We start from the raw sequence: 54,519 nt of genomic DNA, 5'->3' as shown, positions 1-54,519 counted from the left end.
CGGCGCGGTCGATCTGAAGGGCATCGACAAGACCCGCGACGGTCTGATCAAGCCGGTCGAGGAGCTCAAGGCCGTGGCGCGCGAGCCCGACGCCGTGCGCTGGCTCGACAACGACCGTTTCGTCACCGCCAATGAAGGCGACTGGAAGGGCGGCTCGCGCGGCTTCACGATCTTCCGCAAGGACGGCACGGTGGAATTCGATTCCGGCGCGACCGTCGATCGCCTGGCGATCCAGCTCGGCCATTATCCCGAGCGCCGCTCGGCCGCCAAGGGCAGCGAGCCCGAAGGCATCGAGGTCGGCACCTATGGCAACGACAAGCTGATCTTCCTCGGGCTGGAGCGGGCCTCGCTGGTGCTGGTCTACAAGGACGAGGGTCCGGGCAAGGCGCCACGCTATCTGCAGGCGCTGCCCGGTGGCATTGCGCCGGAAGGGCTGCTCGCCATTCCACAGCGCAACCTCTTCGTCTCCGCCTCCGAAGCCGATGTCGGCGAGAAGGGCGGGGCTCGCTCGGTCGTGACGATCTATCAGCGCAGCGAGGCTCCGGCCGCCTATCCGACAATCGCCTCCATCGACGTCGATGGCGCGCCGATCGGCTGGGGCGCCCTATCGGGCCTTGCCGCGCATGCGACGCTCGCCGGCCGGCTGCATGCCGTCACCGACAGCGCCTATACGCCCTCGCGCATCCTGGAGATCGACGCCACACAGAAGCCGGCCCGGATCGTCGGCGAAACCACGCTGACCAAGGACGGCAAGCCCGCCGCCTACGACATCGAAGCGCTTGCCAACCGTCCGGGCGGCGGCTTCTGGCTGGCCTCCGAGGGCAATCCCGAAATCAAGGACAAGCCGACGCAGAACATCCTGCTGCGGGTCTCGGCCAAGGGCGAGGTCGAGGAGGAGATTCTTCTTCCCGAAGAGCTGGCCAGGCAGGCCAGCCGTTTCGGCTTCGAGGGCGTCGCGGTCACCGGATCGGGCGCTGAGGAGACGGTCTGGCTGGCGGTCCAGCGCGAGTGGAAGGACGACCCGAAGGGGAAAGCCAAGATCCTTGCCTACAAGCCTGCGACGAAGAGCTGGGGCGCCCTGCACTACCCGCTGACCGCGCCTGCGGCCGGTGCCTGGATGGGCCTGTCGGAGCTGACCTCTCTCGGCAATGACAGCTTCGCCGTGATCGAGCGCGACAACCTCTTCGGGGCCAAGGCGGTGAAGACGCTCGCGACCTTCTCGGTCAAGGGCCTGACGCCGGCGCCGCTCGGCTCCGCGACGATCCCGACCGTCGAGAAGACGCTGCTGCGGGACCTGACCCCCGATCTGATGAAGCTCGGCGGCTATGGCCTCGACAAGGTCGAGGGCATGACTGTCGACAAAGCCGGCGATCTCTTCGTCGTCACCGACAATGACGGCGTCGACGATTCATCCGGAGAGACGCAGTTCCTGGCGCTGGGAAAGATCGCCCCTTGATAACCGGTACCAGCATCTTTCGCCGTCATTCCGGACAAGCGGAGCGGCGCCGATCCGCTGCGCCCGGAATGACGGCGTTGTTCGATGCCGGCAAAAAGCCCCGGAGGCTTGCGCATCCGGGGCAGTCGCCCGGCCGCCTCGCGGTCAGGTGGGGAGGAAGGTCAGGGAGAAAGAGGTTTACCAGCTCGCGAGCACCGAGCCCTTGAAGCGCTCGGCCACGAAAGCCTTGATCTCGGGCGAGTGATAGGCCTCGACCAGCGTCTTCACCCAGGGCTTGTCCTTGTCGGCGGCGCGCACCGCGATCAGGTTGACATAGGGCCCCTTGGGGTCCTCGCGCAGGATCGCCGAGGTCGGCTCGATCTTGGCGTCGACGGCGTAGTTTGTGTTGATCGCGGCCGCCGCCACGTCCTGCAGCGAACGCGGGGTCTGGGCCGCCTCGATCTCGATGATCTTCAGCTTCTTGGGGTTCGAGACGATGTCGGCTGGGGTGGGCTTGAAGCCGACGCCGTCCTTGAGCTTGATGATGCCCTTGTCCTGCAGCAGCAGGAGCGAACGCCCGCCATTGGTCGGGTCGTTCTGGATCGCGACCGATGCGCCGTCGGGCACCTCGGCCCAACTCTTGTACTTGGCCGAATAGATGCCAAGCGGGAAGTTCACGGTGTAGCCGACGCCGACCAGCTTGTAGCCGCGATCCTTGATCTGGTTGTCGAGATAGGGCTGGTTCTGGAAGGAATTGGCCTCCAGCTCGCCGGCGTCGAGCGCCTGATTGGGCACGACATAGTCCGAGAACTCGACGATCTTGAGGTCGATGCCCTGCTTGGCGACGATCGGCTTCAGCTTCTCCAGGATCTCGGCATGGGGGCCGGGCGAGGCGCCGATGCGAACGACCTGCGTGGTTTGGGCGAGAGCGGGGACGGCCAGGCTCAGGGCGAATACGGCGGTGGCGGCAAGCGCCGCGCGGCGGGTGAGGGTGGTCATCGGGTCGTATCCTTCGGTTGAGATATCGGGAGGTGGAATGAGGGGGTCTCTCAGGCGTGGCGCAGCCGCTTGTTGAGGCGGCGCGCCAAGCGGTCGCCGACGCTCTGGACGGTCTGGACGAGGACGATCAGCACGGCGACGACGGCGGCCATCACATCGGGCATGAAGCGCTGGTAGCCGTAGCGGATGCCGAGATCGCCCAGCCCCCCGCCGCCGACCGCGCCGACCATGGCCGAGAAACCGAGCAGGCTGACGATGGCCAGTGTCAGGCCCAGCACGATCGCCGGCAGCGCCTCGGGCACCAGCACCTTGCGCACGATCTGGAGCGGGCTTGCCCCCATCGCGCGCGCCGCCTCCACCAGCCCCTGGTCGACCTCGCGGATCGCCCCTTCGATCAGGCGGGCGATGAACGGGGTGGAGGCGACCGTCAGCGGCACGATTGCCGCATTGGTGCCGATCGAGGTGCCGGCGATCAGCCGGGTGAAGGGGATGATTGCGACGACGAGGATGATGAAGGGCGTCGAGCGCGTCGCGTTGACCAGCGTGCCGAGCACGGCGTTGAGAGCCGGCGACGCAAACAGCTCGCCGCGCTTGCTGGTGGCGAGGAAGACGCCGAGCGGCAGGCCGAGCACGCTGCCCAGCCCCGCGGCCACCGCCACCATCAGCAGCGTGTCGCCGGTGGCCTGCGCGATCAGGCGGATGATTTCAGGAGACATGGCCGACGACCTCCGCCTTGAGTGCGAGGCTCTTCAGGGCACCGAGCACGGCGGCGAGTTTTGGTTGTTCCGACGGCACCGAGACGAGCAGGCTGCCGAAGGGGCGACCGGCGATGGCGTCGATGCGCCCCGCCAGAATGTTGACGTCGATCCCGATGGTCGAGCTCAGCCGGCTGATCACCGGGGCGGTCGAATTCTCGCCCGTGAAGGTGATGCGCAGCACGGCCTGGTCGCCCGCGCGGGCCTCCTGCCGGATCTGCCCTGCGAGATAGGCCGGCACCTCGACGCCGGTCACGGCCTCGACGAAGCGGGCGGTGGTCGGATGCTTCGGGCGCGTGAACACCTCGAAGGTCTCGCCCTCCTCGACGATCCGCCCGCCCTCGATCACGGCGACGCGGTCGCAGATCTCCTTGATCACCGGAATCTCGTGGGTGATCAGCAGGATGGTGATGCCGAGATCCCGGTTCACCTGCCGCAGCAGCGCCAGGATCGACTGCGTCGTCTCGGGATCGAGCGCCGAGGTCGCCTCGTCGCAGAGCAGCACGGTCGGCTCGGTGGCGAGCGCCCGGGCGATGCCGACGCGCTGCTTCTGCCCGCCCGACAGTTCGGCGGGATAGCGCTCGCGCTTGTCGGCGAGCCCGACGAGGTCGAGCAGCTTGGCGACCCGCGCCTCGATCTGCGCCTTGTCCACGCCCGCGATCTCCAGCGGCAGCGCGACATTGTCGAAGACCGTGCGCGAGGAGAGCAGGTTGAAATGCTGGAAGATCATCCCCGTCTGGCGCCGGCGGGCGCGCCAGCCGGCCTCGGTCAGCCCGGTGACGTCCTCGCCTTCGATCAGGATGCGGCCGGCGGTGGCGCGCTCCAGCCCGTTGACGAGCCGGATCAGCGTCGATTTGCCGGCGCCGGAGCGGCCGATCACGCCGACGATCGCGCCTTGGGGCACGTCGAGGTCGATGCCGGCGAGCGCGGAGACGCCGTCCTGCCCGCTGCGGCCGGCATAGGTCTTGCCGACCTGCTCGAAGCGGATGATCGGCGGCGCGTCCGACGACAACTTGGCCAAAGGGAGTTCGATGCCGGTGTCGAAGACGCCGGGCTTTACGGGTGCGTTCATCATGCCCTCAGAATAGCGTGTGGGACGACCAGTGGTCGATGCCCAGCTGTTCCAGCGTCACGTCGCGGGTCGATTGCCGGCGTGCCTCGTCGGGTTCGCCGGAAGCCGGCACGGGCCCGGCCACGGCCGGGACGGCCTCGGCGAACCACGCCGTGAACTGCCGCCAGAGATCGACCACGATACTCATCACCGGCGCCCGTCAGGCTGCCAGCCGCGCGCCGCGACGCGGGCCGGCCAGTTGGCGCACGGCGAGTTCGGCTGCGCTTGGCGTGGCGAAGCGGTGGCCCTCCAGCGCGTGGAACGCGGCGGAAGCGGCGATGAAGGTGAAATAGCGCTCGTCGGCGCGGCGGTTGACGAGCCCGGCCTGGGTCTCGCCGATCTCGATGACATAGGCCTGCTGGCTCGGGACGGTCTGCTGGGGAGTCGATTGGACAAGGGTCATGGCTCTGCCTCTGCCGCCGGGGCGGCCTCTGATGGACATCTGATGGAGCGGGGGCGGCCGGCGTTGCGCCGACCGGCACGGGATCAGCGTCGACAGCAATCCATGGCAAGGTGTTCGTTTCGGCGAACGGGGCGGATGGTCATGTGCATTCTCCTTAAAACCGGAGCCCACGACCGCGTCGTGGCGCTTTAGCGTTTGGTGACGCGGTGCAAGCTGCTCGCTCAAATCCCCGCGGCCATCCGGCAAGCCCGATGACGACCTCAAGATGGGACGATCCATCCGCTTTGTCAATCCAATCGTTCTTTTAAAGAAACGGCTCGCGACGCGTGAACTCTCCTGTGGCCGGCGATGTGGGAGCAAAATCTTCCCCTGATACCAGCGGCCCTTGACTTCGACCTGCCGTCATTGCGAGCGCAGCGAAGCAATCCAGGAGGCGTAGAGCACGCGGCTCTGGATTGCTTCGCTGCGCTCGCAATGACGGCGCGCTGCGACAGCATGCGGCTTGACGCCGGGCCGGCCCGGAGGCATGTCGCGCTCATGCCGGCTTTCGCCCCTTGCCTCGCAGATCTGCGCCGCTCCATCCTCGGAGCCTGGCTGGGGGCGGTCTATGCACTGGCGGTGCTCGCCGCCGGCCTGCTGCCCGCGCCGGCTTTGGCGATGCCGCCCGGTTTGGACGGTATGGTTCTCTGCTCGGGCGCCACGGCGCCGGGCGACGACAGGCCGGCGCCCGCTGGCGACACGCAGCACTGCAAGGGCTGCCCGGTCAATCCGGTGGTCGCCATCCCGCCTGTCCCGGTGGCGCCGGCCTTGCACAGGTTCGCCTCGGCCCTGTCGCTTGCGCCGATCGCGCCTGCGCCGCCGTCGATCGGCGTCACCTTCGGCCTGCCGCGACCGCGCGGGCCGCCGCTCGCCTGAGCCCCGACGTTTTCTGCCTTCCTCGGGGCCTCTGGCGCACCTCTGTGCGGCGCTTGGGGTCCATCCACGGCCCGCCGAGGCGCGGCCGCTTCATCCCCGTTTCAGGATACCCTCCATGAACAAGCCCCTCCATTATATCGTCGCCGTCGCGCTGACGCTGACCAGCGCCGCCTCCTTCGCCCATGACTACAAGGCCGGCTCCCTGAAGATCGGCCACCCCTGGTCGCGGGCCACGCCGGCGGGCGCCAAGGTCGGCGGCGGCTATCTCTCGATCGAGAACACCGGAACGGAGCCCGACCGCCTCGTCTCGATCTCGGCCGCCTTCTCGGGCCGGATCGAGGTCCATGAGATGGCGACGACCGACGGCATCATGACGATGCGCCCGCTCGATGCCGGCCTCGTCATTCCCGCCGGCGGCAAGGTCGAGCTCAAACCCGGCGGCTTCCACATCATGTTCATGGATCTGCAGCAGCCGCTGAAGCAGGACGAGCGCCTGAAGGGCGTGCTGACCTTCGAGAAGGCCGGCCCGGTCGAGGTCGAGTTCAAGGTCGAGGGCATCGGCGCCAAGGGCGGCGACGGGGTGCATGCCACTCATTGAGGCCGCCGGTTTCTCCCTTCTCCCCTTGCGGGAGAAGGTGCCCGGAGGGGCGGATGAGGGGTCGCACTGCCGTCAATCGCTGAGGATACATCAACGCAGCCAGCGTCGCGCGACCCCTCATCCGTCAGCGCTTCGCGCTGCCACCTTCCCCCGCAAGGGGGGAAGGGAAGCGCGCGTCGGCCTCACACCTTGGCGCGCGGATCGCCCTTGGCAACGCGGGCCAGCAGGTAATCCACCTCCGTCTTCGCGGCGGCGCTGAGGCCCGGTCCCGGCTTGCGCTGGGCGTCGCTGCCGAGGATGCCGCGCTTCATCATCGTGTATTTGCGCACGGCCAACCCGACGCCCTGCTGCTGCTCATAGCGCAGCAGCGGCAGATGGGTGTCGAAGATGTCATGCGCCGCGTCGCGCTTGCCGGCCTTCTGCAGCGTGACGACGTCAATCAGCAGTTCGGGGAAGGCATAGCCGGTCATCGCGCCATCGGCGCCGCGCTCCATCTCGAAATCGAGGAACAGGCCGCCATTTCCGGTCAGGATCGAGATCGGACGCAAGGAACCATCGGCCTGGAATTTCCGCAGCGTCGAAATCTTCTCGAGCCCCGGCCAGTCCTCGTGCTTCAGCATCACGCAGGAGGGATTGTCGGTGACGATTTTGCGGATCACCGCCGGCGTCATCACCACCGAGAGCGTCAGCGGGTAATCCTGGATGACGAAGGGGATGTCGGTCCCGATCGCCTCGACGGCCTGGGCATAATAGCCGGTGATCTGGTCGTCGGTGCGCAAGCTCGGCGGCGGCGCGATCATCACGGCCGCAGCGCCCAGATCCATCGACTGGCGCGCCAGCGAGCGCATGGCGGCAAAGCCCGGGGCCGAGACGCCGACGATGACCGGCTTGCCCGGCATGTTCTTCACGGCCGCCTTGACGATGCCGATCGATTCCTCCGGCTCGAGCTTGGGCGCCTCGCCCATGATGCCGAGCACGGTCGTGCCGTTCGAGCCGATGCCGTCATAGAAGGCGAAGAGCTTGTCGGTCGAGGTCCAGTCGACCGTGCCGTCGGGGTTGAACGGCGTCGGTGCGATCGGGAAGACGCCGGCGGCGTCGGGGGTCAGGGTCATGGTCGTGCTTTCGGCTAATGCTTTGATCGGATTTTAGCGTGGTCACCCCCGCGCCGTCATCCCGGACGCAGCGAAGCGGAGATCCGGGATCCATTCCGGAACGGGTCAGGCATGGATCCCGGATCGGCGCCGCTTACGCGGCTTGTCCGGGATGACGCGGAGGTTCGCGAGGCTAGACGATTCTGGTGCGCACCGTGCCGACGCCGGCGATCTCGCCTTCCAGCACGTCGCCGCTGACCACGGCCGCGACGCCCTCGGGCGTACCGGTGAAAATCAGGTCGCCGGGCGCGAGTTCGACCAGGCCGGAGAGATAGGAGATCGTCTCGGGCACGTTCCAGATCTGCTTGGACAGGTCCGAGCTTTGGCGCGGCACGCTGTTGACCACGAGTTCGATCTTGCCGGCGCTGGGATGGCCGATATGGCTGGCGGGAGAGATCTCGCCGATCGGTCCCGAGAGGTCGAAGCCCTTGGCCATGTCCCAGGGCTTGCCGCTCTTCTTGGCGGCGCCCTGCAGGTCGCGGCGGGTCATGTCGAGGCCGGCGGCATAGCCGTAGACATGCGACAGCGCCTCGGCCTCGGAGATGTCCTTGCCGCCGGTGCCGATCGCCACGACCAGCTCCATCTCGTGGTGGAGGTCCTTGGTCTTGGTGGGATAGGGCATGTCGGCGCCGTTGATCAGCAGGGCGTCGGCCGGTTTCATGAAGAAGAACGGCTCCTCGCGGTCGGGATCGCCGCCCATCTCGCGGGTGTGCTCGGCATAGTTCCGGCCGACGCAGAAGACGCGCCTGACCGGGAAGAGCCCGCCCCCGGCGACCGGGACCGCCGACACGGCCGGCGGATCGATTACATATTGCGTCATGGCTTGGGCTCCCTGGCAAGTGTTCTGCGCCGTTCATGCGGGAGCCGCGCGGCCGGGGCAAGGCCCTTGCGTCAGGGTCGGGGCTGCATTGCCGGCATCGCCCGCTTGCGCCCGAAGACTTCGTTTTGCGCCGCATCATTGCAACGGTGGCGGATTGCCCCCTACAGTGTCTCCGGGCCGGCATGAGCTTGCCTGTACAGAGACCAAAAGGAACAGCACGTGAGCACGGGTACCGTGAAATGGTTCAATGAAACCAAGGGCTACGGATTCATCACGCCTGACCAGGGCGGCAGCGATGTCTTCGTGCATATCAGCGCAGTCGAGCGCTCTGGCATGCGCGGCCTGAACGAAGGTCAGAAGATCAGCTACGATCTCGAGGCCGACCGCAAGACCGGCAAGTCCTCGGCAGTCAACCTCAAGACCGCGTGAGACAATCCCCCAACGGGAGGCCGATCGGCGGCGACGCTTCCCGAGCCAATGCGAATCTCTATCGATCTATTCGGACTGAAGACGATTCCCGGCATCCCCGTCGCCAAGAGGCGGCGGTCGAAACGACTAATACCTTCGTCTCAAGATGCTTGCATCAGCTCCGGCCCGGCGCGGGCCGGAACAGCCGGCCCTTCTCGGCCACCAGCACGATCGCCAGCGCAACCAGCCCGCATAGCGAGAAGCCGAGCGTCAGCGGCACGACCGTGCCGTCGAAATGCTGGCCGATATAGAACCCCAGCAGCGCCCCGCCCACCGTGGTGACGAAGCCCTGCACCGAGGAGGCCGTGCCCGCGACATGGCCGAGCGGGTCCATCGCCAGCGCGCCGAAATTCGGCGCCATCAATCCGAAACAGAACATCGCGCCGCCCTGGAAGGCGGCAAAGCTCCACAGCGTCTCGTGGCCGGCCAGCGCGACCAGCGCGTGGGTTCCCGTCAGCGCGATGTAGCCCAGCAGCGCCGCGTGCGAGACGCGCCGCATGCCGAGCCGGCCGACGATCCGCGAATTCAGCAATGACGCCATGGCCATGAAGCCGGCGATCAGCGCGAAGATGATGGTGAAGAGCTCCGGCGCCGCGAAGACATCGACGAAAACCTGCTGGGCCGAGTTGATGAAGCCGAACAGCCCGCCGAGAACGAAGGCCATGGCCAGCATGTAGCCGACCGCGATGCGCGTCGTCAGCGTGGTGCGGAAGGCGGCAAACACGCTGTCGAACGCGATCGGCTTGCGATCCTCCTCGCGCAGCGTCTCGGGCAGTTTCAGCGCAGCCCAGAGCATCACCGAGGCGCCGAAGATGGTCAGCACGCCGAAGATCCAGCGCCAGGGCGCGACCCAGAGGATCGCCTGGCCGATCGAGGGCGCGAGGATCGGCACGGCGAGGAACACGATCATGGCCAGCGACATGACGCGCGCCATGTCACGGCCGGAATAGCAGTCGCGCACGATCGAGACGGCGAGCACGCGCGTCGCCGCCGCGCCGACGCCCTGCAGCACGCGCGCCAGCATCATCGCCTCGAAGGAACTCGACAACGACGCCGCGATGCTGGCCGCCACATAGACGGCAAGCCCGAACAGCAGCACCGGCCGCCGGCCGAAACGATCCGACAGCGTGCCGTAGACGATCTGCGAGACGCCGAAGCCGAGCAGATAGGCGGTGATGATCCATTGCCGGTCGTTGGGCTCGGCGATGCCGAGCGTCTGGCCAATCTCGGGCAGCGCCGGCAGCATCGCGTCGATGGCGAGTGCATTCGTTGCCATCAATGCCGCCATCATCGTGACGAAGGCATGGAAGCTCATGCCGTGTCGCGGCAAGGCGGGATTTCTGGTGTCGGTCATGTCGGCCTGTGCGGGCGCCGGTCGCGCAATGGCGGCTTTCGAAAGGACGGTTCCCATGATGCCCGATGTTTAGGCCCGGCAAAAACGCCGGGCAACCCAGTCTCGCTGCGGTACGTCATGCGTCAAGCGGGATGCGCGGGCAGTTCGCCGAAGTCAGCGCTGCACCCTCACGCCCGTCATTCCGGACCAGCGGCGAAGCCGCGCCGATCCGGAATCCTCGTCATGCACGACGGCGCTCCATGATGGATTCCGGGTCTCCGCTTCGCTCCGCCCGGAATGACGGTGGTGGGGAGCGAGCGGCAGCGCGCGATGCTACCCCGCCTGCTTCATCTCGGCGATCAGCGCATCGTCGATCGCGTCGGCCTTCTGCGCCGCCGGTCGAGCGCCGAGACGCCTGGCATAGGCCTCGAAGGCCGGGCGCTTCTCCATCGAGCCGAACTTCAGCCCCCACATCACCTGTGAGCCGAGATAGACATCGGCCGCGCTGAAGCTGTCGCCGAGCAGATACTCGCCCTGCGTCACCGCAAGTTCGAGCGTATCCATCACGGCGGCGAAATTGCCGTAGCCGACCATGCGGCTCTTCTCGTCGGAGACCTCGACGCCAAGCGCTCGGTTCGTCACGGCGGCCTCGACCGGACCGGCGGCGAAGAACATCCAGCGGTAGTAGGGCCCGCGCAGCCGGCTGGTCGGCGGCGGCGCAAGCCCCGCCTCGGGAAAGGCATCGGCAAGGTAGGCGCAGATCGCCGCGCATTCAGTGACGACGACGTCGCCATGCTGCAGCGTCGGCACCTTGCCCATCGGGTTCAGCCGTTGGTAGTCGCCCTTCATTGCCGGGCCGAAACCGAGGACCTCGGCGCGATAGGGCTGACCGACTTCCTCCAGCATCCAGCGGGCGATCCGGCCGCGCGACATCGGGTTGGTGTAGAGCACGAGTTCGTCGGACATCGTTCGTCTCTCCTTCTGCGACGTTTCCCAATGGCGGCGACCATAGCTGCGGGAGATGGCGCGACCATGTCAGGATCGGCAAAACTGGCGCGACGGGACCGACCTGCTATCGTTCGGCGCGAAAATCGGCTTGATGGGCTCCATGACACCTGCCTCGACAACACCTGCCTCGACGACACCTGCCTCAGCGACACCGTCCTTCCTCCAGCGCGCTGCCGCCAAGGACATGGCGAAGGACGCCGGTCCCGGCGAAGCCGGCGGCCTCGTCCAGGCGCCGGGCCGCCGCTTCGTGCTGGAGGCGACCGGGCTCGAAGCGCGCGCAGGCTTTTCCCTGCGCGACGGCGCGCTCAGCAACGACAGCCGCATCGCAGCCCATGCCCGCCTGCCGCTGGACACGCTCGGCCGCGACGGGCTGCTCGATACGGCCGGCGAACTGCCGCTTGCCATCCGCCCGCTGCCCGAGGGCGGCGCGGCGGGGCGCATTCTGCTGGTGCTGGCCCATGGCGGACAGGAACCGGATTTTCACGCCACGCTCTGGCTGCCGCCGGAGGTCTTCGCCGTCCTGACGCGGGACCTCCATGCCGGGCGGGCCGGGCGGCTCACCGTGTCGGCCACCACGAGCCTCTGGCTCGACGCGGCCGAGCGCGACGCGCCTGCCAGCCGCGCCGTCGCCTGGAAACTCGGCCGCGACGACGAGCGCGGCACCGCCCCGGCCCGCGGACTCGTCGAGCGCATCGAGTGGAGCGCCGCCCCGCCGGCCCCCGCCCCCATCGCACCGCCCGCGCCCGAAGATCCGGAGGAAACCGTCGCGGAGGCAGTCGGCCGGCTGAACTGGAGCCTGAAGCAGATCGTGCTGGTGCTGATCTTCCTGATGATCATCGCGGCGCTGAAATAGCGGTTTTGTCTCTCGCCTTGCCGAACGACGGCTGGCACCCCAGCCGCCACTTGGTCAGGCGGAGCTGGAAAAAGCGGGACGGCGAGTGGCTCCGGGGATAAGCTCGCGCGCGCCGGCAAGGAGCGTCCGGACGCGGACGCGTCAGATGTCCGGATCGTCCAGCAAGGCGAGCCGGCCGGCTGCGAGTTTTGCAAAGGCGATCGTCAGCGCCTTGCGTCTCGCGGGGCTGAGCGGATGCCGGGGCGGCTCGCGCAGCATCTCGCCGCCATAGGCATCGGCGACGATCAGGCCGACATCGCCGGGCAGAACCTCGCGCGGAAACTCCGGTGCGACCGCGAACAGGAAGCCGTCGCAATAGTCGCGGTAATCGGGCCATTTGCCATCGACACGGTAGTCCTCGATGCCGGACTTGACCTCGACGACCAGCAATTCGCCCGCCGGGGACAGCGCCACGATGTCGCCGCGACGGCCATTGGCGAAGGTCATCTCCTTGACCACGGCATAGCCGCGCTGGCGCAGATGCCGGCCGGCGCCGCGGCAGACGGCGCGGGTGATGTCGGGCCGCGTCGGCGGCGGATTGAGCAGGGAATCGGCGCTGGGCATCGCGACATGTTCACTCTTTGTGCCCGGCATGGCAAGCCCGGCAGAATTGCGCCTCGATGTGCCCACTAGGCATTTGCGCCGGCTCGATTATGGTGCCGCCGCCTTGGACGCCTTTCTTGCCCCCCTTCTGATCGCGCTCATTGCCGCCGGCAGCGCCGCGCTGCTGTGCGTCTTGCTGCGCCCGCTGCTCGTGCGCTACGCCCTGGCGCGGCCCAATGCGCGCTCCAGCCATCGCGAGCCGACGCCTCAGGGGGGTGGGATCGCCGTGCTTGCCGGTGCCTTCCTGGCATTGGGGCTGGCCGTCCTGTTCGCTCCCGTGCCGGCGCGCGAAGGGCTGTTCGTGGTGATGGCGGCGTCCGTTCTGCTGGCGGCGGTCGGCGCCTTCGACGATATCAGGCCGCTTCCAGCTTCCCTCAGGCTCATGCTGCAAGGGGCCTGCGTCTGGCTGGTACTGGCCTATGCGGCGCCCGGGCTGCGGCTGTTTCCCGAGACGATGCCGCTCTGGCTGGAACGGATGCTGGCGCTGCTCGCCGGGGTCTGGTTCGTCAACCTCGTCAATTTCATGGATGGGATCGACTGGATCACCGTCGCAGGGCTTGTGCCGCTGAGCGGGGCGCTGGCGCTGGCGGGCGCGCTCGGCCTCCTTGACCCGGCGAGCGGCTGGCTTGCGGCAGCGCTATGCGGCGGGCTGATCGGCTTTGCTCCGTTCAACCGGCCGGTGGCGCGGCTCTTTCTCGGCGATGTCGGCTCGCTGCCGCTCGGGCTGCTCGCCGCCTTTCTGCTCTATCGGCTGGCGGGAACGGATGCACTCGCGGCGGCGCTTATCCTGCCGCTCTATCATGTCACGGACGCCACGCTGACGCTGCTGCGCCGGCTGGCGCGGCGGGAACGCGTCTGGGAAGCGCATCGCAGCCATTTCTACCAGCAGGCGACCACGAACGGATTCAGCGTCGGCGAAATCGTCGGGCCGGTCGCCGGCCTGAACATCCTGCTGGTCGGGCTCGCGGCGGCGAGCATCGTCTGGAATCTGGTCTGGGTACAGGCAGCGTGCCTGCTGGCGGCCCTGCTCCTGACCGCGCTTCTGCTGCGCCGCTTCTCGCGAAAGCGTCCGCATCGTGGATGAGGCCCGTATCCTCGTGACCGGGGCGAGCGGCTTCATCGGCCCCCATGTCGTGTCCCGTCTCCTTGCCGAGGGCTATCGTTTGCGCGTGGCACAACGGCGGGCGGCGCCGGTGCAGGACGGCGTCGAGACGGTGGCGACGGGCGATCTCGCGCGGCCTATCGACTGGTCGGCGGCCCTCGACGGTGTTGATCACGTCGTCCACATGGCGGGGCTCGCCCATGCCGGGCCGGGGCTCAATGAGGATTTGTACCGACGCATCAATACGGACGCCACGCTGGAACTCGCCGATGCCGCCCGGACCGCCGGCGTTCACCGCTTCGTCAACCTGTCCTCGATCAAGGCCCTGACGGGGGCCTTCGACGGCGCTCCGCTCGACGAGACGGCGACGCCCGCGCCCGACGATGCCTATGGCCGCTCCAAGCTCGCGGCGGAGCAAGGACTGGCGGCGCACGATCTCGACTGGGTGAGCCTGCGGCCGGTGCTGGTTTATGGGCCGGGCGTAAAGGCCAATATGGCGGCGCTGCTGCGGCTGGCACGGCTGCCCCTGCCCCTGCCGCTGGGCGGGCTCGCCGCGCCGCGCTCGCTGCTGGCGGTCGAGAATCTGGCCGAGGCCGTCGTCTTCGCGCTGACTCCGGCCTGTCCGGCGCGAGCTGCCTATATCGTCGCGGATGCGGAGACGATCAGCGTCGCCGAGATGATCGCGGCGATGCGGGCGGGCGCGGGGCGCGGACCGGGGCTGATCCCGGTGCCGGCAAACTGGCTGCGAATGCTGGCACGCTTGGCCAGGAAGGACGAAGCCTTCTCAAAGCTCAGCGGCGGGCTGGTGGCGCGGCCCGATGCTCTGCTCAGGGCCGGCTGGCGACCGCCGGTCGCGACGAAAGCGGCTCTGGCGCGGATGGCCGCGCCGGCTGGCGCCGGCTGAAATCGGGAATCGCCTCGTCGAGCACGGCTTCCGCCGCCTCGCGCCGGTCCGCCTTCACGGCGCCGTCGAGCTGCGCGAGCCAGGCCTGCATCCTGGCGCGGCCGGCGAAGACGGGTTTTGCCGCCATGACGCCGTCGAGCCCGGTCTCGGCCATGGGTTCGTCATGGGCGAACAGGATCTCGTTCAGCCGCTCGCCAGGGCGGACGCCGGTGATCGCGATCTCGATGTCGAGGCCGGGCTCGAAACCGGCGAGCCGGATCATGCGCTCCGCCAGATCCATGATCCTGACCGGCTGGCCCATCTTGAGGACGTAGACGGCCGCCCGCTCGGCCTCGGGACCGTCGTCGCGGGCGTGGGAGGCAGCGGTCAGCACGAGGTCGCAGGCCTCGCGGATGGTCATGAAATAGCGGATCATCTCCGGGTCGGTGACGGTGATCGGCCCACCGCGCTCGATCTGCGCCTTGAATTTCGGCACGACCGAGCCGACCGAGCCGAGCACGTTGCCGAAGCGCACCGCCACGAGCCGCATGCCGGCGGTCGCGGCGACGAATTCGGCGTCGCGCGACTGCGCGTACATCTCGGCGAAGCGCTTGGTCGCGCCCAGCATCGAGACGGGCTCGATCGCCTTGTCGGTCGAGATCAGCACGAAGATCTTGGCGCCGGCGGCGATCGCCGCATCGGTGACGTTGACCGAGCCGAAGACGTTGGTCTTGATGCCCTCGCTCCAGTCAGCTTCCAGATAGGGAACGTGCTTCAGCGCAGCGGCATGGATGACGATGTCGGGCGCGAAGGCGGTGAAGAGGGGCGTGATGCGGGCGCGATCCCGCACATCGGCCAGCGCGCCCGAGACCGCCATGCCGTGATCGTGGATCGAGAGCAGTTCGGTGATCTGAAAGAGGGCGGGTTCTGAGCTCTCGACCACCAGCAGTTCGGCCGCTCCGAAGGCGGCGCAGCGCAGGCAGATTTCGGAGCCGATCGAGCCGCCGCCGCCGGTGACGATGACGCGCTTGCCCTTCAGAAACGCACCCAGCCGCTCACGGTCGATCCTGACGGATGGCCGGACCAGCAAGTCCTCGATCTCCAGCGGCGCAAGTTCGGTGTCGCGCGCGCCTTCGCCGAGCGTGTCGATGCGCGAGATCGGCAGAGCGAGCTTGCGGGTGCGCGCCAGCCATTTGTCGGGCTCGGCCTCGGGCTGCAGCGCACTCGCGGTCGCGACGATGCGGCGGAACGGCTCGCCCCGCTCGGCGGCGTCGAGCACGATCGTCTCGATCTCGTGCAGCAGGCCGAGCACCGGCACGCCACGGATCGACTGGCCGAGATCGTCGATGCGGGGGGTCAGGATGCCGGCCGGACGCAGCTTGCGCGTCGTGCCGGTCTCCATGGCGCGGATCGCCATCTCGACCTCGACGCCTCGGCCGAGAATCAGGGCCGGCAGCGCCGCATCGCGAACCGCGTGATGCTTGGAACGAGAGTATTTGAAGTAGCGATAGGCCAGGCGCGGCCCGCCCAGCAGCGCGGTCTGCACGAGCCAGTAGAGCGCCACCGTGATCTTGCCGAAGAAGTAGTTGCCGTAGAGCGTCGGCGCGACGATGACGTAGTCGATCACCAGCAGCGTCAGCGTCAGGATGCTGACGGAACGGACGATGTTCGACAGATCCGGCAGCGAGGCGAAGCGCCATTTCGAGCGGTAGAGCGAGAAGAGCCAGTAGACGCAGCCGGCGTAGACGACGAACAGCGGCAGAAAGCTCGGCAGAATACGCAGCCGCTCCTGGAGCTGGAAGCCCTCGAACCGGATGACGAAGACGAGCCAGATCGCCAGCGCCGTGACCAAGAGGTCATGCACGATGACGGCGAACTTCTTGCCGTTCTGCTTGGTGAATCTGGCCATTGCAGGCGGGGTATCCCGCTCCCGTGGCGGCTTGTCAACGCGCCGCGGTCAAGCCTGATGCGGCCTGCCCCCGCAGGCCGGCCAGAATGAAATCGACCATCTCCTCGGCCGTGGGGCCGGGAATCTGCTCGCACTGCGCCATCAGCAGGGGGTGGTGAAAGCGGATCATCGCCATGCGCACGCACCGGGTCGCCGTGACCGGGTCGATGCCGGGGAACTCCCCACTCACGACACCGTCCGCGACCACACCACGCAGAAGTGCGTCGAAGCGCTCGATATGGCCGAGGATCGCGTCCCAGCTCTCCTCCATCGCGGCACAGACCATCTCGTGCATACGCTGCTGGGCGCCGTAGCGCGCCTCGTTGATGCGATAGGAGGCGATCAGCATGTCGCGCAGCCGGCTCGCGGCGGAGCGTGGTTCGGCGGCGATCGCCGCCAGGGCCTGCTCGACTTCGCCCTTGTAGCGCGCCAGCACCGCCTCGTTGATCGACTTCTTGGAGTCGAAGAAACGGTAGACGTTGGCGGGGCTCATGCGCAGGGATTTGGCGATGTCTGCGACCGTCGTCTTCTGGTAGCCGATGTCCTTGAAGAACCGTTCGGCCGTGTCGACGATGCTTTGCCTCGTGTCGCGCTCTGGATGGCTCAACGCGGGTGCCCGTTCGGTTTGGCGACGACTGAAGCTTGGAAGCGATCCGTATGACGAATTTCGTCACTCGTCAACATCATGCAGGATATAGGTTTTAGGGTCGAAACTTGTCGTTCCGTTAGCCTAACGCATGGGCTGCCGGCGCTGTTCCCGCGCGAGAGCGAGCAGCGCCTCGATGTCGAGATGCCGTGCCAGATGCGCGGCCAACGCGTCCAGCGTCGCCTCGATATCGCTTTCGTAGTTCGGCATCGAGCCCGAGGTGCCGGCGAATTGGGCCAGATAAGCGGACCGGATGGCGTTCGACGTGAAAATACCATGCAGATAGCTGCCAAGAACATGGCCATCGCGGCTCGCGGCGCCTTCCGCCCGCTGGTCGACCCGAAACGGCGCCCGGACCGTGTCGGGGCCGTCGGTATGGCCGAGATGGATCTCGTAGGCGCGGCCGGTCGTCGCGCTGGCGGCATGGGCGACATCGACCTCACGGACCGTCTTGTCGCGATCGAGCGTGGTCTCGACATCGAGCAGGCCCAGTCCGGCGACCTCGCCCGCCGGCCCCTCAAGCCCGAGCGGATCGCGCACGACGCGGCCAAGCATCTGGTAGCCGCCGCAGAGACCAAGGACATGCCCGCCCCGGCGGCGGTGGGCGGCCAGGTCGATATCCCAGCCCTCGTCGCGCAGCACCGCGAGATCGCGCATCGTCGTCTTCGAACCCGGCAGGATGACGAGGCCGGCGTCGCCGGGCAGAGACTGTCCGCGCCGGACCATGACGAGATCGACCGAGGCCTCGAGCTTAAGCGGGTCGAGATCGTCGAAATTGGCGATGCCGGGCATGACCGGGACGGCGATCTTCAGCGGGGCACCGGGTTTCCGCGCAGCCGTGAGATCGAGGCCGTCCTCGGCGGGAAGACGGTTCGCCGCTGCGAACCAGGGCACGACGCCGAGACAGGGCCAGCCGGTCGCCCGGGCAATGGCCTCGACGCCGGGCGCAAACAGCGTGACGTCGCCCCGGAAGCGGTTGATCGCGAAAGCCCGGATCATGGCGCGGTCGTCCGCATCGAGCACGGCATGGGTGCCGACCAGGCTCGCGATGACGCCGCCGCGGTCGATGTCGCCGATCAGCACGGCGGGCACGCCGGCGGCGCGGGCAAAGCCGAGATTGGCGATGTCGCGGGCGCGCAGATTGGTCTCGGCCGGCGAGCCCGCCCCCTCGACGATGACGAGGTCGGCGCCCTCGCCGAGCCTTGCGAAACTTTCAAGAACCTTCGGCAGGAAATCGCCGCGCCGGGCGAAATCGCCCGAGGCGAGATGGCCGGCGACGCGGCCCTGCAGCACGATCTGGCTGCCGGTCTCGCTTTCGGGCTTCAGCAGCACCGGGTTCATGTCGACATGGGGCGTGATACGGGCCGCGCGGGCCTGCAGCGCCTGGGCGCGGCCGATCTCGCCGCCCGGCGTCGCGGCCGCGTTGTTGGACATGTTCTGAGGCTTGAAGGGCCTGACCTTCAGCCCGCGATCGGCGAAGAGCCGGCACAGCCCCGCGACGATGAGCGATTTCCCGACATTCGAGCCGGTTCCGAGGATCATCAAAGCGGGGGTGGGGGCGCGGGCCATGCAGCGCCTGCTTTAGGGCGCGTCCGCAAAGCGGGCAACAGCGGCGCCCAAAGGGTCACCGGTTCACGACGACGTCCCGCAGCGTCAAAGGGGCGAAGCCGCCGCAGGAGCCGTCGCGAACCGGCAAAAGCACTAGATCCTGACCTATGACGAATGTCAACAATCATCATTTCATATTCGATCTGGAGTGTTCCTGAAGTCCGGGATGCGTTTGAAGGCCTCGCGTGATAGAGCGGCGGCCGATCGCAACCCGAGCCATGTCCCTGCCGATGAACCCGATCTTCTCTTCCCTTCAGACGAGCGTCTTCGAGGTGATGTCGCGTCTCGCGCGTGAAACCGAAGCGATCAATCTCGGACAGGGCTTTCCCGACGATCCGGGCCCGGAAGATGTCCGGCGCAAGGCGGCCGATGCGGTGATCAACGGCTGGAACCAGTATCCGCCGATGATGGGCCTGCCCGAGCTGCGCCAGGCGACGGCCGTGCATTACCAGCACTGGCAGGGGCTCGATCTCGATCCCGACAGCGAGATCATGGTGACCTCGGGCGCGACCGAGGCGATCGCCGGCGCGCTGATGGCGCTGATTGCGCCGGGCGACGAGGTCGTGCTGTTCGAGCCGATGTACGACGCCTATGTGCCGCTGGTGCGCCGGGCCGGCGGTATACCGAAATTCGTGACGCTGACGCCGCCGCATTTCGGGCTGAGCGAGGCGGCACTGGCAAAAGCATTCTCGCCGAACACGAAGGTCGTTCTGTTCAACAACCCGCTGAACCCGACCGCGACGATCTTCAGCGACGCCGATCTCGACCTGCTCGCCTCGTTCTGCGTGAAGCATGACGCCGTCGCGATCTGCGACGAGGTCTGGGAGCACGTCGTCTTCGACGGCCGCCGCCATGTGCCGATGCTGAGCCGGCCGGGGATGCGCGAGCGCACGGTCAAGATTTCGTCGGCCGGCAAGATCTTTTCGCTGACCGGCTGGAAAGTCGGGCTGGTGATGGCCGCGCCGAACCTGATGAAGGTCCTGGCCAAGGCGCACCAGTACATCACCTTCACGACGCCACCGAACCTGCAGGCCGCCGTGGCCTACGGGCTCGGGAAAGACGACAGCTACTTCGAGGGGATGCGGGCCGATTTCCAGCGCTCGCGCGACCGCTTCGCCGATGGGCTGACAGGTCTCGGCTACAGCGTGCTGCCGAGCGTCGGCACCTATTTTCTGAATGTCGATATTGCCGCGCTTGGCGAAAGCGACGACGTCGATTTCTGCCAGCGCCTGGTGATGGAAAACGGCGTCGCGGCGATCCCGGTCAGCGCCTTCTATGCTGAGGGCGCGGTCAGGACCGTGGTGCGCTTCTGCTTCGCCAAACATGACGCGACGCTGGACGGTGCGCTGGAGCGGCTGGCGGGGCGGCGAAAGACCGGCTCGACGGTCTAACGGCTGCCCCGACCGGGTTTGTCAGGACAGCGGCCAGCCCTTGGCGGCGGAGACGGCGCGCATCACGCCGCGCAGTTCGGCCAGCCCCTTGAGACGGCCGATGACCGGATAGCCGGGATGGGTCGGCTTGCCGATGTCGTCGAGCAGTTCATGGCCATGATCCGGGCGCATCGGGATGCGCCAGTTCGCGGCGCCCGAGAGCCGACGGCGTTCCTGCTCTTCCAGCAGAACCGAGACGAGCGCGACCATGTCGGTGTCGCCGTCGAGATGGTCGGCCTCCATGAAGGAGCCGTTCGGGTCCTTGGCGACATTGCGCAGATGAGCGAAATGGATGCGGTGGGCGAAGCGCCTTGCGATGCCGGGCACGTCGTTCTTCGGCCCGGCGCCCAACGAGCCCGAGCAGAGCGTCAGCCCGTTGGCGACGCTGTCGATGGCGCCGAGCACGAAAGCGATGTCGTCTTCGCCCGAAACGATGCGAGGCAGGCCCATCAGCGAGCGTGGCGGGTCGTCGGGGTGGATGGCGAAGCGCATACCAAGTTCGTCGGCGAGCGGGATGATCTCGCGGAGGAAGCGGGCGAGGTTCTCGCGCAAGATTTCGCGCGTGACGCCGCGATAGCGGTCGAGCATACGCCGCAAGCCGGGAATGTCGTAACGGTCATAGGCGCCCGGAAGGCCGGCCATGATGTTGGCGAGCAGCTTGGCCTTGTCGGATTCCGACGCCGCCTTCGCCCAGTTGCGGGCCGCGACCAGCGTCTCTTCGGAAAACTCGGCCTCCGCGCCCGGCCGTTCCAGCATGTAGCAGTCGAAGGCGGCGAATTCGACGATGTCGAAGCGCAGCGCCGTGCCCCCGCCGGGCAGGGGATGGGCCAGCGTCGTGCGCGTCCAGTCGAGCACCGGCATGAAATTGTAGCAGATCGTCTTCACGCCGCAGGCGGCGAGATTGCGCATCGAGGTTCGGTAATTGTCGAAGAGCGCCGTCTGGTCGCCCTCATTCAGCTTGATCCGTTCATGGATCGGCAGGCTCTCCACCACGCGCCATTCGAGCCCTAGCGAGGCGTCCGCGGCGATGATCGCCTTGCGTTCCTCGATCGCGGCAATGCTCCAGACCTCACCATAGGGGATGTCGTGCAGCGAGGTGACGATGCCGCGCGCGCCCGTCTGCCGGATCTGCGGCAGTTGCACGGCGTCCTTGGGCCCAAACCAGCGCCAGGTTTCTTCCATCGTCTCTCTCCCTGCGGCGCGGTTGAAGCGTGCGCCGGCGTTTTCGGTTCAGTGGCCGCCAGCGACGAGCCGGGACTTGTCGAAGGCGTCGACATGGGCCTGAGCGATCTTCTGGATCGCGTCGAAGACGGTACGCAGATGCGCGCGCATCGCGGCCTCCGCCCCGTTTGCGTCGCCGCGACCGACGCAGGCCGCGATCGTGCGATGCTCGCTCAGGATCATGTCCGACCAGGACGGCGTCTCGAGCGAGAGGCAGCGGACGCGGTCGAGCTGCGCCTTGACCGATTCGATCATGCTCCAGACCGACGGATGCCCAGCGAGTTGCAGCAGTTGCGCATGGAACGCCTCGTCGAGCCGAAAGAAGGTTGTGCGATCACCGGCCTGCATCGCCGCCGCTTGCCGGGCCACGAGATCGTCCAGCCGGATCCTGCCTTCCGCGTCGATGTTCTGGGCTGCAAGCACGACAGTGCGGCATTCCAGCGTCTCACGAACGAACTGGCTGTCATAGACGGCGGCGAGATCGATCGGCGCAACGAAGGTGCCGACCTGCGGGACGACGACGAGGAAGCCCTCCTCGACCAGCCGCTTGAAAGCTTCGCGCACCGGCGTTCGGCTGACGCCGAACTGCAGGGCCATGCGCGCCTCCGACATGGCCGCGCCGGGCAGCAGCGCGGCACTGAGGATATCGACGCGCAAGGCACGGTGAATCTGGTCGGTGCCCTGGCGAACCGCGGAGAAGGTCATTGCGTTCTCGCTGATTAGTATACTACCATACCAATGCCGCGATCAGAGCGTCAACCGTCCGTGGACGGCAAGGCGCCAGGGAATGTGGCCGGGCTCGATGTCCGGCGCGGGTTCCCGACGAAACGGCAGACCGGGAGGACGTGACGATGATCCCGAACAGGACAGATGCAGGCGCCCGGCCGCTCGCGGCGACAGCCATGCGCGACGCCTCCCCTCAGTTCAACGCGGGCGGCTTGCGCCTGCCCTCAACCTTGTGGCTTTCATGACGATACACGCCGCCAATTTCCGCGAGCTCAAGCTCGACCGCCTCAGCCGCGACTTCGGCACGCACAACGCGCTGAAGGATGTCTCGCTAACGATCAGGAAGGGCGAGTTCATCGCTTTGCTCGGCCCCTCCGGCTGCGGCAAGTCGACGACGCTGAACCTGATCGCGGGCCTGCTGCCGGCGACCGGCGGCGGCATCTGGCTCGACGAGAAGCGCATCGACCCGCTGCGACCCGAAGAGCGCGGCTTCGGCATGGTGTTCCAGAACTACGCGCTGTTCCCGCATATGAGCGTGCGGCGGAACATCGGCTTCGGGCTGAAGATGCGCGGACTGCCCAAGGCGGAAATCGACAAGCGTGTCGACGAGGCGGTGGCGCTGGTCCGGCTGCAGAGCCAGGTCGACAAGCTGCCGGGCCAGCTCTCCGGCGGCCAGCAGCAGCGCGTCGCGATCGCGCGGGCCATCGTCGTCGAGCCGCCGCTGGTGCTGATGGACGAGCCGCTGTCAAACCTCGACGCGAAACTCCGCCTCGAAATGCGCGCCGAAATCCGACGCATCCACAACACGCTCGGCGCGACCACGATCTATGTGACGCACGACCAGGAAGAGGCCCTCTCGCTGGCCGATCGCATCGTCGTGCTGCGCGACGGCGAGGTCCGTCAGGTCGGCACGCCCGAAGATTTGTTCTCGCGGCCCGATCTGCTCGACGTCGCCGAGTTCATGGGCTTCCGCAATGTCGTGGCCGGCCGCATCGCCTCGGCGGAAGGCGGCATGGCGCAGGTGACGGCCAGTTCGGCAACGGTCAGCGGGCGCGCCCGCGGCACACTGACGCCGGGCGGCGCGGGCCATGTCGCGATCCGGCCGGAAGACCTGCACCCCGTCGCCGCCGGCGAGCCTGGGCTCAAGGCGACGGTGATCTCGACCGAGTTCCGGGGCCGCGAATTCGTCGGCTTCGCCCGGATGGATGACGGCACCGATCTGTCCTTCCTTGCCCATGACAAGCTCGATCCGGGCGCGATCGTGACGCTTGGCGCCTCGCCCGATCGCGTCCTCGTCTTCGCGGGAGCCGCAGCATGAGCGCAGCCTTCGACGATATCCCGCTGAAGCAGAGGCTCGCGGCACGCGGTCTGGACGGGCTGACGCTGCTCGTCGTGCCCGCCGTGATCTTCCTGCTGCTGCTGTTCATCTACCCGTTCCTGTACGGGCTGGTGCTGTCGTTCAATCCGAAGGCCGGCGGCGCGCTGTCGAACTACACGCGCTTCTTCTCGGATTCCTTCCTGTACGGAACGATCGCCACCACGCTCTGGCTGGCATTGCCTGTCACGCTGCTGACGCTGGTCTTCGCGGTGCCGATCGCCTTCCGCGTCAGGCTGCTGCAACACCAGCGCCTGCTGACGACGCTGCTGGTGATCCCGATCACGCTGGGCACCGTGCTCGTGGCGCAGGGGCTGTTGGCCTATCTCGGCCCGCAGGGCTGGTTCAACCGCACCCTGATGACGCTCGGGCTGATCTCGACGCCGATCAAGCTCCTGCACAATTACTGGGGCGTGATGCTCTCGTTGGTGATCACCGGCTTCCCCTTCACCTTCCTGCTGACGCTGTCCTATCTCTCGGGCATCGATCCGGCGCTGGAGAAGGCGGCTGCGACGTTGGGCGCAGGGCCGTGGGAACGGTTCAAGACCATCCTGTTTCCGCTACTGCTGCCGGGCCTGGCGATCACCTTCTGCCTCAGCTTCGTGCAGGCCTTCTCGGTCTTCCCCTCGGCGGTGCTGCTGGGCGCGCCGGCGGGTCCGACGCGGGTGATCTCGATCGCGGCCTATCAAGCGGCGTTCGAGGAATACGACTACTCGATGGCCTCGGCGGTGGCGATGATCATGGGCATGGTCCAGCTCAGCATCGTCGTACTGGTCCTGAGTTTGCGCGGGCTGCTCTATCGCGGGCCGGCCGGCGGCGGGAAGGGTTGAAGCCGATGGTCGCCGATACCCGCCTTTCGACGAAGCTTTGGGCCGCCGCCAACTGGGCGCTCATCGGCTTCTTCCTGCTCAACCTGCTCGCGATGATCGCGACGGTGATCACGAGCTCCTTCGCGACGCGCTGGCTCGGGACCTGGTTCCCGGCCGGCTGGACGACACGCTGGTACACGGCCGCGTGGTCGGAGTTCCAGCTCTCGGACGTGCTCAGCGTCACCTTCCAGATCGTGTTCCTGGTGGTGGCCCTGTCGGGCCTGATCGGCGTGCCGGCGGCCTATGCGCTGGCGCGGCGCGAGTTCCCCGGCAAGAAGCTCGTGATGCTGCTCTTCCTGCTGCCGCTTCTGGTGCCGCCAATCACCTTCGGCATCCCGCTGGCGACGGTGCTCTACAGGCTCGGCCTCGCCGGGCAGATGTCGGGCGTCGTGCTCGCCAATCTCGTGCCGACGGTGCCCTTCGTCATCCTGGTGATGATCCCCTTCATCGAGCAGATCGACACCAAGATCGAGCAGGCGGCGCGCGTCTTCGGCGCCAACACCTTCAAGCTCTTCATCCATGTGCTGCTGCCGCTGCTGATGCCCGGCATCCTCGCAGCCCTGCTGCTCGTGCTGGTTCGTACCATCGCGATGTTCGAGCTGACCTTCCTCACCGCCGGGCCGACGAGCCAGACGCTGGTGGTGGCGCTCTACTACGCCGTCTTCGCGGCCGGCGTGCGGGCGGTGCAGAGCATCGACGCGATGGCGGTGATCTACATGGCGACGACGCTGATCTGGCTCGTGATCGCCCTGCGCTTCGTCAACCCGACGCAGATCGTCGGCGGCGGAGGGCGGCGCTGACGACATAGGACTACGGCCGGCGGAAAGCCGGCCGCGACATCATCGAGGCCCCGGCGCCACCCGTTCACGGGCGGCGGAAAGAGGGTCCAACCCAGGGAGAAGACAATGGCCGATACGACATCTCATCCGACCCGCCGACACATCGTCGGCGGCGTGGCGGGGCTCGCCGCGCTGCATGCGACCGGCGCGCGCGCCCAGACCACGCCTGCGCCGGTGGCGCTGAACATCATCGACGTCGCCGGCAATCTGCAGCTGACGCAAGCCTCGATCGAAAAATTCGCCAAGGACAATCCGAAGCTGATCTCACGGCTGAACTTTTCGCGCGCGCCCTCGCCGGAGCTGCCGGCGAAGCTGAAGGCGCAGCAGCAGGCCAACCGCGTCGATATCGACCTCGTGCTGACGGGGCCCGGCGCGATGTCGGATGGCGTCCAGCAGGGGCTCTGGGTCGATGTCTGGAAGAGCTACACGTCGCAGCTGCCCAAGGCCGAGGAGGTCTATCACGAGCAGGCGCTGATGATGCAGAAGAACTTCGGCCAGAACGAAGGCGTGGCCGTGGTCTATTCGCCGTCGGGCCCGCTGTTCGAATACGCGCCCGATCGCCTCAAGACGGTGCCCAAGACGGCCGAGGAGTTCCTGGCTTACGTCAAGCAGAACCCTAAGCGCTTCACCTATGCGCGCCCGGTCAATTCCGGCCCCGGCTGGACCTTCCTGCAGGGCCTTCCCTACATCCTGAACGATTCCGACCCCTCCGACCCGATGAACGGCTGGAACAAGAGCTGGGCCTATCTCAAGGAACTCGGTACCGGGATCGACTACTATCCGGGCGGCACCACGCCGACGATGAAGGAGCTCGGCGAGGGCACGCGCGACGTCATCGTCTCGACCTTCGGCTGGGACATCAATCCCCGCGCGCTCGGCATCGTGCCGAAGGAGGCCGAGGTCTTCGTGCTCGCCAACACGCACTGGATCCCCGACACGCAGTTCATGTGCGTGCCCAAGGGTACGGACGTGGCCAAGATGCCGGCGCTGCTGGCGCTGATGTCCCACATGCTCAAGCCCGAGGCGCAGGCCGCGACCTATGACAAGGGCTATTTCTACCCAGGCCCGGCGATCAAGGGCGTGACCCTCGCCATGGCGCCGCAGGAGAGCCGCGACGTGCTCAAGGAGTACGGCCGGCCGATGTATGACGACCTGATCGCCAAGACCCCGACCCGCCCGCCGCTGACACCGGAACGTCTCGTCGCAGCCTTCCGCCGCTGGGACCAGGAGATCGGCGTCGGACACGGGGCGCCGAAGTAGAAGGAGCCGGAGCAGCATGCGCTTCGCAGCCATAGGGCTGGACCACCGCCACATCTTCCACATGGTGGGCGGTCTCATCGAAGCCGGCGCCGACTGCGCCGGCTTCGATCCGACAACCAGCGACGAGCGCGTGCTCGCAGGCTTCCGCGAGCGCTTTCCGGCGCTCGTGGCGCGCGAGCGCGAAGCGCTGCTCGACGATCCCACGATCGACCTGATCGTCTGCGCAGCCGTCCCTTGCGACCGCGCCGGGATCGCGATCGCGGCGATGCAGGCCGGCAAGGACGTTATGGTCGACAAGCCGGGCGTGACGAGTTTCGACCAGCTTGCTGCGGTCGAGGCCGCGGTCGCGGAAACCGGCCGGATCTTCTCGATCTGCTTTTCGGAACGCTTCACCGTCCCCGCCACCCTCATCGCCGGCAAGCTGATCGCGGACGGCACGATCGGCCGCGTGATCCAGACCGTGGGACTCGGCCCGCACCGGTTCAACCGCGCCATCCGGCCGGACTGGTTCTTCGACAAGGCGACCTATGGCGGCATCCTGACCGACATCGCCTCGCACCAGATCGACCAGTTCCTGCATTTCACCGGTTCGACCGAGGCGCAGATCGTCACTTCGGCGGTCGGTCACTTCGCCGACAACGACCTGCCCGATTTCGAGGATTTCGGCGAGGTCCTGCTGCGCAGCGACCGGGCCGGCGGCTATATCCGTGTTGACTGGTTCACCGCCGACGGGCTGCCGACATGGGGTGACGGCCGCCTGACGATCCTGGGCACCAAAGGCACGATCGAGCTGCGCAAATATGTCGATATCGCCGGGCGGCCGGGCACCGACCACGTCTTTCTCGTCGACCGCCACGGCACGCGCCATATCGACGCCTCGACAGAGCCGTTGACCTATTTCCGCAACCTCGTCGCCGACATCGGCTCGCGCGGCGAGAGCGCGATGCGCCAGTCCCATGTCTTTGCCGTCTGCCGTCTGGCGCTGGAGGCGCAGGCGCGCGCGGCCTGGGTGCCGCAAAAATCTCTCGGGAGTCCACAGGCATGACGCGCAGGATCGGGATCGCCATCATCGGGCTCGGGCCGGCCTCGCTGCCGCACTCGAAGAGCCTGCTCGACTTGAAGGACCGCGCCGAGGTGCGTTTCGCCGTCAGCCGTTCGCCCGAGCGTGCCGCCGCCTTCGGCCGCGAGTTTCCTTTCCCGACCACGACCGATCTCGACGCGGTGCTGGCCGACCCGACCATCGAGGCCGCGATCGTGCTGACGCCGCCCTCGAGCCATCTCGATGTGTCGCGGCGCTGTCTCCAAGCCGGCAAGCACGTGCTGGTCGAGAAGCCGCTGGAGCTGACAAGCGCGCGGGGTGCGGAACTGGTGGCGGCCGGACGCGCGAGCGGAAAGATCCTCGCCGTCGTGCTGCAGCACCGCTTCCGGCCCGCCAGCCTGAGACTGAAAACCGCGCTCGACGACGGCGAACTCGGTAGCATCGAAGCCGCGTTCCTGCACGTGCCGTGGTGGCGGCCGCAGGCCTATTACGACGAGCCCGGCCGCGGCACGCTCAAGCGCGACGGCGGCGGGGTGCTGCTGACGCAGGCGATCCATTCGCTCGACCTGTTTCGCTCGCTGGTCGGCGTCTCGAAGGTGGTCGCGGCGCAGGCGCGCACCACGGGGCTGCATCGCATGGAGACCGAGGACTACGTCTCGGCCCTGCTGGAGACCGGCAATGGCGCGCCTGCAACGCTGGTCACCACGACCGCGGCCTATCCCGGCCATCCCGAGCGCATCGAGATCACCGGCAGCAGGGGATTTGCCGCCCTGGTCGGCGGGCGTCTCGAACTCGCCTTCCTCGACGGGCGCTGGGAGGTGGTCGAGGCCGAGGGATCGACCGGCAGCGGCGCCAACATCATGGATTTCCCCCATGACGCCCACCGCGCCGTGATCGGCGATTTCCTCGACGCCATCGTCGAAGGCCGCGATCCCGTCGTCACCGGCGAGGAAGCGCTGGCCTCGCAGCATCTGGTCGATGCGATCCTGAAGGCCGCCGGCTGGCCGGCTTCGCCGAAAGCGGAAGGCTGACGCAATGGCAAGCTGGGCCTGCAGCGTCGAGCGGATCGAAAGGCGGCATTCAGGTCTTGGCCGCGATCAGCCGCTTGACCCGCACCACCTCCGCCAGCGCCAGCAGCAGATGGTAGAGCACGCGCACCGGCACCTGCGCGACGACCGACTCGCCTGCGGCGTCGATGCGGTTGGTCCAGAGCCCGGTCTTGCGATCGACGAAGCGCTCGAACATCAGCGCGAGATGCGGGTCGAGCCGCGACGCGGCTTCCGCGTCCCCCTCGAATTCGATGCGGGCCACAAGCGCCTTGAGATATTCGGTCTGCGGCCAGAGCAGCGCAGCGCCGTCGATGATAGCGCCGTCGGGGCCGATCTCGTTGACGACCGGATGCACCGTGCCTTCGCAATGATGGCGCCCGGCGAAGGCGTAGAGCGTCCGCGCCGCGTCGCGCGCCCGCGTCGTGCCGGTCAGCCCGTCGTGGTGATGCAGCAGCCAGGTCCATTCGTAATGGTGTCCCGGCTCGCGAACCTGTCCCGGCAGGCCGGCGGCCAGTCGCCAATCCTCGTCGAAGAACTCGCCGAGAGAGCCGGTGCGGTGATCGAGCATATAGGCCTGCATCAACTGGACAAGCGCCTCGGCGCGATCGAGCCAGCGCCCGTCGCCGGACGACTGCGCCAGAGCGTGGCAGGCTTCGAGCAGGTGCATATGCGGGTTCTGCCGACGCGGAAGCGCGCCGAGCGTATCCTCGGCGAAACCGCCTGCCGGATGGGCGAGATCCGTCTCGATGAAGCTCATCACCTCCTCGGCGCGATCGAGCCAGACCGGCTCGGCGCTGGCGCGGGCATGCCAGCCGAGCGCGAACAGGACGAAGGCGAGGTCGTAGAAATCGGACTTTGCGTCAACGGGCTCGCCTTCGGGCGTGCAACGGTGGCTGAAACGCCCATCGGGGCGGCGACAGCGCGTCCAGAGGAAATCCATGCCGTGGCGTGCGGCCTCCAGCGCGCCAGGGACCCCCAGAAGATGGGCGTGGCTGAACACGTAGGAGAGCCGCGCCGTCACCAGCGTGCTGCGCATCTCGCTTCGGACGACCATGCCGTCGGCCTCGACCAGATCGGGAAAACCCGGTTGCGCCGGGTCGTGAATGCGCGCCAGCCAGCCCGGCAGCAACGTACCGGTCAGCCAGGCCTCGATCGCGTCGGCTCCATATCCATCCATTCCCGCGCTCCTTGCGCCCGATCCCATTCCGCCGCTCGATCAGGAGCGGCGGCCATCGACGGCAGGTCATACCTGACCGCACCCCAGCAGTGAACGAAAAGGGAGAACACCATGTCTGAGGAATTCTCGAAGACCAGATCCGGCACCTCGCGCCGTCAATTCGTTGAGGGCGGCGTCGCTGCGCTCGCGGTCCTTCCCGTGATGAAGGCGGGTAGCGCCGCCGCGCAGGGCCTGGCCCTGCCGAAATCGCCCGTCGCGCTCAGCATCATCGATGTCGGCGGGGCGCTGGCGTTGTTGCAGAAGCCGCTCGAGAACTACCGCGACGCCAAGAAGAATCTGGTCTCGCGCATGACCTTCACCAAGGCGCCCGCCCCCGAACTGCCGGGCAAGATCAAGGCGATGCAGGAGGCCAAGCGCGTCGATATCGACCTCGTCATCGGCGGGCTCGACGCGCTCTCGGCCGGCATCGAGCAGAACCTCTGGGAGCCGCTGTTCCCGGCCCATGCCGCATCGCTGCCCGATCCGAGCAAGATCCTGCTCAAGGCGGCGCTCGACATGCACAATCTCGGCTCAGGCCAGGGCATGTGCGTGGTTTATTATCCCTCCGGCCCGCTGCTCGAATACATGCCGGCCAAGGTGGCCAAGCCGCCGACCACGACCGACGAACTGCTGGCCTGGACGAAGCAGAACCCCAACCGCTTCCTCTATGCCCGCCCGGCGAACTCCGGACCCGGACGCACCTTCATCATGGGCTTGCCCTACATCCTCGGCGACAAGGATCCCAAGGACCCGATGGGCGGCTGGGACAAGACCTGGGCCTATCTCAAGGAGCTCGGCCAGAACATCGAGTATTACCCGACCGGCACGGGCGCGACGATGAAGGAGCTCGGCGACGGCTCGCGCGACATGATCGTCTCGACCACGGGCTGGGACATCAACCCGCGCGCGCTCGGCATCGTGCCGAAGGAGGCCAAGATCCAGACGCTGAAGGGCTTCCACTGGGTTTCCGACGCGCAATACATGTTCGTGCCCAAGGGCGTCGCGCCGGAAAAGCTGGCTGTGATCCTCGACCTGATCAGCCACACCATGACGCCCGAGCAGCAGGCCTTCACCTATGACGAGGGCTATTTCTATCCGGGCCCGGCGGTGAAGGACGTCCCGCTCTCGATGGCGCCCGAAAGCAGCCAGAAGGCGATCGCCGAGTATGGCCGGCCCGAATATGCCGACCTGATCGCCAACAACCCGATCGAGACGCCGCTGACGCCCGACAAGATGGTTGCGGCCTTCCGGCGCTGGGACGAGGAAGTCGGCACCAAGCGCAAGTAAGACCCCGATCTAGAATGAATGGCGGCGCGGGAAACCGCGCCGCCTTTGCGTTCTACGACCGAGAGGCTCCGCAGTATCGACTACACCAACGGCCCTCGATTTCGAGTTGTCGTCATTGCGAGCGCAGCGAAGCAATCCAGAGGGTTGCGCGAGACGCTGGATTGCTTCGCTGCGCTCGCAATGACGGTGACGGGTCGTGCCGGTCGGATTCAGGCGCCTTTGTCTTAGCTCTCCAGCGTCACGCTCCAGACCAGCGTGCGGGTCTCGCCCGGCGCGATGTGCATCAGGCCGGGCTTGTCGGCGAATTCGCCCTGCCAGCCGAGCGGGCTTGCGGTGCCGTACCAGGGCTCGATGCAGAGGAAGGGCGCTCCGCCCGGCTTCGACCAGAGGCCGAGATCGCGATAGCCCTCCCATGCGACCGTCAGAGCGCGCAATGTCTGCCCGTCGGGACCATGCGCCATATAGCGGATCGAGCGGCTGGCGACGCCGCTGAGGATCAGCGCATCGGCCTCGAATAAAGCAGGCGAGAGCGGCAGGGCTCGGCCTTCGAGCGGCAGCCTCGTCGTTCCGTCGAGCAACCCTTGCGTCAGGGTCGACGCAGTGCCGGTCTCGGCATCCGAGAACTCGACGGCATGGCTCTCCTGCGGCAGTCCCGGGACGAGCGGCCAGTTGAAGGCTGGGTGGGCGCCGAGGCTGCAGGGCAGCATTTGATCGCCGGGATTGGCGATCACGGCCGTCACGGAGAGCGTGTTGCCGGCCGCGGCGTAGATCAGGTCGAGCGTGAAGGCGAAGGGGTAGAGCGCGCGCGTCGCGGCACTGTCGCTCAGGCGCAGATGGGCGGAGCTTTCGCCGCGCGCTACCCAGCCGAAGCGGCTGTCGCGGGCGAACCCATGCTGGGTCAGGCGATGGTCGCGGCCCTGGTGCCGAAGCGTGTCGTCGGCGAGACGCCCGACGATCGGAAACAGCACGGGGGCGTGGCGCGGCCATTGCGGGCCGGCCTGCCAGAGCCATTCCGTCCCATCGGCACTCTTGAGGCTGACCAGTTCGGCGCCCTCGGAGCTGATCGTCGCCGCCAATCCGGCCGCAGCGATGCTGTGGCGGTCCTGCAAATCCGACATCGTCATTCCTTTCGAAATACGGCGACGCGGCGATTCGTTCGGCGCCTGCGTGAAATGATGCACACGCCGCTCAGGCCTTGCCCATCGCCTCGGCCAGCCCCCCGGCAACGACCAGCTTTTTCTGCAGTTCGGCAGCAATGGCGGCATGGCCGGCCTCTCGCATCGCCGCGACGGCAGCGGCGATCTGCATCAGGGCCTGCTGGGCCAGCGTCGGGTCCTTCTGGCGCGCGGCGAGCTTCATCGAGGCCAGCCCCTGATTGGCCGAACTCGTCGCCCAGAGCTGCGGGTTCGTCTCGCGGCGACGCTCCTCGAGCGCCGAACCGAAGGCGGCGATCGCCTCCTCCAGCACCACGGGCTCGCTGTAGCGCTCGCCCATCGCCAGGAGCACGCCGCCCATCTGGTCCTGCAGCTCCGCCCAGCGCAGCGGTTCCCGGGCGCGATCGACCGAGCCGGCGACCCGATTGAAGCCATTGAAGGCGCGTTCGAGCAAGGCGAGGTCGTTCCGGCGCCCGCCGAGCGCGGCGCGGGCGCGTGAGATCGTGTACTCGGCCTGGAGCCAGCGCGCCTCGTCGCCATCGGGCTCCCACGCGGCGAGGACGGTGGCGAAGGCCGAGACAGCTTCCTCGAGCAGGCCATCGTCGTGGCGCGATTCGCCCAGAGTGACCGCCAATTGGCCGAAGCGAATCTTCAGGGCGCGCCAGAGCGCCGGCGCCCGTTCGCGCCTGAGATCTTCGAGCGCGGCGAGATAGCAGGATAAGGCCTCGTCGAGCAAAGAACCGTCTCCGGTCAGGGCGGAGAGGCCGGTCAGCGCGAGACCCAGCCGCTCCTGCACGGCGGCCCAGGCGACGGTATCGTCGAAATTGTCGAGCCCCGCGAGCAGGTTCCGGTAATGCGCGATCGCCTCCTCGAAGCCGGTCCGGTCGGCGAAATCCTCTCCGATCCGGGCGAGCGCATCGCCCTGGATCAGGGCCAGTGCGCGGCTGCGGGCGATATCGGCCGCGCCTATGATCGCCGCCGCCTCGCCATAGCGCTGGCCCGCCTCGCGATAGGCCTGCGGATTGAAGTCGAGCATGGTCGTGGCGCCGCGATCGGCGCGGGTTTCGCCGGCTGCGATACGCCGATCCGGCGGCATCGCCGCAAGATCGGTCATGCCGCCGAAAAACTGCAATTCCAGCTGAGCCAGAGCGCGATCGACATCGGGAAACTGTCCGGCCTCGAGTGCGGCGGCCGCCGGGGCTCGCTTGCCGGCGACGACGGCGTCGGTCGTGGTCTGGCGCAGACGTTCGCGCAGCGCCAGGACATCATGCGCCTTGCGTGTCAGGCGGTGCTCGAGCGTCGTCATATCCAGCTTGGCCCCGCTTTTCACGAAGCCAGATACGATGGCCAGCAGCACCGCGAGCGGCACGTCGTGACGGTCCGCGATGCGCGTGAGCAGGGCGGACATGTCATCCTGCGTCGTCACGATGCCGCCTCCCCTGCCCGGGGCCGCTCGCTGGCGGCCGATCCCGATCGTTTTCCGGCCCGGCGCAAATGCCGGCGTTACCGGGGTCGATCTGGAATCACCTAGCGGCGATCACCGCGATCTCAACCGTGAACTGCGGCGCGGCGAGCTTGGCTTCGACCGTGGCGCGAGCCGGCGTCTCGCCAGCAACGACCCATTTGTCCCAGACGCCGTTCATCTCGGCGAAGGTCGAGATGTCGGACAGCCAGATGTTGACCATCAGCAGCTTGGTCTTGTCGGTGCCGGCCTCGGCGAGCAGCCCGTCGATGATGCCGAGGATGTCGGCGGTCTGCTCGGCGACGCTCTTGCCGGCGGCCTCGCCCGCGACCTGCCCGGCGAGATAGACGGTGTCGCCGTGGACGACGGCCTTGGCCATGCGTGGACCGACCGCGATGCGCTTGATGCTCATGACTTCTGTCTCCTGAAATGGAGGCTTGCTGGTAGCCCGAGCCGTGGGCTTTCGCAAACGTTAAGGACGATCGTCAAAACAAGGCGGTCCAGCCGACCCAGAGCACGGCATAACGTGCCGCCTTGCCGATGAACACGAGCAGAACGAAGCGGCCGAGCGGATAGCCCAGCGTGCCGGCGATGAGCGTCAGCGGGTCGCCCCCGATCGGCAGCCAGGCGAAGAGCAGCGAGGGCCAGCCAAAACGCGCAAACCAGATTTGCGCTTTTTCAAGCTTGGCGGGATCCGGCCGCAGTCGAACCGGGAGGCGCTCGATGCCGCCATCCGCGATCAGCCGGCCAAGCCACCAGTTGACGACCGAGCCCGCGGTGTTGGCGATGCTCGCGACGAGGAAGAGCATGAACGGATCGACCGTCTTCGCCGCCAGAAGGCCGACGAAGACCGCCTCGGATTGCGCCGGCAGGAGCGTGGCCGCGACGAAGGCCGCGCCCGCCATGCCGGCGAGCGAGACGAACGATTCCATCAAAGCCGCCGCAGCGCGACCTGCTGGATGCGATGGCTGGCGCCCTTGGTCAGGATCAGGCTGGCGCGCTGGCGGGTCGGCAGGATGTTTTCCTGCAGATTGGGCAGGTTGATTCCGGTCCAGAGCTGCTGCGCGATCGAGAGCGCCTCGTCCTCGCCGATCTCGGCATATTTGCGAAAGAAGGAGCGGGGATCGCGGAAGGCGGTCTGGCGCAGCGTCATGAAGCGATTGACGTACCAGCGGTGAAGATCGTTCTCGTCGGCGTCAAGATAGACCGAGAAGTCGAAATAGTCGGAGACGAAGGGAATGACCGTGCCGTCCCTGGGCATCCGGCTGGGCTGCAAGACGTTGAGGCCTTCCAGGATCAGGATGTCGGGCCGTTCGACCGTGACCTCGCCGCCCGGCACCACGTCATAGACCAGATGCGAATAGACCGGCGCCGAGACTGCCTTCCGGCCGGCCTTCACATCCGACAGGAAGCGCAGGATCGCCGAGCCGTCATAGCTCTCCGGAAAGCCCTTGCGCTGCATCAGGCCGCGCCGTTCCAGCTCGGCGTTGGGCAGCAGGAAACCGTCGGTGGTGACGAGCTCGACCTTGGGCGTGTTGGGCCAGCGCGAGAGCAACGCCTTGAGCACACGCGCCGTGGTCGACTTGCCGACGGCGACCGAGCCGGCGACGCCGATGATGTAGGGCACCTTGACCTCGGCCTCGGCCATCAGGAAGCGCTGCGTCGCCTTGAACAGCCCTTGGGTGGCGGCGACATAGAGCGAGAGCAGGCGCGACAGCGGCAGGTAGATCGCGACGATCTCGTCGAGCGAAATCGGGTCGTTGATCGATTGCAGCTTGGTCAGGTCGTCGACCGACAAGGTGAGCGGCGTGTCGGCGCGCAGATGCGCCCACTCGTCGCGCGAGAAAGTTCGGTAGGGCGATCCCAGATCGGGATCGGCCGGTGCGGGGATCAGACGCTGGTCCATGGCGTGACCCGCATTCCAGGCTTCGAGGTTCAACGCAGGACTAGCCTCGGCTTCTCAACGGGGCCGCGCGGCCTTCTCCGCCAGCCCGGAGCGCGCAGTACGGGCCTCAAGCTGGCTCAAGACGTCCTGCAATGCAACATCGCGGGCCTTGAGCACGACTAACAGATGATAGAGCAGATCGGCGCTCTCGGCGATCAGTTCCTCGCGATCGCCGTTCACTGCGGCGATGACGGTCTCGACCGCCTCCTCGCCGAGCTTTTTCGCCGCGCGCTCGGGGCCGGCGGCAAGGAGCTTTGCCGTCCAGGATTCGTCAGGAGAGGCTTTTGCGCGCTCGGCGATGCGGGCTTCGAGGTCGGAGAGGGTGAAGGCGGTCATCGCTCAATCCAGCCGCATCGCCAATCCCGCAGCCGCCATATGCGCCTTGGCCTGCGGGATGGTGTAGGTGCCGAAATGGAAGATCGAGGCTGCCAGCACGGCGCTGGCATGGCCCTCGCGGACGCCCGCGACGAGATCGTCGAGATCGCCGACGCCGCCCGAGGCGATGACCGGGACGGGAACCGCATCGGCAATGGTGCAGGTCAGGCCGAGATCATAGCCAACCTTGGTGCCGTCGCGGTCCATCGAGGTGACCAGCAGTTCGCCCGCGCCCAGCGAAACCACCTCGCGGGCGAAGGCCACGGCCTCCAGCCCCGTCGGGTTGCGGCCGCCATGGGTGAAGATTTCCCAGCGTCCGGGCGAAACCTGCTTGGCATCGATGGCAACCACGACGCATTGGCTGCCGAATTTCTCAGCCGCATCCCTGACAAAGCCGCGATTGGTCACGGCGGCGGTGTTGATCGAGACCTTGTCGGCGCCCGCCAGCAGCAGCGCACGGATATCCTCGACCTTGCGTACGCCTCCGCCGACGGTGAGCGGCATGAAACAGGCCTCGGCCGTGCGGGTGACGACGTCGAACAGGATGCCGCGATCCTCATGGCTCGCCGTGATGTCGAGGAAGCAGAGTTCGTCGGCGCCGGCCGCATCATAAGCTTTTGCAGCTGCGACAGGATCGCCGGCATCGACGAGATCAAGAAATTTCACGCCCTTGACGACGCGGCCGTCCTTGACGTCGAGGCAGGGGATGATGCGGGTTTTCAGGGTCATGCGCGGGTCGATCGTGGCAGGCTGGCGGGACGGCCGTGGCCTCTCTTAGACCATTGCCGCGCTGAATCGAAATGCCCGGCGCAAGGGGTGCATTGTCGGCGGGCGCAATCCCTGCTTTGCTTAGCGCTACATCGTCTCGAATGCCTTGAGGACATCATGCCGATCCTGCCCACTCTCTTGAAGTTCAAGGCAGCGCTGCTGCGCGCCGGCGGCGCCCTCGTACTCTCGGGGCTCGGCCACGCCGCCTTCGCGCAGGCGCCGTCGACCCAGCTCGACGCGATCCAGAGCCGTGGCGTCCTGCAGATCTGCACGACGGGGGACTACAAGCCCTTCACCCTGGCCAAGGACGGCGCTTACGAGGGCATCGACATCGAGCTGGCGAAATCGCTGGCCAAGGCGATCGGCGTCGAGGCCAAATTCGTCGGCACGAAATGGTCCGATCTCCTGACCGACATGGGATCGGGCAAATGCGACGTCGCGATGGGCGGCATCTCGGTGACGCTCGACCGCCAGAAGAAGGTGTTCTTCTCTTCGCCCTATCTGGTCAACGGCAAGGCCCCGATCGTGCGCTGCGCCGACAAGGCGAAGTTCCAGACCATCGCCGACATCGACAAGCCGGAGACGCGGGTGGTGGTCAACCCGGGCGGAACCAACGAGCGCTTCGTGCGGGCGAACTTCAAGAAGGCCGACATCCGCGTCTATCCCGACAACGTCACGATCTTCGACGAGATTCTGGCCGGCCGCGCCGATCTGATGATATCGGAATCGATCGAGACCAAGGTGCAGGAGAAGGCCAAGCCCGGTCTCTGCGCCGTCAACCCGGACGAGCCGCTGCAATATGGCGAGATGGGCTACATGCTGCCGCGCGGCGACGCGACCTTCAAGGCCTTCGTCGACCAGTGGCTGCACCTGGCCAAGGCGAGCGGCGAGTTCGCGGGGATTTATGGGCAATTCGTGAAGTGAGAAGACCTGCCGAGCGCGGCGATCAGCCAAAGTCGCGCTCGGTGATCGCAGCGAGATCATAAGGGCATTCGACAGGGAATTGCTTCATGTCGAGCCCCGTCTCGTTCGCGGCGTCGAGGTGGGCGCGCTTATAGGCACGTTCGAGCGCCTCACCGAAACGCGGCTTCAAGCCGGGATTCTCGGCCAGCACATCCGTTAAGTCGAGACGCTGGTTCGTAATCGTTAGTATCCAGCTTCTGCTGCTCTTTTCGGGCTGGTAGTCCCATTTCAGCATATGCATCGTCAGCACGCGCAGCACACTGACGAGCGAATTGAATTCGGCCCGCCCCAAGGTTTCCAGCTCCTCGGCCACATTGGCGATGTCGAGTTCCGTTAGCCGCCCCTCTCGCAACAGGGCAGCCTGACGAAACGCCCAGAAATAGAAGTCCTGTTCGTACCCAGGTTCGGTTTGCAGCGGCTTTTTCAAGGTCTGCGAGTTCGCCATTCATCGACGGTAGCACGTACGCACCAAAACGTCAGCGCCCGGCCTGCGCCAGCCACTCCAACGCCGCCTTCGGCTCAATGCGTCCGTCATAAAGCGCGCGGCCGGTGATCGCGCCTTCCAGGATCGCGGCATCGGGCGCGCAGAGCCGCTCGATATCGGCCATCGAGGCCAATCCTCCCGAGGCGATGACCGGGATCGTCAGCGCGTTCGCCAGCGCGATCGTGCCGTCCCAGTTGATGCCCTGCAGCATCCCGTCGCGAGCGATGTCGGTGTAGACGATCGCGGCGACGCCGGCATCCTCGAAGCGGCGTCCCAGATCGTCGGCGGCAAGCGCCGAGGTCTCGGCCCAGCCCTCGACCGCGACAAAGCCGTCGCGCGCATCGATGCCGACCGCGACTTTTCCGGGAAAGGCCTTTGCCGCCTCGCGGACGAAGGCGGGGTCGCGCACGGCGGCCGTGCCGATGATGACGCGGGCAATGCCCTTCGACAGCCAACCCTCGACGGTCTTCATGTCGCGGATGCCGCCGCCGAGCTGCACCGGGAAGGCGACGCGGGCCAGGATCGCTTCGACGGCTGACGCATTCATCGGCTTGCCGGCAAAGGCGCCGTCGAGATCGACGACATGCAGCCATTGGAAGCCTTGGGATTCGAAGGCTGCTCCTTGCGCGGCCGGGTCGTCGTTGAAGACCGTGGCCTGGTCCATGTCGCCCTGCTTGAGGCGGACGCATTGGCCGTGTTTGAGATCGATCGCGGGAAACAGAATCACGGCGTCCAGCTCAAAAAGTTGGCGATCAACTTGAGGCCGAGCTTCTGGCTCTTCTCCGGGTGGAACTGCGTACCGGCAATGTTGTCGCGCGCGACCATCGCGGTGACCGGGCCGCCATGGTCGGTCAGCGCGATCACCTCCTCGGGACGCTGCGCCATCAGCGCATAGGAATGGACGAAATAGGCGTGCAGGCCCTGGGGCCCGGTTTCGATACCGTCGAGCAGAGCGTGCTCGAACTGTTTGTGCAGGACATTCCAGCCCATATGCGGAATCTTGAGAGCGGCATCGTCGGGCACGATCAGCGTGACGTCCCCGGGAATCCAGCCGAGGCCCTTGCTGGTCTCGTATTCGAGGCCGCGCGAGGCGAGAAGCTGCATCCCGACGCAGATGCCGAGGAACGGCCGCTGCTTTTCGCGCACGACCTCCTCGAGCGTCTCGACCATGCCGGGAACGGCATCGAGACCACGCCGGCAATCGGCGAAGGCGCCGACGCCGGGCAGCACGATCCGGTCGGCGGCGCGAACCTCGGCCGCGGCGCTGGTGACGCGGATCGTCGCGGCGATGCCCGCCTCGCTTGCCGCCCGCTCGAAGGCTTTTGCGGCGGAGTGGAGATTGCCCGAGCCGTAGTCGATGATGACGACGGACTGGCTCATCGCCCTTGTGCCTCCGGAAAGAGGCCGATGACCGGGACGGAGCCCGCGATCTGCGGACGCGCGGGAGCCGCGGCCGGCAGGCGGGGCGGGGCGGCTTCGCCGGCCAGAGCACGCTCGAAATAGCGCCGCTCGGCTTCGGCCAGGTCGCGCGCCTCGACGACATCGGCCAGCCGCCAGCCCTGGCGGGCGAGCTTTCGCGCGATCAGGTTCTGGCCCTCGAAGCCGAGGAACAGACAGATCATCCAATGCGCCAGCACCAGCGCGCCGCCGGCGAGACCCAGACTGCGCTGCGCATAGAACAGCGCGCCCCAGAGCATAGCGAAGATCAGGGTCACGAGCCAAAGCCGCTTGCCGAGCAGCCAGAGCCCGCTGAAGAGGAAGGCGCCCCAGCTGAACGTCTCCGGCAGAAGCCTCGCCTGCTCGATTTCCTCGCGCTGGCCGCCGGAGCCCGGCGGCGGGATCATCACCGTGTAGAATGCCATGGCCTGATGTCCTCAGAGCGCGCCCTTGGTCGAGGGCACGCGGCCGCCCTCGCGCGGATCGACCTCGAGCGCGACGCGCAGCGCCCGCGCCAGGCCCTTGAAGCAGCTCTCGGCGACATGGTGGGCATTGTCGCCGTAGAGCGTCTCGACATGCAGCGTGATGCCGGCATTCATCGCGAAGGCCTGGAAGAATTCGCGCACCAGTTCGGTATCGAAGCTGCCAATCTTCTCGGCCTTGAACTGCGTGCGGAAGACGAGGAAGGGCCGGCCGGAGACGTCGACGGCGACACGCGTCAGCGTCTCGTCCATCGGCAGCTGCACGTCGGCATAGCGGCGAATGCCCTTCTTGTCGCCGAGCGCCTGCTTCAACGCCTCGCCAAGCGCGATGCCGGCATCCTCGACCGAGTGATGGTCGTCGATATGGGTGTCGCCCTTGACCGTGACCGTGGTGTCGATCAGCGAATGGCGGGCGAAGAGGTCCAGCATATGGTCGAAGAACCCGACGCCGGTCGAAATCTCGGCCTTGCCGGTGCCGTCGAGCACCAGCGTCACCGCGATGTCGGTCTCGTTGGTACGGCGCTTCACTTCGCCAGAACGCATTGGAAAACCCTTCCGGAGCCTGCTGGCGCGTGCTTTAGCAGCGCATTCATGCTCACGCCACCCGGCCGATTGTCTCGCGCCGCAAAACACCTACATCTGACGCCAGACACGAAACGCCGGAACCCGATCTGATGGACAATGCCAACGCCGCCCCCCTGATGCACGCGACCACGATCCTGATGGTGCGCAAGGGCGGCAAGGTGGTGATCGGCGGTGACGGGCAGGTCTCGCTCGGCCAGACCATCATGAAGGGCAATGCGCGAAAGGTACGCAGGCTCGCCAAGGGCGCGGTGATCGCGGGCTTTGCCGGCGCCACCGCCGACGCCTTCACCCTGTTCGAGCGGCTGGAGACCAAGCTGGAGCAGTATCCGACGCAGTTGCTGCGCGCCTGCGTCGAGCTCGCCAAGGACTGGCGCACCGACCGCTATCTGCGCCGGCTCGAAGCCATGCTGCTGGTCGCCGACAAGGAGGTTTCGCTGCTGATCTCGGGCACGGGCGACGTGCTGGAGCCCGAGGCCAGCGAGCACGGCTCGGTGATGGCGATCGGATCGGGCGGTAACTACGCGCTCTCGGCTGCGCGCGCGCTGATCGATGTCGAGGCAGACCCCGAGGCGATCGTGCGCAAGGCGATGAAGATCGCCGGCGATATCTGCGTTTATACGAACCACAGCCTCGTCATCGAGACGCTGGAGGCGGCGTGACACGGCCAATACGGACATTCCAATGACTTCCTTCTCTCCCCGCGAGATCGTCTCCGAACTCGACCGCTTCATCGTCGGCCAGAACGACGCCAAGCGCGCTGTCGCCATCGCGCTGCGCAACCGCTGGCGCCGGCAGCAGCTCGAAGGGCCGCTGCGCGAGGAGGTCTCGCCGAAGAACATCCTGATGATCGGGCCGACCGGCTGCGGCAAGACCGAGATCGCGCGGCGGCTGGCCAAGCTCGCGAATGCGCCGTTCCTCAAGGTCGAGGCGACCAAGTTCACCGAGGTCGGCTATGTCGGCCGCGACGTTGAATCGATCGTGCGCGATCTCGTCGAGGTCGCGATCGCGCTCGTCCGCGAGAGCCGACGCAAGGATGTGCAGGCCAAGGCGCATGTCGCGGCGGAAGAGAGGGTGCTCGACGCTCTGGTCGGCGCGACTGCGAGCCCGGCGACACGCGATTCGTTTCGCCGCAAGCTGCGCGCCAACGAACTCGACGAGAAGGAGATCGAGGTCGAGATCGCCTCGGGCGGCGGTTCGGCCGCGCCGATGTTCGAGCTTCCGGGGATGCCCGGCGCCTCGATCGGGGCGATCAACCTCGGCGACATGTTCGGGAAAGCCTTCGGCCAAAAGGGCAAGCCCCGGCGAGTGCTGGTCAAGGACGCCTATGGCCCGCTGCTGACCGAGGAAAGCGACAAACTGATCGACCAGGAGGCGATCGTGCAGGCGGCGATCCGCGAGGTCGAGAACAACGGCATCGTCTTTCTCGACGAGATTGACAAAATATGCGCCCGCGAGGGCAAGGGCGGGGCCGATGTCTCGCGCGAGGGCGTGCAGCGCGACCTGCTACCGCTGATCGAGGGCACCACGGTCGCGACCAAACATGGCGCTGTGAAGAGCGACCACATCCTGTTCATCGCGTCGGGCGCCTTCCATGTCTCGCGGCCCTCCGATCTGCTGCCGGAACTGCAGGGGCGCCTGCCGATCCGGGTGGAATTGCAGCCGCTCGACGTCGAGGATTTCAAGCGCATCCTGACCGAGACGGAAGCCAGCCTGATCAAGCAGACCGTGGCGCTGATGGCGACCGAAGAGGTCGCGGTGACCTTCACCCCCGACGCGATCGACGCCATCGCGCGGATCGCGGTCGATGTGAATTCGACGGTCGAGAACATCGGCGCCCGGCGGCTGCAGACCGTGATCGAACGGATTCTGGACGACATCTCGTTCACGGCGCCCGACCGCTCCGGCGAGGCGGTGACGATCGATGCAGACTATGTGCAGGATCGCATCGGCGATCTCGCGAAGAACGCGGATCTGAGCCGGTTCATCCTGTAAGCGTGTCATTGGCCGCGGCGTGGCACGACCTGATGGGTGGCTGGCGGAGCGAAGGCCTTGAACGAGATCTCGGTGCCACCGTCTTCCCGCCTCGCCCGCGATTCCGCCATTGTCGGCGCGGCGACGATCCTGTCGCGGCTGCTCGGTTTCGCACGCGATGTGCTGATCGCGCGGTTGCTCGGGGCTGGGCCTGTGGCGGATGCGTTTCTGGCGGCGCTGCGCCTGCCCAATCTCGTGCGGCGCGTGCTCGGCGAGGGCGGGCTGAACGCGCCCTTCGTACCGCTCTATCTCGACGTCAAGGCGCAGCGCGGCAATGAGGCAGCGCGTGGCTTTGCCGGCGAGGCAGCGTCGTATCTCGCCCTGCTGCTGCTGGCGCTCGTGGGGCTCGGCGAGATGTTTGCGCCCTGGGTCGTGCTGGGGCTGGCCGGCGGCTTTGCCGGCGAGCCGGACACGCTGGCGCTGGCTGCGACCTATACCCGTCTGATGCTGCCCTTTCTGCTGCTGACGACGCTGGCGGCCATGCTGGCGGCGCTGCTCAATGCAGAGCGGCGTTTCGCGCTGGCTGCGCTCGCGCCGGCGCTGATGAACGCGATCCTCGTCGGCACCCTGATCGTCCTGATCGCGCGGGCGTCCGAGCCGGCCCCGGCTGCGCGCTGGCTGGCGTCGCTGGTCAGCCTGACCGGGCTGGCGCATCTCGGGCTCGTCCTGTTCGGGCTGCGCCGGATCGGCTGGCCCAAGCCCAGCCTGCGCTGGTCGCCGGAGATGACGCGTCTGGTGCGAACGGGCGGTGCGACGCTGCTGGCGGCATCCAGCGCGCAGCTCGTGCTGCTGGTGGCGACGCAGATCGCCTCGATCGAACCCGGCTCGGTCGCGGCACTGTATTATGCCGACCGCGTCTTCCAGCTGCCGCTGGGCTTCGTCGGGGTGGCGATGGGTACGGTCATGCTGTCGGAGATGGCGGCCCAGTCGATCCAGGAGCGCGACGCGGCGCTGGGCCAGGCGCTGACACTAGGGCTGGCGCTCGCCTTGCCCGCCGCGACGGCTCTGGCGGCGCTGGCCGAGCCGATCGTCTCGGTGCTGTTCGAGCATGGCCTGTTCGGGGCGCAGGATCGCCTGCGGACGGCGGCGGCGCTTGCCGCCTTCGCGCTCGGCCTGCCCTTCGCGGTGATCTCCAAGGTCTTCGGGCAGGTCTATTTCGCGAGGCAGGCGCCGCGCCTGCCGGTTCTGGCGGGGCTGCTGGCCGTGATCGTCGCCGCCGTCACCGGCTATGCCACGGCCAAGGAGGGGCGTGCCGCCGAGATGGCGGCCCTTGCCGCGAGCCTGGCTTTTGCCGCACAGGCCGCACTACTGGCCGTTGCGCTGGCGCGCGACGGGTTGTGGCGACCCGGTCTGGCGAATTTGCGCCCGATCATCGCCGTGCTCGTAGCCAGCGCCGTCATGCTGTTCGTGCTGGTCGCGGCCCAGACCGCATTGGCCGACCCGCTCGCCCCGGGGCGGCCGACCTTGTGGCGCGTGGCGGCGCTCGCCGGCCTGTGCGGCGGAGGGCTTTTGGTCTATGGCGCAGCCGGCTGGGTCCTGGGCGCGTTCGGGAGCGCGGACCGGCCCGGCCCCTTGCGCAAGCCACGGGCATGAGCCAGAAGGCCGCTCCCGTTTTTCCATGATCGTGACCGAGGGAGCGCCCGATGGCGACCTTTCACCAGCGCGTCTTCTCCGGCATGCAGCCGACCGCGACATTGCATCTCGGCAACTATCTCGGCGCGCTGACCAACTGGGTCGCGATGCAGAAGACGCATGAATGCATCTATTGCGTCGTCGATATGCACGCGATCACACAGTCGCTCGATGTCTGGGGCGGTCCGGCGGAGCTGACGCGTGCGACGCGCGAGGTGACGGCGGCCTATGTCGCCGCCGGCGTCGACCCCAAGACCAGCATCATCTTCAACCAGAGCCAGGTGCCGGGCCATGCCGAGCTCGCCTGGGTGTTCAACACCGTGGCTCGGCTCGGCTGGCTGAACCGCATGACCCAGTTCAAGGAGAAGGCCGGCAAGGACAAGGAGGCCGCCTCGGTCGGCCTCTACGACTATCCCGTGCTGATGGCGGCCGACATCCTGCTCTACAAGGCGACGCATGTGCCTGTCGGCGAGGACCAGACGCAGCATCTCGAACTGACCCGCGACATCGCCCAGAAGTTCAACAACGACTTTTCCGAATCGATCGCATCGAAGAACCTCGGCACAGGCGATCTCGGCTTCTTCCCGCTGCCGGAGGCGATGACGCAGGGTCCGGCTCCGCGCGTCATGAGCCTGCGCGACGGCACCAAGAAGATGTCGAAGTCCGACGCATCGGACAATTCGCGGATCAACCTAACCGACGACGCCGAGACCATCGCCCAGAAGATCCGCAAGGCAAAGACCGATCCGGACGCCCTGCCGTCCGAGGAAAAGGGCTTGGAAGGCCGGCCGGAAGCGGAGAATCTTGTCGGCATTTATGCTGGCTTGAGCGGCATGGCGAAGACCGATGTGCTGGTGCAGTTCGGCGGCGGGCAGTTCTCCGGCTTCAAGACGGCGCTGGTCGATCTCGCGGTCGCCAAGCTCGCGCCGATTGCCGGCGAGATGCGCCGCCTGCTGGCTGAGCCCGACCATATCGACGCGATCCTCGGCGAGGGTGCGCAGCGCGCCGCTGCGATCGCCGCTCCGATCATGGCCGAGGTGAAGGACATCGTCGGATTCGTCTCGCGGCGGTGACAACCCGCCATCGCGAGCGAAGCGATCCAGAGGGATGCGCGACGGCTCTGGATTGCTGTGTCGCTTTCGCTCCTCGCAATGACGACCAGCGTCCGGGCTTGCGCTGACGCTAGGGCGCGGTTCACCATGCACGCTCCGGCAAGCACGACGACAGGCGACAACGCATGGTGAAACGACGGCGGTCCTATGAAGCGGGCCATCGCCCCAAATTCCTCGCCGTCGTCGACGACAGCGACGAATGCGCCAAGGCCGTGCGATTCGCCGCGCGGCGTTGCGCGCGCGTCGGCGCCTCGATCGTGCTGCTCGGCGTGATCACGCCGCCCGAGCACGAGACCTGGCTCGGCGTCGGCGAGGTGATGCAGGCCGAGGCCGAGGCGGAAGCCGAGAAGCTGATCGACGAGGCCGCCGCCGCCGTGCGCGCGCTCGCCGGGCTGGAGCCCGAAAAAGTGGTGCGGACCGGCGTGAAGGCGGATGAACTTGTGAAGCTGATCGAGGCCGACGAGGACATCTCGCTCTTGGTGCTGGCGGCCAGCGCCGGCCGCGATGGCCCCGGCCCGCTGGTCAGCGCGCTGGTCGGAAAATCGGCGGCGACCTTCCCGATCCCGGTCGCGATCGTGCCCGGTCATCTGGCCGACGAGGAAATCGATTCGCTGGCGTGAGCGCTTCGCGCTGGAATGATTCCACGGCCGGGCTTATATCCAGAGCTGGAACGGCGGCCTTGACCCGCCGGTGCCCGAGGATCGTGCCATGTTCATCCAGACCGAAGCCACGCCCAACCCCGCCACGCTGAAATTCCTGCCCGGCCGCGTCGTTATGCCGGACGGCACGCTCGAATTGCGCGAGGCGGACGCCGCCCAGCGCTCACCGCTGGCCCAGCGCCTGTTTGGCGTCAACGGCGTCTCGGGTGTCTTCCTCGGCTCCGATTTCATCACCGTGACAAAATCCGACGGCGAATGGCCCCATCTCAAGCCCGCGATCCTCGGCGCCATCATGGAGCATTTCATGTCGGGCGCCCCGGTTCTCGCCAGCGGCGAGGGCGCGGACGTGATCGAGGAGGGCGAATTCTTCGCTCCCGAGGACGCCCAGACGGTCGAGACGATCAAGGATCTGCTCGAAACCCGCATTCGCCCGGCAGTGGCCGGCGACGGCGGCGACATCACCTTCCGCGGCTTCAAGGACGGCACCGTCTATCTCGCGATGAAGGGCTCCTGCTCGGGCTGCCCGTCCTCGACCGCGACGCTGAAGCACGGCATCCAGAACCTGCTGCGCCATTTCCTGCCGGATGTGCGCGAGGTCGAGGCGATCTGATTGCCGCATTGATGCGAATCCTCGCGATCGACACCGCGCTCGGCGCCTGCTCGGCCTGCGTGCTCGACGCGGGCGAGGCCGTGCCTCTCGCGATCGAGCAGACAGCGATGGATCGTGGCCATGCCGAGGCGCTGATGCCGATGATCGAGCGCGTCATGAATGCGGTCGAGGGTGGGTTTTCCTCGCTCGACCGGGTTGCCGTCACGGTCGGCCCCGGCAGCTATACCGGCCTGCGCGTCGGCATCAGCGCGGCCCGCGCCATCGCGCTGGCAGCGGGCATCCCGGCAGTGGGCGTCACCACGCTGGCGGCGACCGCGGCCCCGCTCGTCGGCCGCGAGCCCGGCCGGGTGATCGCAGCGGCGCTCGATGCGCGCCATGGCCAGGTCTGGTTCCAGGCATTGTCCTCGCAGGGCAAGCAGCTCGTTTCGATCAGGCAGGTCAACCATCGCGACGCGGCGCGCGCCATCGGCGCGGGTCCGGTCAGCCTCGTCGGGTCGGCGGCGCTCGCGGTCGCCAATGAGGCCTGGGCGATCGGGCTCGACGCGCTTGTTCTCGACGATGCGAGAGCGCCCGACGTGACCTGGGTCGCAAGGCTCGGCCTGATTGCGGACCCGGAGAGCGCGCCGCCGCGCCCGCTCTATCTCAAGGAGCCGGAGACGACGCCGCAGGACAAGGCCCGCCTGCCCCGACGCTGAACTGCCTGTGCCCACGATTTGCGATTCGGCTTTTGCCAGCCGACCTGTCTGTGCCATCAGACGCCATGAACTGGCTGCGCAGACTTCTCGAACCCGGATCGTCCGCCAGCCGGACAGCCCGTCTCGACGTGCTGCACGCACGCCATATCGCGGCGCTGCATCATCAGGGCGGATTTGCCCGCGGCTGGGAGCCGGGCGAGTGCGCCGCCCTGCTGACGGACCCTCGCGTGGTGGCAGACGGCATTTTTCCCGGCCGCACGGCCAATCCGGCAGGCTTCGTGATGTCGCGGCAGGCCGCCGACGAGGCGGAAATCCTCAGCATCGTGGTCGCGCAGACGCGGCGCGGCAACGGGCTTGGCCGCGATCTGCTCGCGGTCCATCTCGGCCGGCTCGCCGGCAGCGGGGTCGTCCATGTCTATCTCGAGGTCGAGGCTGGAAATCTCGCGGCCGAACGGCTCTACCGGCATTTCGGCTTCAGCGAAGTCGGCCGGCGCAAGGGCTACTATCTCAAGGCCGACGGCAGCCGCGGCGAGGCGGTGACGATGCGGCTCGATCTCGCGTGACAGCGGCGCGAGGCTCGTTCATGAAGCCGGCCGTGTCGACCGCCCTGCCCGCTTCACGTGCCTCATGAACGGATTCGAGATCGTATGACAGGCCTTCGCCCCGGCGCGATCATGCGGCTTGCCGTCCTGGGGCTGTGCGCGCTCCTGCTGCTGCCGATGCAGCTTCTGTCGATGCGGCTGGGGCGCGGGGCCGTCATTCCGAGGCTCTTCCACAGGATCACCTGCCGCTGTCTCGGCGTGCGCGTCCGGGTCAGGGGGACGGCGCCGGCAGCGGATGCTGGCGGGCTGATCGTCGCCAATCACGTCTCCTGGCTCGATATCGCGGTGATCGGAGCGCAGCGGCCGGTTTGCTTCGTCGCCAAGAGCGAGGTTGCCGGCTGGCCGGTGATCGGGTTCCTGGCCAGGCTGCAGCGCACCGTCTTCATCGACCGGATGCGCCGCTCCGCTACCGCCGGCACCGCAGCCGAGATGGGCGAGCGGCTGGCGGCCGGCGAGGCCGTCGTGCTGTTCGCCGAGGGGACCACGGGCGACGGCACGCGCACCCTGCCGCTGCGATCCTCGCTGCTGGGAGCCGCGCATGAGGCGCTGGGGCCACGCGAGGACGGCGACATCACGGTCCAACCGCTGGCGATCACCTATACCGGCTTCCATGGCATGGCCGGCGGACGCGACGAGCGCACGGCGCTCGCCTGGTATGGCGAGACCGAACTCGTCCCCCACCTCAGGACGCTTCTGAACACGGGCGCGATCGACGTCGAGCTCGCCTGGGGGCCGCCGATCGCGATGGGGAAGAAGACCTCGCGCAAGGAGGCGACGCGGCTCGCCGAAATCGCGATCCGCCGGGCGCGGCAGGAAGCGGTGACCGGACGGGGGTTGGATTGACCGAAGCGTCCCCACAGCCCTCATCCTGAGGAGCGCCGCAGGCGCGTCTCGAAGGATGCTCCAAAGTGTGCTTCCCGGGCGAACTGGAGCATCCTTCGAGACGCCGCTTTCGCGGCTCCTCAGGATGAGGGCTGTGGGGCAGTATCGGCAGCGAAACGATCTGGCTCGGTTGTTGCTTCACCTGCCGAAAGACGGACGCGGTTATTTCCTCCTGCCGCGAACCGGAGTAAGGAGACGGTTTGGAGACCAGACCCGCCTCGATGAAGACCGTGCACATCAAGTCCTTCGGCTGCCAGATGAACGTCTATGACGGGCAGCGAATGGCCGATATCCTGAGCCAGCAGGGCTATAAGGAGACGGCCAGCCCTGAGGGCGCGGACCTCGTCCTGCTCAACACCTGCCATATCCGCGACCGGGCGGTGCAGAAGGTCTATACGGAGCTCGGCAAGCTGCGCGAGCTTAAGATCGCGCAGAAGGCCAATGGCCAGCATACCAAGATCGTGGTGGCCGGCTGCGTCGCACAGGCCGAGGGCGCCGAGATCCAGCGCCGCCAGCCCGCCGTCGATCTCGTCGTCGGTCCCCAGGCCTATCACCGCTTGCCGGAGCTGCTCGCGCAGACGGGCCGCGTCGTCGACACCGACCTGCCGGCCGACGACAAGTTCGGCTACCTGCCGGCTCCGACGCGCAAGGCGATCGCGGCGCGCGGCATCTCCGCCTTCGTCACGGTGCAGGAAGGCTGCGACAAGTTCTGCGCCTTCTGCGTCGTGCCCTATACACGCGGCGCCGAGTTCTCGCGGCCGGTCGCGCAGATCATGGCCGAGATCGAGCGGCTTGCCGCCGCAGGCGTGCAGGACGTCACGCTGATCGGGCAGAACGTCAACGCCTATCACGGCGAGGGTCCCGATGGGACGGTTTGGGGACTGGCGCAGCTGATGGGCCGCGTCGCCGAGGTGCCCGGGATCGGGCGCATCCGCTACACCACGAGCCATCCGCGCGACATGGGCGACGATCTGATCGCGGCGCATCGCGACCTGCCGCAGCTGATGCCGTTCCTGCACCTGCCGGTCCAGGCCGGCTCCGACCGGATTCTGGCGGCGATGAACCGCAAGCACACCGCCCACGAATACCGCCGGCTGATCGACCGGGTTCGCCTAGCGCGACCCGACATCGCCCTGTCCTCGGACTTCATCGTCGGCTTCCCCGGTGAGAGCCATGCCGATTTCGAGAACACGATCGCGCTCGTCGATGAGATCGGCTTCGCTTCGAGCTATTCCTTCAAATATTCGCCGCGGCCCGGCACGCCGGCCGCTGATCTCGGGGAACAGGTTGCGCCGGAGCTGATGCATGAGCGTCTGCTGCGGCTGCAGGAGCGGATCGAGCATCACCGCCAGGCGTTCAACCATGCGATGGTGGGGCGGACCGTCGATATCCTGCTGGAGCGGGCCGGGCGCCATGCAGGGCAGCTTGCGGGAAAGACACCCTATCTGCAGGCTGTGCAGATCGAGACGCAGGCGCACCGAATCGGCGACACGGTGCGGGTGGTGATCGAGCGGGCAGGATCGAATTCGCTGTTCGGCCGCCTGGCGGAGCTGCCCGCGCCCGCAAACAAGGAGCTGGCCGCTTGAGCGAAGCCCGGTCCAGCTCCATTTCAGCCATGACTGCGAACATCCGTCATCAGGATGAAATCGGCGTGGCCGTTCATGCCGACAGACGACCCGGCGCGGCGCTTCCGTCCGGCGGGCACACCCGTAAGGGAGACGACGCTTTTGGCACAGGCTGACTCGATGACACCACGACCCGACCGAGGCCCGAGGCGCGATCTCGCGCCCGCACGCAGCGACGCTCCGCTGCGCGACGCGATGCCGGCCACCGAAGTCCTGCTGTCCTTCGACGACAACCGGCTGGCGAGCCTCGTCTTCGGCCATTACGACCAGAACCTGGCCCATATCGAGCGGCGGCTTGGCCTGGTGATCAGCCCCAACGGCAATCATGTCACGATCAAGGGACCGCGCGAAACCGCCGAACAGGCCGGGCGCGTGCTGAAGACGCTCTACACCCGCGCCAAGGCCGGTGCCTCGGTGACGCTCGGCGAGGTCGACGGCGCGATCGAGGAGAGCAACATCCAGCGCTCGCTGTTCCCGGCCGACAATGCCGGAAAGGCCTCGTTCGAGGCGGTCGTGACCCGAAAGCGCGGGCCCGTGCGTGCGCGCAACGCGGCGCAGGACGCCTATCTGCGCCAGCTCAAGCGCAATGAACTCGTGCTCGCAGAAGGCCCGGCCGGCACCGGCAAGACCTGGCTCGCAGTCGGTCATGCCGTTTCGCTGATCGAGCAGGGCGTCGTTGAACGCATGGTACTGTCGCGACCGGCGGTCGAGGCCGGCGAGCGGCTCGGTTTCCTGCCCGGAGACATGCGTGAAAAAGTCGATCCGTATCTGCGGCCGATCTACGACGCGCTGAACGACTTCATGGAGGCGCGCCATGTCGAACGCGCGCTGGCGACGGGGATGATCGAGATCGCCCCGCTCGCCTTCATGCGCGGCCGCACCCTGACCAATGCCGTCGTCCTGCTCGACGAGGCGCAGAATGCGACCTCGGTGCAGATGAAGATGTTCCTGACCCGCCTCGGCGAGGGCTCGCGCATGATCATCACCGGCGATCCGACGCAGATCGACCTGCCGCCGGGCCAGCGCTCCGGGCTGATCGAGGCGGTCAAGCTGCTCTCGGGCGTCGAGGGCGTCGGCCATGCCAAGTTCGAGGAGGGCGACGTCGTGCGCCACGACCTCGTGCGCCGCATCGTCATGGCCTATGAGGGCGCCGCCCGCCGCGAACGCGAAGAGCGGGAGGAGCGGATGCGCGCCGCCGTTCCCGAGCCGCAGGCCCCGATCGAAAGCGAGACCGAGGGATTGAAGCGGACCCTGTCGCGGGAGCGGCCGCGATGAAAGACCGACCTCCCGGGCGGCGCCAGGCCTCGCATCCCGAGGCACCGCCGCGACCGGGGACGCCATCACCGGAGCTCGCCATCGCGATCCGGATTCAGTCGCGACGCTGGCGCGACCTCGCTGATCTGCGCGAGCGCATCGACCGGGCCATCGGGGCGGGGCTTGCCGTCGCGCCCGTCGCGCCGCTGCAGGGCGCCGAAGTGAGCCTGCTGCTGACCGACGACAAGCGCATCCGCGCCGTCAACCGTGAATGGCGGGGCTTCGACAAGGCGACCAATGTGCTCTCCTTCCCGGGCGCGCCGCCGGAGCGGATCGCGACGAGCCCGGTTCTCGGCGACATTGTGCTGGCCTATGAGACCATCGCGTCCGAAGCTCTGGCCGAAGACAAGGCGATGGCCGACCATGTCAGCCATCTCGTGATCCACGGCCTGCTCCACCTGCTCGGCGAAGACCATGAGACCGGGACGCAGGCCGAGCGCATGGAAGCCCTCGAGGTCGCGGCGCTTGAACGACTCGGAATCGCCGACCCCTATGCGGATTCCGATCCGCTCACTCCAACCCCAGTGCTTTCCGCAGCATCATGAGCGACGACAGTCGATCCACCCTGACCGAAGCCCCCGGCCGCGGCCTTTCGCACTGGCTCGGGCATTTCCTCGACCGGCTCGGGCTACGCAGCGGCGGCACCATCCGCGAGGAAATCACCGAGGCGCTGGCCCAGGGCAGCGACCAGCTCGCCGATCTCAGCCCGCAGGAGCGGGCGATGCTCTCCAACGTGCTCAGCCTGCGCGAGCGACGGGTCGGCGATGTGATGGTACCGCGCGCCGACATCGTCGCGGTTCCCGCCGACGCCACGCTGAACGAGCTGCTGGCGCTGTTCCGGACGGCCGGGCATTCCCGTCTGCCGGTGTTCGACGACTCGCTCGACGACCCGCGCGGCATGATCCACATCCGCGACTTCCTCGAATTCATCGCCGGACAGGCCAAGTCCGAGACGGGACACGACGCGTCCGAAACGGTCTCGCACGACCTGTCCGCCGTCGATCTCTCGGCGACGCTGGCGACGCTGAAGATCCTGCGGCCCGTGCTCTACGTGCCGCCCTCGATGCCCGCGGTCGACCTCCTCGTCCGGATGCAGGCGACGCGGACCCATATCGCGCTGGTGATCGACGAATATGGCGGCACGGACGGGCTGGTCTCGATGGAGGATCTGGTCGAGATCGTGGTCGGCGACATCGAGGACGAGCATGACCTCGACGAGGCGCCGACGATCGCACCGGCCGGAGACGGCCGCTTCACGGCCGATGCGCGCGCGACGCTGGAAGAGCTGAAAGAGGCTACTGGAATCGACCTTTCCGACAATGAGGTCGCCGAGGATATCGACACGCTGGGCGGGCTGATCGTGACGCTGGCGGGCCGGATTCCGGCCGAGGGCGAAGTGATCGAAGGCCCGGAGGGATTGTTCTTCGAAGTGCTGGAGGCGGATGCGCGCCGGATCAAGCGCCTGCGCATCGAGCGGCGGACGGAGTCCGCCGACAACGATCCAGCGGCCGCGGAAACCGGCTGATGTCCCCGACCGCGCTGGCCGACAGGGTCATCCTCGCCTGGGGCTGGCCACGGCGCCTGATCGCGCTGCTGGCAGGCGCGAGCGGCGCGCTCGCTTTGCCGCCGCTCGACCTCTGGCCGCTGATCGTGGTGCCGATGACCGTCGCGGTCTGGCTCATCGACGGCGCCGTCGGCACGGGATGGGCCCCGCGGCTGCGAGCGGCGCTGGCCGTCGGCTGGTGGTGGGGCTTCGGCTTCTTTCTTGCCGGATTGTGGTGGCTGGGCGCGGCCTTTCTGGTCGAGGCCGACAAGTTCGCCTGGGCGATGCCGCTCGGCGTCGTCGTCCTGCCCGCCTTCCTTGCCGTGTTTCCGGCGCTCGCCTTCGGCTGCGCCCGGCTGCTTTGGCCGAACGGGGCCGGGCGCATCCTCGTGCTCGCCGTCATGCTCGCACTTAGCGAATGGCTGCGCGGCCATGTGCTGACCGGCTTTCCCTGGAACGTCTACGGCATGATGCTGGCGGGCCAGGGTTACATCGCCCAGTTCGCGTCGGTCGTCGGACTCTACGGGCTTACGATCGTCGCGATCGCGATCGGGGCCGCGCCCGCGACATTGGGCAGCGCAGAGTCCGGGGCCGGGCGCTGGCGTGCTCCCATCCTCGCGCTGGCGGTGCTGGGCGGCCTCATCGGCTACGGCTTCTGGCGGGTGCCAACGCAGCCCTCGCCAACGGTGGCGGGTGTAAAACTGCGCCTGATGCAGCCGAACCTGCCGCAGGATGCGAAGTTCAATCCGCGCAACGGCGAGGCGATCCTCAATCATTATCTCGCCCTCAGCGACCGGGCGACGAGTCCGACGACGCTGGGCGTTCAGGACGTCACGCATCTGATCTGGCCGGAATCGGCCTTCCCCTTCCTGCTCGGCCGAACGCCCGCTGCGCTCTCGCAGATCGCCGCGCTGCTGCCGCCGACCACGACGCTGATCACCGGCGCGGCCCGTGCCGGGGAAGCGCTGCCGGGCGAAAGCCGGCCGCCGATCTTCAATTCGATCCAGGTCGTCAACGACGAAGGCGTGATCGTCTCGAGCTACGACAAGGTCCATCTCGTGCCCTTCGGCGAATACCTGCCAGCCTTTCTGGAGCGCCTGATCCGCGGCGTCGGCCTGTCTGAATTCGTCTCGGTGCCGGGCGGCTTCGCGTCCGGGGGGAGGCGGAGTC

The 54,519-nt window shown here is 67.3% G+C and carries 58 protein-coding genes (2 of these 58 only partly in view); 30 read left to right on the top strand and 28 right to left on the bottom strand.

Annotation, left to right across the window (positions count from 1 at the left end; genetic code table 11):
* Positions 1 to 1,456 carry the 3' portion of an esterase-like activity of phytase family protein gene (locus tag AXW83_RS19775; protein WP_066616208.1) on the top strand. 746 nt of this gene lie to the left of the window's left edge, so only the last 1,456 of its 2,202 coding nucleotides appear in the window; the start codon falls outside the window, past its left edge; its stop codon occupies positions 1,454 to 1,456.
* A gap of 177 nt (positions 1,457 to 1,633) precedes the next feature.
* On the opposite strand, the gene AXW83_RS19770 is transcribed toward AXW83_RS19775, so the two are convergent.
* Genes AXW83_RS19770 through AXW83_RS19750 form a run of 5 tightly spaced genes read right to left on the bottom strand, consistent with a single transcriptional unit; the run spans position 1,634 to position 4,703 of the window.
* On the bottom strand, positions 1,634 to 2,434 hold the full coding sequence (locus AXW83_RS19770) for a MetQ/NlpA family ABC transporter substrate-binding protein (RefSeq protein WP_066616205.1): 801 nt from the start codon (positions 2,432 to 2,434) through the stop codon (positions 1,634 to 1,636).
* 50 nt (positions 2,435 to 2,484) lie between these two features.
* Entirely contained in the window at positions 2,485 to 3,150 is a 666-nt protein-coding gene (locus tag AXW83_RS19765; RefSeq protein WP_066616203.1) for a methionine ABC transporter permease, read from the bottom strand.
* Complete coding sequence (locus AXW83_RS19760) at positions 3,140 to 4,261, bottom strand: methionine ABC transporter ATP-binding protein (protein WP_066620891.1); 1,122 nt, start codon at positions 4,259 to 4,261, stop codon at positions 3,140 to 3,142. Before AXW83_RS19760 ends, AXW83_RS19765 begins: the two co-directional genes overlap by 11 nt.
* 7 nt (positions 4,262 to 4,268) lie before the next feature.
* On the bottom strand, positions 4,269 to 4,448 hold the full coding sequence (locus AXW83_RS19755) for a hypothetical protein (protein ID WP_066616199.1): 180 nt from the start codon (positions 4,446 to 4,448) through the stop codon (positions 4,269 to 4,271).
* Positions 4,449 to 4,460: 12 nt separating this feature from the next.
* Entirely contained in the window at positions 4,461 to 4,703 is a 243-nt protein-coding gene (locus tag AXW83_RS19750) for a hypothetical protein (protein ID WP_066616197.1), read from the bottom strand.
* Between the two features lie 537 nt (positions 4,704 to 5,240).
* On the opposite strand from AXW83_RS19750, the gene AXW83_RS19745 reads away from it, so the two are divergent.
* Positions 5,241 to 5,618, top strand: coding sequence for a hypothetical protein (locus AXW83_RS19745; protein WP_156640201.1), 378 nt, complete (start codon positions 5,241 to 5,243; stop codon positions 5,616 to 5,618).
* Between the two features lie 115 nt (positions 5,619 to 5,733).
* The gene (locus tag AXW83_RS19740; RefSeq protein WP_066616195.1) at positions 5,734 to 6,216 is read left to right on the top strand and encodes a copper chaperone PCu(A)C; all 483 of its coding nucleotides are present in this window, start codon (positions 5,734 to 5,736) and stop codon (positions 6,214 to 6,216) included.
* Positions 6,217 to 6,398: 182 nt separating this feature from the next.
* Here AXW83_RS19740 and AXW83_RS19735 read toward each other — a convergent pair whose 3' ends face one another.
* Positions 6,399 to 7,328, bottom strand: coding sequence for a dihydrodipicolinate synthase family protein (locus AXW83_RS19735; RefSeq protein WP_066616190.1), 930 nt, complete (start codon positions 7,326 to 7,328; stop codon positions 6,399 to 6,401).
* A gap of 172 nt (positions 7,329 to 7,500) precedes the next feature.
* Positions 7,501 to 8,187 (bottom strand): fumarylacetoacetate hydrolase family protein, encoded by a 687-nt coding sequence (locus AXW83_RS19730; protein WP_066616189.1) that lies wholly within the window; start codon positions 8,185 to 8,187, stop codon positions 7,501 to 7,503.
* A gap of 219 nt (positions 8,188 to 8,406) precedes the next feature.
* On the opposite strand from AXW83_RS19730, the gene AXW83_RS19725 reads away from it, so the two are divergent.
* A complete protein-coding gene (locus AXW83_RS19725) occupies positions 8,407 to 8,616 on the top strand; it encodes a cold-shock protein (protein ID WP_054210450.1) in 210 nt (69 codons plus the stop codon).
* A 154-nt stretch (positions 8,617 to 8,770) separates the two neighbouring features.
* On the opposite strand, the gene AXW83_RS19720 is transcribed toward AXW83_RS19725, so the two are convergent.
* Together AXW83_RS19720 and AXW83_RS19715 are read right to left on the bottom strand one after the other, a co-directional pair.
* Positions 8,771 to 10,009, bottom strand: coding sequence for a multidrug effflux MFS transporter (locus AXW83_RS19720; RefSeq protein WP_236841722.1), 1,239 nt, complete (start codon positions 10,007 to 10,009; stop codon positions 8,771 to 8,773).
* Positions 10,010 to 10,321: 312 nt separating this feature from the next.
* The gene (locus AXW83_RS19715) at positions 10,322 to 10,954 is read right to left on the bottom strand and encodes a glutathione S-transferase family protein (protein WP_066616187.1); all 633 of its coding nucleotides are present in this window, start codon (positions 10,952 to 10,954) and stop codon (positions 10,322 to 10,324) included.
* 142 nt (positions 10,955 to 11,096) lie between these two features.
* Here AXW83_RS19715 and AXW83_RS19710 point away from each other — a divergent pair, with 142 nt between their 5' ends.
* On the top strand, positions 11,097 to 11,849 hold the full coding sequence (locus tag AXW83_RS19710; RefSeq protein WP_156640199.1) for a hypothetical protein: 753 nt from the start codon (positions 11,097 to 11,099) through the stop codon (positions 11,847 to 11,849).
* Between the two features lie 141 nt (positions 11,850 to 11,990).
* Here the strand turns inward: AXW83_RS19710 and AXW83_RS19705 are convergent, their stop codons facing one another.
* Complete coding sequence (locus AXW83_RS19705) at positions 11,991 to 12,452, bottom strand: MmcB family DNA repair protein (RefSeq protein WP_066620890.1); 462 nt, start codon at positions 12,450 to 12,452, stop codon at positions 11,991 to 11,993.
* Between the two features lie 28 nt (positions 12,453 to 12,480).
* Between AXW83_RS19705 and AXW83_RS19700 the strand changes: the two genes are divergently transcribed.
* A complete protein-coding gene (locus AXW83_RS19700) occupies positions 12,481 to 13,575 on the top strand; it encodes an MraY family glycosyltransferase (protein WP_082767258.1) in 1,095 nt (364 codons plus the stop codon).
* Entirely contained in the window at positions 13,568 to 14,497 is a 930-nt protein-coding gene (locus AXW83_RS19695; RefSeq protein ID WP_066616182.1) for an NAD-dependent epimerase/dehydratase family protein, read from the top strand. The genes AXW83_RS19700 and AXW83_RS19695 overlap by 8 nt, the downstream gene beginning before the upstream one ends.
* On the opposite strand, the gene AXW83_RS19690 is transcribed toward AXW83_RS19695, so the two are convergent.
* The 3 genes from AXW83_RS19690 to AXW83_RS19680 form a co-directional block, all read right to left on the bottom strand.
* Positions 14,421 to 16,385, bottom strand: coding sequence for a nucleoside-diphosphate sugar epimerase/dehydratase (locus tag AXW83_RS19690; RefSeq protein WP_066616180.1), 1,965 nt, complete (start codon positions 16,383 to 16,385; stop codon positions 14,421 to 14,423). The genes AXW83_RS19695 and AXW83_RS19690 overlap by 77 nt on opposite strands.
* Positions 16,386 to 16,419: 34 nt before the next feature.
* Positions 16,420 to 17,031: a TetR/AcrR family transcriptional regulator gene (locus AXW83_RS19685; protein ID WP_066616178.1), complete on the bottom strand. Its 612-nt coding sequence runs from the start codon at positions 17,029 to 17,031 to the stop codon at positions 16,420 to 16,422.
* 123 nt (positions 17,032 to 17,154) lie between these two features.
* Entirely contained in the window at positions 17,155 to 18,639 is a 1,485-nt protein-coding gene (locus AXW83_RS19680) for a cobyric acid synthase (RefSeq protein WP_066616176.1), read from the bottom strand.
* 269 nt (positions 18,640 to 18,908) lie between these two features.
* Here AXW83_RS19680 and AXW83_RS19675 point away from each other — a divergent pair, with 269 nt between their 5' ends.
* The gene (locus tag AXW83_RS19675) at positions 18,909 to 20,069 is read left to right on the top strand and encodes an aminotransferase (RefSeq protein ID WP_066620886.1); all 1,161 of its coding nucleotides are present in this window, start codon (positions 18,909 to 18,911) and stop codon (positions 20,067 to 20,069) included.
* A gap of 21 nt (positions 20,070 to 20,090) precedes the next feature.
* Here AXW83_RS19675 and uxuA read toward each other — a convergent pair whose 3' ends face one another.
* Both uxuA and AXW83_RS19665 read right to left on the bottom strand, forming a co-directional pair.
* On the bottom strand, positions 20,091 to 21,290 hold the full coding sequence (uxuA, locus tag AXW83_RS19670; RefSeq protein WP_066616174.1) for a mannonate dehydratase: 1,200 nt from the start codon (positions 21,288 to 21,290) through the stop codon (positions 20,091 to 20,093).
* 48 nt (positions 21,291 to 21,338) lie between these two features.
* A complete protein-coding gene (locus AXW83_RS19665) occupies positions 21,339 to 22,034 on the bottom strand; it encodes a GntR family transcriptional regulator (RefSeq protein ID WP_066616173.1) in 696 nt (231 codons plus the stop codon).
* Positions 22,035 to 22,296: 262 nt separating this feature from the next.
* On the opposite strand from AXW83_RS19665, the gene AXW83_RS19660 reads away from it, so the two are divergent.
* The 6 genes from AXW83_RS19660 (at position 22,297) to AXW83_RS19635 (ending at position 28,468) form a co-directional block, all read left to right on the top strand.
* Positions 22,297 to 23,373, top strand: coding sequence for an ABC transporter ATP-binding protein (locus AXW83_RS19660; RefSeq protein ID WP_066616171.1), 1,077 nt, complete (start codon positions 22,297 to 22,299; stop codon positions 23,371 to 23,373).
* Positions 23,370 to 24,260 (top strand): ABC transporter permease, encoded by an 891-nt coding sequence (locus AXW83_RS19655; protein ID WP_066616168.1) that lies wholly within the window; start codon positions 23,370 to 23,372, stop codon positions 24,258 to 24,260. Before AXW83_RS19660 ends, AXW83_RS19655 begins: the two co-directional genes overlap by 4 nt.
* A 5-nt stretch (positions 24,261 to 24,265) precedes the next feature.
* Positions 24,266 to 25,099: an ABC transporter permease gene (locus AXW83_RS19650; protein ID WP_066616166.1), complete on the top strand. Its 834-nt coding sequence runs from the start codon at positions 24,266 to 24,268 to the stop codon at positions 25,097 to 25,099.
* A gap of 105 nt (positions 25,100 to 25,204) precedes the next feature.
* A complete protein-coding gene (locus AXW83_RS19645) occupies positions 25,205 to 26,398 on the top strand; it encodes an extracellular solute-binding protein (protein WP_066616164.1) in 1,194 nt (397 codons plus the stop codon).
* A gap of 16 nt (positions 26,399 to 26,414) precedes the next feature.
* Positions 26,415 to 27,443 (top strand): Gfo/Idh/MocA family protein, encoded by a 1,029-nt coding sequence (locus tag AXW83_RS19640; protein WP_066616162.1) that lies wholly within the window; start codon positions 26,415 to 26,417, stop codon positions 27,441 to 27,443.
* Positions 27,440 to 28,468 (top strand): Gfo/Idh/MocA family protein, encoded by a 1,029-nt coding sequence (locus AXW83_RS19635; protein WP_066616160.1) that lies wholly within the window; start codon positions 27,440 to 27,442, stop codon positions 28,466 to 28,468. The genes AXW83_RS19640 and AXW83_RS19635 overlap by 4 nt, the downstream gene beginning before the upstream one ends.
* Before the next feature lie 49 nt (positions 28,469 to 28,517).
* Here the strand turns inward: AXW83_RS19635 and AXW83_RS19630 are convergent, their stop codons facing one another.
* Positions 28,518 to 29,663, bottom strand: coding sequence for an AGE family epimerase/isomerase (locus AXW83_RS19630; protein ID WP_066616158.1), 1,146 nt, complete (start codon positions 29,661 to 29,663; stop codon positions 28,518 to 28,520).
* A gap of 111 nt (positions 29,664 to 29,774) precedes the next feature.
* On the opposite strand from AXW83_RS19630, the gene AXW83_RS19625 reads away from it, so the two are divergent.
* The gene (locus AXW83_RS19625) at positions 29,775 to 30,989 is read left to right on the top strand and encodes an extracellular solute-binding protein (RefSeq protein WP_066616155.1); all 1,215 of its coding nucleotides are present in this window, start codon (positions 29,775 to 29,777) and stop codon (positions 30,987 to 30,989) included.
* 224 nt (positions 30,990 to 31,213) lie between these two features.
* Here AXW83_RS19625 and AXW83_RS19620 read toward each other — a convergent pair whose 3' ends face one another.
* From AXW83_RS19620 to hisF, 7 genes are all read right to left on the bottom strand, one after another.
* Positions 31,214 to 32,107, bottom strand: a complete 894-nt coding sequence (locus AXW83_RS19620) for an aldose 1-epimerase family protein (protein ID WP_066620884.1) — start codon at positions 32,105 to 32,107, stop codon at positions 31,214 to 31,216.
* A 70-nt stretch (positions 32,108 to 32,177) separates the two neighbouring features.
* Positions 32,178 to 33,569 (bottom strand): hypothetical protein, encoded by a 1,392-nt coding sequence (locus tag AXW83_RS19615; protein ID WP_156640197.1) that lies wholly within the window; start codon positions 33,567 to 33,569, stop codon positions 32,178 to 32,180.
* Positions 33,570 to 33,666: 97 nt separating this feature from the next.
* Positions 33,667 to 34,017 carry a RidA family protein gene (locus AXW83_RS19610; RefSeq protein ID WP_066616153.1) on the bottom strand — a complete coding sequence of 117 codons (351 nt, stop codon included), beginning with the start codon at positions 34,015 to 34,017 and terminating at the stop codon, positions 33,667 to 33,669.
* A gap of 73 nt (positions 34,018 to 34,090) precedes the next feature.
* Complete coding sequence (locus tag AXW83_RS19605) at positions 34,091 to 34,537, bottom strand: YqaA family protein (protein WP_066616151.1); 447 nt, start codon at positions 34,535 to 34,537, stop codon at positions 34,091 to 34,093.
* The gene (coaA, locus tag AXW83_RS19600) at positions 34,537 to 35,511 is read right to left on the bottom strand and encodes a type I pantothenate kinase (RefSeq protein ID WP_066616149.1); all 975 of its coding nucleotides are present in this window, start codon (positions 35,509 to 35,511) and stop codon (positions 34,537 to 34,539) included. Before coaA ends, AXW83_RS19605 begins: the two co-directional genes overlap by 1 nt.
* Positions 35,512 to 35,565: 54 nt before the next feature.
* Positions 35,566 to 35,886, bottom strand: a complete 321-nt coding sequence (locus tag AXW83_RS19595; RefSeq protein ID WP_066616145.1) for a phosphoribosyl-ATP diphosphatase — start codon at positions 35,884 to 35,886, stop codon at positions 35,566 to 35,568.
* A 3-nt stretch (positions 35,887 to 35,889) separates the two neighbouring features.
* Positions 35,890 to 36,654, bottom strand: coding sequence for an imidazole glycerol phosphate synthase subunit HisF (hisF, locus tag AXW83_RS19590; protein WP_066616144.1), 765 nt, complete (start codon positions 36,652 to 36,654; stop codon positions 35,890 to 35,892).
* Between the two features lie 156 nt (positions 36,655 to 36,810).
* Between hisF and AXW83_RS19585 the strand changes: the two genes are divergently transcribed.
* On the top strand, positions 36,811 to 37,617 hold the full coding sequence (locus AXW83_RS19585) for a transporter substrate-binding domain-containing protein (RefSeq protein WP_066616143.1): 807 nt from the start codon (positions 36,811 to 36,813) through the stop codon (positions 37,615 to 37,617).
* Positions 37,618 to 37,639: 22 nt separating this feature from the next.
* Here the strand turns inward: AXW83_RS19585 and AXW83_RS19580 are convergent, their stop codons facing one another.
* The 5 genes from AXW83_RS19580 to hisB are packed head-to-tail and all read right to left on the bottom strand — an operon-like array spanning position 37,640 to position 40,602.
* Positions 37,640 to 38,101, bottom strand: a complete 462-nt coding sequence (locus AXW83_RS19580; RefSeq protein WP_066616142.1) for a DUF29 domain-containing protein — start codon at positions 38,099 to 38,101, stop codon at positions 37,640 to 37,642.
* A gap of 31 nt (positions 38,102 to 38,132) precedes the next feature.
* The gene (gene hisA, locus AXW83_RS19575; protein ID WP_210179719.1) at positions 38,133 to 38,876 is read right to left on the bottom strand and encodes a 1-(5-phosphoribosyl)-5-[(5-phosphoribosylamino)methylideneamino]imidazole-4-carboxamide isomerase; all 744 of its coding nucleotides are present in this window, start codon (positions 38,874 to 38,876) and stop codon (positions 38,133 to 38,135) included.
* The gene (gene hisH, locus AXW83_RS19570; protein WP_066616139.1) at positions 38,864 to 39,520 is read right to left on the bottom strand and encodes an imidazole glycerol phosphate synthase subunit HisH; all 657 of its coding nucleotides are present in this window, start codon (positions 39,518 to 39,520) and stop codon (positions 38,864 to 38,866) included. Before hisH ends, hisA begins: the two co-directional genes overlap by 13 nt.
* Complete coding sequence (locus AXW83_RS19565; protein WP_066616137.1) at positions 39,517 to 40,002, bottom strand: DUF2628 domain-containing protein; 486 nt, start codon at positions 40,000 to 40,002, stop codon at positions 39,517 to 39,519. Before AXW83_RS19565 ends, hisH begins: the two co-directional genes overlap by 4 nt.
* 12 nt (positions 40,003 to 40,014) lie before the next feature.
* A complete protein-coding gene (hisB, locus tag AXW83_RS19560; RefSeq protein ID WP_066616135.1) occupies positions 40,015 to 40,602 on the bottom strand; it encodes an imidazoleglycerol-phosphate dehydratase HisB in 588 nt (195 codons plus the stop codon).
* 131 nt (positions 40,603 to 40,733) lie between these two features.
* Between hisB and hslV the strand changes: the two genes are divergently transcribed.
* The 14 genes from hslV to lnt form a co-directional block, all read left to right on the top strand.
* Complete coding sequence (gene hslV, locus AXW83_RS19555; protein WP_066616133.1) at positions 40,734 to 41,303, top strand: ATP-dependent protease subunit HslV; 570 nt, start codon at positions 40,734 to 40,736, stop codon at positions 41,301 to 41,303.
* A gap of 22 nt (positions 41,304 to 41,325) precedes the next feature.
* Positions 41,326 to 42,636: an ATP-dependent protease ATPase subunit HslU gene (gene hslU, locus AXW83_RS19550; protein WP_066616131.1), complete on the top strand. Its 1,311-nt coding sequence runs from the start codon at positions 41,326 to 41,328 to the stop codon at positions 42,634 to 42,636.
* A 57-nt stretch (positions 42,637 to 42,693) separates the two neighbouring features.
* On the top strand, positions 42,694 to 44,268 hold the full coding sequence (gene murJ / locus AXW83_RS19545; protein WP_168166122.1) for a murein biosynthesis integral membrane protein MurJ: 1,575 nt from the start codon (positions 42,694 to 42,696) through the stop codon (positions 44,266 to 44,268).
* A 50-nt stretch (positions 44,269 to 44,318) separates the two neighbouring features.
* A complete protein-coding gene (gene trpS, locus AXW83_RS19540; RefSeq protein ID WP_066616127.1) occupies positions 44,319 to 45,380 on the top strand; it encodes a tryptophan--tRNA ligase in 1,062 nt (353 codons plus the stop codon).
* A 164-nt stretch (positions 45,381 to 45,544) separates the two neighbouring features.
* A complete protein-coding gene (locus AXW83_RS19535; protein WP_066616124.1) occupies positions 45,545 to 46,039 on the top strand; it encodes a universal stress protein in 495 nt (164 codons plus the stop codon).
* Between the two features lie 88 nt (positions 46,040 to 46,127).
* On the top strand, positions 46,128 to 46,688 hold the full coding sequence (locus tag AXW83_RS19530; RefSeq protein WP_066616123.1) for a NifU family protein: 561 nt from the start codon (positions 46,128 to 46,130) through the stop codon (positions 46,686 to 46,688).
* Between the two features lie 11 nt (positions 46,689 to 46,699).
* Positions 46,700 to 47,383 carry a tRNA (adenosine(37)-N6)-threonylcarbamoyltransferase complex dimerization subunit type 1 TsaB gene (tsaB, locus tag AXW83_RS19525; RefSeq protein WP_066616122.1) on the top strand — a complete coding sequence of 228 codons (684 nt, stop codon included), beginning with the start codon at positions 46,700 to 46,702 and terminating at the stop codon, positions 47,381 to 47,383.
* 65 nt (positions 47,384 to 47,448) lie between these two features.
* Entirely contained in the window at positions 47,449 to 47,946 is a 498-nt protein-coding gene (locus tag AXW83_RS19520; protein WP_082767256.1) for a GNAT family N-acetyltransferase, read from the top strand.
* Between the two features lie 84 nt (positions 47,947 to 48,030).
* Positions 48,031 to 48,828: a lysophospholipid acyltransferase family protein gene (locus AXW83_RS19515; RefSeq protein ID WP_066616118.1), complete on the top strand. Its 798-nt coding sequence runs from the start codon at positions 48,031 to 48,033 to the stop codon at positions 48,826 to 48,828.
* A 260-nt stretch (positions 48,829 to 49,088) separates the two neighbouring features.
* Positions 49,089 to 50,453, top strand: coding sequence for a tRNA (N6-isopentenyl adenosine(37)-C2)-methylthiotransferase MiaB (miaB, locus tag AXW83_RS19510; protein ID WP_066616116.1), 1,365 nt, complete (start codon positions 49,089 to 49,091; stop codon positions 50,451 to 50,453).
* 234 nt (positions 50,454 to 50,687) lie between these two features.
* Positions 50,688 to 51,767 carry a PhoH family protein gene (locus AXW83_RS19505; RefSeq protein ID WP_236841975.1) on the top strand — a complete coding sequence of 360 codons (1,080 nt, stop codon included), beginning with the start codon at positions 50,688 to 50,690 and terminating at the stop codon, positions 51,765 to 51,767.
* Positions 51,764 to 52,351 carry an rRNA maturation RNase YbeY gene (gene ybeY, locus AXW83_RS19500; RefSeq protein WP_082767254.1) on the top strand — a complete coding sequence of 196 codons (588 nt, stop codon included), beginning with the start codon at positions 51,764 to 51,766 and terminating at the stop codon, positions 52,349 to 52,351. Before AXW83_RS19505 ends, ybeY begins: the two co-directional genes overlap by 4 nt.
* Positions 52,348 to 53,331: a hemolysin family protein gene (locus AXW83_RS19495; protein WP_066616114.1), complete on the top strand. Its 984-nt coding sequence runs from the start codon at positions 52,348 to 52,350 to the stop codon at positions 53,329 to 53,331. The genes ybeY and AXW83_RS19495 overlap by 4 nt, the downstream gene beginning before the upstream one ends.
* Positions 53,331 to 54,519, top strand: partial view of an apolipoprotein N-acyltransferase gene (gene lnt / locus AXW83_RS19490; protein ID WP_066616112.1) — the 5' portion only. The gene runs 404 nt beyond the window's last position; the window shows 1,189 of its 1,593 coding nt (coding positions 1-1,189); its start codon is at positions 53,331 to 53,333; its stop codon lies off the right edge, out of view. The genes AXW83_RS19495 and lnt overlap by 1 nt, the downstream gene beginning before the upstream one ends.

Source organism: Bosea sp. PAMC 26642, assembly GCF_001562255.1.
Lineage (GTDB): Bacteria > Pseudomonadota > Alphaproteobacteria > Rhizobiales > Beijerinckiaceae > Allobosea.
Note: the sequence above shows the minus strand (reverse complement) of the source record. Positions and strands in the feature narration are given on the sequence as shown.

Excerpts from the sequence above, each read along its gene's own strand:
- AXW83_RS19770 (WP_066616205.1), bottom strand. The coding sequence starts at position 2,434 with ATGACCACCCTCACCCGCCGCGCGGCGCTTGCCGCCACCGCCGTATTC.
- AXW83_RS19765 (WP_066616203.1), bottom strand. The coding sequence starts at position 3,150 with ATGTCTCCTGAAATCATCCGCCTGATCGCGCAGGCCACCGGCGACACG.
- AXW83_RS19760 (WP_066620891.1), bottom strand. The coding sequence starts at position 4,261 with ATGAACGCACCCGTAAAGCCCGGCGTCTTCGACACCGGCATCGAACTC.
- AXW83_RS19755 (WP_066616199.1), bottom strand. The coding sequence starts at position 4,448 with ATGAGTATCGTGGTCGATCTCTGGCGGCAGTTCACGGCGTGGTTCGCC.
- AXW83_RS19750 (WP_066616197.1), bottom strand. The coding sequence starts at position 4,703 with ATGACCCTTGTCCAATCGACTCCCCAGCAGACCGTCCCGAGCCAGCAG.
- AXW83_RS19745 (WP_156640201.1), top strand. The coding sequence starts at position 5,241 with ATGCCGGCTTTCGCCCCTTGCCTCGCAGATCTGCGCCGCTCCATCCTC.
- AXW83_RS19740 (WP_066616195.1), top strand. The coding sequence starts at position 5,734 with ATGAACAAGCCCCTCCATTATATCGTCGCCGTCGCGCTGACGCTGACC.
- AXW83_RS19735 (WP_066616190.1), bottom strand. The coding sequence starts at position 7,328 with ATGACCCTGACCCCCGACGCCGCCGGCGTCTTCCCGATCGCACCGACG.
- AXW83_RS19730 (WP_066616189.1), bottom strand. The coding sequence starts at position 8,187 with ATGACGCAATATGTAATCGATCCGCCGGCCGTGTCGGCGGTCCCGGTC.
- AXW83_RS19720 (WP_236841722.1), bottom strand. The coding sequence starts at position 10,009 with ATGACCGACACCAGAAATCCCGCCTTGCCGCGACACGGCATGAGCTTC.
- AXW83_RS19715 (WP_066616187.1), bottom strand. The coding sequence starts at position 10,954 with ATGTCCGACGAACTCGTGCTCTACACCAACCCGATGTCGCGCGGCCGG.
- AXW83_RS19710 (WP_156640199.1), top strand. The coding sequence starts at position 11,097 with ATGACACCTGCCTCGACAACACCTGCCTCGACGACACCTGCCTCAGCG.
- AXW83_RS19705 (WP_066620890.1), bottom strand. The coding sequence starts at position 12,452 with ATGCCCAGCGCCGATTCCCTGCTCAATCCGCCGCCGACGCGGCCCGAC.
- AXW83_RS19700 (WP_082767258.1), top strand. The coding sequence starts at position 12,481 with ATGGCAAGCCCGGCAGAATTGCGCCTCGATGTGCCCACTAGGCATTTG.
- AXW83_RS19690 (WP_066616180.1), bottom strand. The coding sequence starts at position 16,385 with ATGGCCAGATTCACCAAGCAGAACGGCAAGAAGTTCGCCGTCATCGTG.
- AXW83_RS19680 (WP_066616176.1), bottom strand. The coding sequence starts at position 18,639 with ATGGCCCGCGCCCCCACCCCCGCTTTGATGATCCTCGGAACCGGCTCG.
- AXW83_RS19675 (WP_066620886.1), top strand. The coding sequence starts at position 18,909 with ATGAACCCGATCTTCTCTTCCCTTCAGACGAGCGTCTTCGAGGTGATG.
- uxuA (WP_066616174.1), bottom strand. The coding sequence starts at position 21,290 with ATGGAAGAAACCTGGCGCTGGTTTGGGCCCAAGGACGCCGTGCAACTG.
- AXW83_RS19665 (WP_066616173.1), bottom strand. The coding sequence starts at position 22,034 with ATGACCTTCTCCGCGGTTCGCCAGGGCACCGACCAGATTCACCGTGCC.
- AXW83_RS19660 (WP_066616171.1), top strand. The coding sequence starts at position 22,297 with ATGACGATACACGCCGCCAATTTCCGCGAGCTCAAGCTCGACCGCCTC.
- AXW83_RS19655 (WP_066616168.1), top strand. The coding sequence starts at position 23,370 with ATGAGCGCAGCCTTCGACGATATCCCGCTGAAGCAGAGGCTCGCGGCA.
- AXW83_RS19650 (WP_066616166.1), top strand. The coding sequence starts at position 24,266 with ATGGTCGCCGATACCCGCCTTTCGACGAAGCTTTGGGCCGCCGCCAAC.
- AXW83_RS19645 (WP_066616164.1), top strand. The coding sequence starts at position 25,205 with ATGGCCGATACGACATCTCATCCGACCCGCCGACACATCGTCGGCGGC.
- AXW83_RS19640 (WP_066616162.1), top strand. The coding sequence starts at position 26,415 with ATGCGCTTCGCAGCCATAGGGCTGGACCACCGCCACATCTTCCACATG.
- AXW83_RS19635 (WP_066616160.1), top strand. The coding sequence starts at position 27,440 with ATGACGCGCAGGATCGGGATCGCCATCATCGGGCTCGGGCCGGCCTCG.
- AXW83_RS19630 (WP_066616158.1), bottom strand. The coding sequence starts at position 29,663 with ATGGATGGATATGGAGCCGACGCGATCGAGGCCTGGCTGACCGGTACG.
- AXW83_RS19625 (WP_066616155.1), top strand. The coding sequence starts at position 29,775 with ATGTCTGAGGAATTCTCGAAGACCAGATCCGGCACCTCGCGCCGTCAA.
- AXW83_RS19620 (WP_066620884.1), bottom strand. The coding sequence starts at position 32,107 with ATGTCGGATTTGCAGGACCGCCACAGCATCGCTGCGGCCGGATTGGCG.
- AXW83_RS19610 (WP_066616153.1), bottom strand. The coding sequence starts at position 34,017 with ATGAGCATCAAGCGCATCGCGGTCGGTCCACGCATGGCCAAGGCCGTC.
- AXW83_RS19605 (WP_066616151.1), bottom strand. The coding sequence starts at position 34,537 with ATGGAATCGTTCGTCTCGCTCGCCGGCATGGCGGGCGCGGCCTTCGTC.
- coaA (WP_066616149.1), bottom strand. The coding sequence starts at position 35,511 with ATGGACCAGCGTCTGATCCCCGCACCGGCCGATCCCGATCTGGGATCG.
- AXW83_RS19595 (WP_066616145.1), bottom strand. The coding sequence starts at position 35,886 with ATGACCGCCTTCACCCTCTCCGACCTCGAAGCCCGCATCGCCGAGCGC.
- hisF (WP_066616144.1), bottom strand. The coding sequence starts at position 36,654 with ATGACCCTGAAAACCCGCATCATCCCCTGCCTCGACGTCAAGGACGGC.
- AXW83_RS19585 (WP_066616143.1), top strand. The coding sequence starts at position 36,811 with ATGCCGATCCTGCCCACTCTCTTGAAGTTCAAGGCAGCGCTGCTGCGC.
- AXW83_RS19580 (WP_066616142.1), bottom strand. The coding sequence starts at position 38,101 with ATGGCGAACTCGCAGACCTTGAAAAAGCCGCTGCAAACCGAACCTGGG.
- hisH (WP_066616139.1), bottom strand. The coding sequence starts at position 39,520 with ATGAGCCAGTCCGTCGTCATCATCGACTACGGCTCGGGCAATCTCCAC.
- AXW83_RS19565 (WP_066616137.1), bottom strand. The coding sequence starts at position 40,002 with ATGGCATTCTACACGGTGATGATCCCGCCGCCGGGCTCCGGCGGCCAG.
- hisB (WP_066616135.1), bottom strand. The coding sequence starts at position 40,602 with ATGCGTTCTGGCGAAGTGAAGCGCCGTACCAACGAGACCGACATCGCG.
- hslV (WP_066616133.1), top strand. The coding sequence starts at position 40,734 with ATGGACAATGCCAACGCCGCCCCCCTGATGCACGCGACCACGATCCTG.
- hslU (WP_066616131.1), top strand. The coding sequence starts at position 41,326 with ATGACTTCCTTCTCTCCCCGCGAGATCGTCTCCGAACTCGACCGCTTC.
- trpS (WP_066616127.1), top strand. The coding sequence starts at position 44,319 with ATGGCGACCTTTCACCAGCGCGTCTTCTCCGGCATGCAGCCGACCGCG.
- AXW83_RS19535 (WP_066616124.1), top strand. The coding sequence starts at position 45,545 with ATGGTGAAACGACGGCGGTCCTATGAAGCGGGCCATCGCCCCAAATTC.
- AXW83_RS19530 (WP_066616123.1), top strand. The coding sequence starts at position 46,128 with ATGTTCATCCAGACCGAAGCCACGCCCAACCCCGCCACGCTGAAATTC.
- tsaB (WP_066616122.1), top strand. The coding sequence starts at position 46,700 with ATGCGAATCCTCGCGATCGACACCGCGCTCGGCGCCTGCTCGGCCTGC.
- AXW83_RS19520 (WP_082767256.1), top strand. The coding sequence starts at position 47,449 with ATGAACTGGCTGCGCAGACTTCTCGAACCCGGATCGTCCGCCAGCCGG.
- AXW83_RS19515 (WP_066616118.1), top strand. The coding sequence starts at position 48,031 with ATGACAGGCCTTCGCCCCGGCGCGATCATGCGGCTTGCCGTCCTGGGG.
- miaB (WP_066616116.1), top strand. The coding sequence starts at position 49,089 with ATGAAGACCGTGCACATCAAGTCCTTCGGCTGCCAGATGAACGTCTAT.
- AXW83_RS19505 (WP_236841975.1), top strand. The coding sequence starts at position 50,688 with ATGCCGGCCACCGAAGTCCTGCTGTCCTTCGACGACAACCGGCTGGCG.
- ybeY (WP_082767254.1), top strand. The coding sequence starts at position 51,764 with ATGAAAGACCGACCTCCCGGGCGGCGCCAGGCCTCGCATCCCGAGGCA.
- AXW83_RS19495 (WP_066616114.1), top strand. The coding sequence starts at position 52,348 with ATGAGCGACGACAGTCGATCCACCCTGACCGAAGCCCCCGGCCGCGGC.